47 protein-coding genes, 1 tRNA gene, 2 rRNA genes, 1 other RNA gene and 1 riboswitch (2 of these 52 running past the window's edge) are annotated in these 52,255 nt (G+C 64.6%); of the genes, 28 read left to right on the top strand and 23 right to left on the bottom strand.

Going from position 1 to position 52,255, the window contains the following annotated elements; translation table 11 throughout:
- The 3 genes from QMG84_RS13670 to QMG84_RS13660 all read left to right on the top strand — a co-directional run.
- Positions 1-1,375 (top strand): 23S ribosomal RNA (locus QMG84_RS13670); it begins 1,565 nt to the left of the window's first position.
- Positions 1,376-1,500: 125 nt separating this feature from the next.
- Positions 1,501-1,616 (top strand): 5S ribosomal RNA (gene rrf, locus QMG84_RS13665).
- A gap of 81 nt (positions 1,617-1,697) precedes the next feature.
- Positions 1,698-1,774: transfer RNA gene (locus QMG84_RS13660), tRNA-Met, on the top strand.
- Between the two features lie 243 nt (positions 1,775-2,017).
- On the opposite strand, the gene QMG84_RS13655 is transcribed toward QMG84_RS13660, so the two are convergent.
- From QMG84_RS13655 to QMG84_RS13600, 12 genes are read right to left on the bottom strand one after another with little or no spacing between them, the layout of a single operon-like run.
- On the bottom strand, positions 2,018-3,319 hold the full coding sequence (locus tag QMG84_RS13655) for a cobyrinic acid a,c-diamide synthase CobB (protein WP_281928557.1): 1,302 nt from the start codon (positions 3,317-3,319) through the stop codon (positions 2,018-2,020).
- Positions 3,316-4,080, bottom strand: a complete 765-nt coding sequence (cobM, locus tag QMG84_RS13650; RefSeq protein ID WP_281928555.1) for a precorrin-4 C(11)-methyltransferase — start codon at positions 4,078-4,080, stop codon at positions 3,316-3,318. Before cobM ends, QMG84_RS13655 begins: the two co-directional genes overlap by 4 nt.
- Positions 4,077-4,466 carry a cobalamin biosynthesis protein gene (locus QMG84_RS13645; protein ID WP_281928553.1) on the bottom strand — a complete coding sequence of 130 codons (390 nt, stop codon included), beginning with the start codon at positions 4,464-4,466 and terminating at the stop codon, positions 4,077-4,079. The genes cobM and QMG84_RS13645 overlap by 4 nt, the downstream gene beginning before the upstream one ends.
- Complete coding sequence (gene cbiE, locus QMG84_RS13640; RefSeq protein WP_281928552.1) at positions 4,463-5,665, bottom strand: precorrin-6y C5,15-methyltransferase (decarboxylating) subunit CbiE; 1,203 nt, start codon at positions 5,663-5,665, stop codon at positions 4,463-4,465. The genes QMG84_RS13645 and cbiE overlap by 4 nt, the downstream gene beginning before the upstream one ends.
- A complete protein-coding gene (gene cobJ, locus QMG84_RS13635) occupies positions 5,666-6,418 on the bottom strand; it encodes a precorrin-3B C(17)-methyltransferase (RefSeq protein ID WP_281928551.1) in 753 nt (250 codons plus the stop codon). It abuts the gene before it with no gap.
- Positions 6,415-7,179 carry a precorrin-2 C(20)-methyltransferase gene (locus QMG84_RS13630; protein ID WP_281928550.1) on the bottom strand — a complete coding sequence of 255 codons (765 nt, stop codon included), beginning with the start codon at positions 7,177-7,179 and terminating at the stop codon, positions 6,415-6,417. The genes cobJ and QMG84_RS13630 overlap by 4 nt, the downstream gene beginning before the upstream one ends.
- The gene (locus QMG84_RS13625; RefSeq protein ID WP_281928548.1) at positions 7,176-7,808 is read right to left on the bottom strand and encodes a precorrin-8X methylmutase; all 633 of its coding nucleotides are present in this window, start codon (positions 7,806-7,808) and stop codon (positions 7,176-7,178) included. The genes QMG84_RS13630 and QMG84_RS13625 overlap by 4 nt, the downstream gene beginning before the upstream one ends.
- The gene (gene cobG / locus QMG84_RS13620; protein ID WP_281928546.1) at positions 7,793-9,052 is read right to left on the bottom strand and encodes a precorrin-3B synthase; all 1,260 of its coding nucleotides are present in this window, start codon (positions 9,050-9,052) and stop codon (positions 7,793-7,795) included. Before cobG ends, QMG84_RS13625 begins: the two co-directional genes overlap by 16 nt.
- Positions 9,036-12,488: a cobaltochelatase subunit CobN gene (gene cobN, locus QMG84_RS13615; RefSeq protein WP_281928544.1), complete on the bottom strand. Its 3,453-nt coding sequence runs from the start codon at positions 12,486-12,488 to the stop codon at positions 9,036-9,038. Before cobN ends, cobG begins: the two co-directional genes overlap by 17 nt.
- Positions 12,489-12,494: 6 nt before the next feature.
- Positions 12,495-13,529 (bottom strand): cobalamin biosynthesis protein CobW, encoded by a 1,035-nt coding sequence (gene cobW / locus QMG84_RS13610; protein WP_281928542.1) that lies wholly within the window; start codon positions 13,527-13,529, stop codon positions 12,495-12,497.
- Positions 13,526-14,194: a CbtA family protein gene (locus QMG84_RS13605; protein WP_281928540.1), complete on the bottom strand. Its 669-nt coding sequence runs from the start codon at positions 14,192-14,194 to the stop codon at positions 13,526-13,528. The genes cobW and QMG84_RS13605 overlap by 4 nt, the downstream gene beginning before the upstream one ends.
- 18 nt (positions 14,195-14,212) lie before the next feature.
- Positions 14,213-14,395, bottom strand: a complete 183-nt coding sequence (locus QMG84_RS13600) for a CbtB domain-containing protein (RefSeq protein ID WP_281928538.1) — start codon at positions 14,393-14,395, stop codon at positions 14,213-14,215.
- A 34-nt stretch (positions 14,396-14,429) separates the two neighbouring features.
- A riboswitch (cobalamin riboswitch) is annotated at positions 14,430-14,620 on the bottom strand.
- Positions 14,621-14,706: 86 nt separating this feature from the next.
- On the opposite strand from QMG84_RS13600, the gene cobO reads away from it, so the two are divergent.
- Positions 14,707-15,276, top strand: coding sequence for a cob(I)yrinic acid a,c-diamide adenosyltransferase (gene cobO / locus QMG84_RS13595; RefSeq protein ID WP_281932009.1), 570 nt, complete (start codon positions 14,707-14,709; stop codon positions 15,274-15,276).
- Between the two features lie 173 nt (positions 15,277-15,449).
- On the opposite strand, the gene QMG84_RS13590 is transcribed toward cobO, so the two are convergent.
- The 3 genes from QMG84_RS13590 to QMG84_RS13580 form a co-directional block, all read right to left on the bottom strand.
- Complete coding sequence (locus tag QMG84_RS13590) at positions 15,450-16,490, bottom strand: sterol desaturase family protein (RefSeq protein ID WP_281928536.1); 1,041 nt, start codon at positions 16,488-16,490, stop codon at positions 15,450-15,452.
- 5 nt (positions 16,491-16,495) lie between these two features.
- Positions 16,496-17,479, bottom strand: a complete 984-nt coding sequence (locus tag QMG84_RS13585) for a DMT family transporter (protein ID WP_281928535.1) — start codon at positions 17,477-17,479, stop codon at positions 16,496-16,498.
- A 241-nt stretch (positions 17,480-17,720) separates the two neighbouring features.
- Positions 17,721-17,915, bottom strand: a complete 195-nt coding sequence (locus QMG84_RS13580; RefSeq protein WP_202073577.1) for a hypothetical protein — start codon at positions 17,913-17,915, stop codon at positions 17,721-17,723.
- Between the two features lie 461 nt (positions 17,916-18,376).
- Between QMG84_RS13580 and QMG84_RS13575 the strand changes: the two genes are divergently transcribed.
- From QMG84_RS13575 to QMG84_RS13490, 18 genes are all read left to right on the top strand, one after another.
- Positions 18,377-19,393 (top strand): 30S ribosomal protein S2, encoded by a 1,017-nt coding sequence (locus tag QMG84_RS13575; RefSeq protein WP_281928532.1) that lies wholly within the window; start codon positions 18,377-18,379, stop codon positions 19,391-19,393.
- 135 nt (positions 19,394-19,528) lie between these two features.
- Positions 19,529-20,455 (top strand): translation elongation factor Ts, encoded by a 927-nt coding sequence (gene tsf / locus QMG84_RS13570; RefSeq protein WP_281928531.1) that lies wholly within the window; start codon positions 19,529-19,531, stop codon positions 20,453-20,455.
- A gap of 284 nt (positions 20,456-20,739) precedes the next feature.
- On the top strand, positions 20,740-22,140 hold the full coding sequence (locus QMG84_RS13565; protein ID WP_281928529.1) for a selenium-binding protein SBP56-related protein: 1,401 nt from the start codon (positions 20,740-20,742) through the stop codon (positions 22,138-22,140).
- 2 nt (positions 22,141-22,142) lie between these two features.
- On the top strand, positions 22,143-22,805 hold the full coding sequence (locus QMG84_RS13560) for a hypothetical protein (RefSeq protein WP_281928527.1): 663 nt from the start codon (positions 22,143-22,145) through the stop codon (positions 22,803-22,805).
- Between the two features lie 56 nt (positions 22,806-22,861).
- Positions 22,862-23,845 carry an SDR family oxidoreductase gene (locus QMG84_RS13555; RefSeq protein ID WP_434085957.1) on the top strand — a complete coding sequence of 328 codons (984 nt, stop codon included), beginning with the start codon at positions 22,862-22,864 and terminating at the stop codon, positions 23,843-23,845.
- Between the two features lie 96 nt (positions 23,846-23,941).
- Positions 23,942-24,667 carry a UMP kinase gene (pyrH, locus tag QMG84_RS13550; protein ID WP_202073583.1) on the top strand — a complete coding sequence of 242 codons (726 nt, stop codon included), beginning with the start codon at positions 23,942-23,944 and terminating at the stop codon, positions 24,665-24,667.
- A gap of 151 nt (positions 24,668-24,818) precedes the next feature.
- Positions 24,819-25,379, top strand: a complete 561-nt coding sequence (frr, locus tag QMG84_RS13545; RefSeq protein ID WP_281928525.1) for a ribosome recycling factor — start codon at positions 24,819-24,821, stop codon at positions 25,377-25,379.
- Between the two features lie 78 nt (positions 25,380-25,457).
- The gene (locus QMG84_RS13540; RefSeq protein WP_246744924.1) at positions 25,458-26,234 is read left to right on the top strand and encodes an isoprenyl transferase; all 777 of its coding nucleotides are present in this window, start codon (positions 25,458-25,460) and stop codon (positions 26,232-26,234) included.
- On the top strand, positions 26,231-27,079 hold the full coding sequence (locus QMG84_RS13535) for a phosphatidate cytidylyltransferase (protein ID WP_281928524.1): 849 nt from the start codon (positions 26,231-26,233) through the stop codon (positions 27,077-27,079). The genes QMG84_RS13540 and QMG84_RS13535 overlap by 4 nt, the downstream gene beginning before the upstream one ends.
- Positions 27,080-27,086: 7 nt before the next feature.
- Positions 27,087-28,319, top strand: coding sequence for a 1-deoxy-D-xylulose-5-phosphate reductoisomerase (gene dxr, locus QMG84_RS13530; protein ID WP_281928523.1), 1,233 nt, complete (start codon positions 27,087-27,089; stop codon positions 28,317-28,319).
- 65 nt (positions 28,320-28,384) lie between these two features.
- The gene (gene rseP, locus QMG84_RS13525; protein ID WP_202073587.1) at positions 28,385-29,536 is read left to right on the top strand and encodes an RIP metalloprotease RseP; all 1,152 of its coding nucleotides are present in this window, start codon (positions 28,385-28,387) and stop codon (positions 29,534-29,536) included.
- Between the two features lie 292 nt (positions 29,537-29,828).
- Entirely contained in the window at positions 29,829-32,324 is a 2,496-nt protein-coding gene (bamA, locus tag QMG84_RS13520; RefSeq protein WP_281928520.1) for an outer membrane protein assembly factor BamA, read from the top strand.
- 82 nt (positions 32,325-32,406) lie between these two features.
- Positions 32,407-33,468: a UDP-3-O-(3-hydroxymyristoyl)glucosamine N-acyltransferase gene (lpxD, locus tag QMG84_RS13515; RefSeq protein WP_281928518.1), complete on the top strand. Its 1,062-nt coding sequence runs from the start codon at positions 32,407-32,409 to the stop codon at positions 33,466-33,468.
- Positions 33,469-33,517: 49 nt separating this feature from the next.
- A complete protein-coding gene (fabZ, locus tag QMG84_RS13510; RefSeq protein WP_281928516.1) occupies positions 33,518-33,982 on the top strand; it encodes a 3-hydroxyacyl-ACP dehydratase FabZ in 465 nt (154 codons plus the stop codon).
- A gap of 22 nt (positions 33,983-34,004) precedes the next feature.
- Positions 34,005-34,811, top strand: a complete 807-nt coding sequence (lpxA, locus tag QMG84_RS13505) for an acyl-ACP--UDP-N-acetylglucosamine O-acyltransferase (RefSeq protein WP_281928514.1) — start codon at positions 34,005-34,007, stop codon at positions 34,809-34,811.
- Positions 34,808-35,953, top strand: a complete 1,146-nt coding sequence (lpxB, locus tag QMG84_RS13500; RefSeq protein ID WP_281928512.1) for a lipid-A-disaccharide synthase — start codon at positions 34,808-34,810, stop codon at positions 35,951-35,953. Before lpxA ends, lpxB begins: the two co-directional genes overlap by 4 nt.
- A 128-nt stretch (positions 35,954-36,081) precedes the next feature.
- On the top strand, positions 36,082-37,527 hold the full coding sequence (locus QMG84_RS13495) for an amino acid permease (RefSeq protein WP_281928510.1): 1,446 nt from the start codon (positions 36,082-36,084) through the stop codon (positions 37,525-37,527).
- A 10-nt stretch (positions 37,528-37,537) separates the two neighbouring features.
- A complete protein-coding gene (locus QMG84_RS13490; protein WP_281928508.1) occupies positions 37,538-38,971 on the top strand; it encodes a cryptochrome/photolyase family protein in 1,434 nt (477 codons plus the stop codon).
- Positions 38,972-38,987: 16 nt separating this feature from the next.
- Here QMG84_RS13490 and QMG84_RS13485 read toward each other — a convergent pair whose 3' ends face one another.
- Positions 38,988-40,349: an AmpG family muropeptide MFS transporter gene (locus QMG84_RS13485; RefSeq protein WP_281928507.1), complete on the bottom strand. Its 1,362-nt coding sequence runs from the start codon at positions 40,347-40,349 to the stop codon at positions 38,988-38,990.
- A gap of 201 nt (positions 40,350-40,550) precedes the next feature.
- Here QMG84_RS13485 and cobT point away from each other — a divergent pair, with 201 nt between their 5' ends.
- The 3 genes from cobT (at position 40,551) to QMG84_RS13470 (ending at position 43,461) form a co-directional block, all read left to right on the top strand.
- Positions 40,551-41,573, top strand: a complete 1,023-nt coding sequence (cobT, locus tag QMG84_RS13480; protein WP_281928505.1) for a nicotinate-nucleotide--dimethylbenzimidazole phosphoribosyltransferase — start codon at positions 40,551-40,553, stop codon at positions 41,571-41,573.
- A gap of 66 nt (positions 41,574-41,639) precedes the next feature.
- Positions 41,640-42,569 carry a LysM peptidoglycan-binding domain-containing protein gene (locus QMG84_RS13475; protein ID WP_281928503.1) on the top strand — a complete coding sequence of 310 codons (930 nt, stop codon included), beginning with the start codon at positions 41,640-41,642 and terminating at the stop codon, positions 42,567-42,569.
- A gap of 211 nt (positions 42,570-42,780) precedes the next feature.
- The gene (locus QMG84_RS13470) at positions 42,781-43,461 is read left to right on the top strand and encodes a hypothetical protein (protein ID WP_281928501.1); all 681 of its coding nucleotides are present in this window, start codon (positions 42,781-42,783) and stop codon (positions 43,459-43,461) included.
- A 113-nt stretch (positions 43,462-43,574) separates the two neighbouring features.
- On the opposite strand, the gene QMG84_RS13465 is transcribed toward QMG84_RS13470, so the two are convergent.
- The 4 genes from QMG84_RS13465 to mnmA form a co-directional block, all read right to left on the bottom strand.
- Positions 43,575-44,162 carry a 5-formyltetrahydrofolate cyclo-ligase gene (locus QMG84_RS13465; protein WP_281928500.1) on the bottom strand — a complete coding sequence of 196 codons (588 nt, stop codon included), beginning with the start codon at positions 44,160-44,162 and terminating at the stop codon, positions 43,575-43,577.
- Between the two features lie 31 nt (positions 44,163-44,193).
- Positions 44,194-44,348, bottom strand: a non-coding RNA gene (ssrS, locus tag QMG84_RS13460) — 6S RNA.
- A gap of 39 nt (positions 44,349-44,387) precedes the next feature.
- Positions 44,388-45,110 (bottom strand): class I SAM-dependent methyltransferase, encoded by a 723-nt coding sequence (locus tag QMG84_RS13455; RefSeq protein WP_202073598.1) that lies wholly within the window; start codon positions 45,108-45,110, stop codon positions 44,388-44,390.
- Complete coding sequence (mnmA, locus tag QMG84_RS13450; protein WP_202073599.1) at positions 45,107-46,354, bottom strand: tRNA 2-thiouridine(34) synthase MnmA; 1,248 nt, start codon at positions 46,352-46,354, stop codon at positions 45,107-45,109. Before mnmA ends, QMG84_RS13455 begins: the two co-directional genes overlap by 4 nt.
- Positions 46,355-46,558: 204 nt before the next feature.
- Here mnmA and QMG84_RS13445 point away from each other — a divergent pair, with 204 nt between their 5' ends.
- Entirely contained in the window at positions 46,559-47,500 is a 942-nt protein-coding gene (locus QMG84_RS13445; protein WP_202073600.1) for a ribose-phosphate pyrophosphokinase, read from the top strand.
- A 153-nt stretch (positions 47,501-47,653) separates the two neighbouring features.
- On the opposite strand, the gene QMG84_RS13440 is transcribed toward QMG84_RS13445, so the two are convergent.
- Both QMG84_RS13440 and QMG84_RS13435 read right to left on the bottom strand, forming a co-directional pair.
- Positions 47,654-48,430, bottom strand: coding sequence for a hypothetical protein (locus tag QMG84_RS13440; RefSeq protein WP_281928497.1), 777 nt, complete (start codon positions 48,428-48,430; stop codon positions 47,654-47,656).
- A 105-nt stretch (positions 48,431-48,535) separates the two neighbouring features.
- A complete protein-coding gene (locus tag QMG84_RS13435; RefSeq protein WP_350356493.1) occupies positions 48,536-49,573 on the bottom strand; it encodes an acyltransferase family protein in 1,038 nt (345 codons plus the stop codon).
- Positions 49,574-49,755: 182 nt separating this feature from the next.
- Here QMG84_RS13435 and QMG84_RS13430 point away from each other — a divergent pair, with 182 nt between their 5' ends.
- The gene (locus QMG84_RS13430; protein WP_281928494.1) at positions 49,756-51,282 is read left to right on the top strand and encodes an acetate--CoA ligase; all 1,527 of its coding nucleotides are present in this window, start codon (positions 49,756-49,758) and stop codon (positions 51,280-51,282) included.
- Between the two features lie 106 nt (positions 51,283-51,388).
- Here QMG84_RS13430 and QMG84_RS13425 read toward each other — a convergent pair whose 3' ends face one another.
- On the bottom strand, positions 51,389-51,856 hold the full coding sequence (locus tag QMG84_RS13425; RefSeq protein ID WP_281928493.1) for an integration host factor subunit alpha: 468 nt from the start codon (positions 51,854-51,856) through the stop codon (positions 51,389-51,391).
- A 235-nt stretch (positions 51,857-52,091) separates the two neighbouring features.
- On the opposite strand from QMG84_RS13425, the gene QMG84_RS13420 reads away from it, so the two are divergent.
- Positions 52,092-52,255 carry the 5' portion of a hypothetical protein gene (locus QMG84_RS13420; RefSeq protein WP_202073605.1) on the top strand. The gene runs 163 nt beyond the window's last position, so only the first 164 of its 327 coding nucleotides appear in the window; the start codon lies at positions 52,092-52,094; its stop codon lies beyond the right edge, outside the window.

Raw genomic sequence — 52,255 nt, 5'->3', positions numbered from 1 at the left:
AACCACGTTAATATTCGTGGGCCAGCAGGTGGTGACGCGTGGGGTAAATTGTTCGGACTTACTGGATTGTCCGGGCAGTGAACTCGCGCCAGGAAATAGCCCCTGCATCAGACCGTACCCGAAACCGACACAGGTGGACTGGTAGAGTATACCAAGGCGCTTGAGAGAATGACGTTGAAGGAACTCGGCAATTTACCTCCGTAACTTCGGGATAAGGAGGCCTTCGGTTTGGGCAACCAGATCGGAGGGGCACAGACCAGGGGGTGGCAACTGTTTAACAAAAACACAGGGCTCTGCGAAATCGCAAGATGACGTATAGGGTCTGACGCCTGCCCGGTGCCGGAAGGTTAAGAGGAGAGGTTCACGCCTTGAATTGAAGCCCCGGTAAACGGCGGCCGTAAATATAACGGTCCTAAGGTAGCGAAATTCCTTGTCGGGTAAGTTCCGACCTGCACGAATGGCGTAATGACTTCCCCGCTGTCTCCAACGTCAGCTCAGTGAAATTGAATTCCCCGTGAAGATGCGGGGTTCCTGCGGTCAGACGGAAAGACCCCGTGCACCTTTACTGTAACTTTGCATTGGCATTCGTGTCGGCATGTGTAGGATAGGTGGTAGGCTATGAAGCATGGGCGCCAGCTCGTGTGGAGCCACCCTTGAAATACCACCCTTATCGTCATGGATGTCTAACCGCGATCCGTCATCCGGGTCCGGGACAATGCATGGTAGGCAGTTTGACTGGGGCGGTCGCCTCCCAAAGAGTAACGGAGGCGCGCGATGGTGGGCTCAGACCGGTCGGAAATCGGTCGTCGAGTGCAATGGCATAAGCCTGCCTGACTGCGAGACAGACAAGTCGAGCAGAGACGAAAGTCGGTCATAGTGATCCGGTGGTCCCGAGTGGGTGGGCCATCGCTCAACGGATAAAAGGTACGCCGGGGATAACAGGCTGATAACCCCCAAGAGTCCATATCGACGGGGTTGTTTGGCACCTCGATGTCGGCTCATCACATCCTGGGGCTGGAGAAGGTCCCAAGGGTTCGGCTGTTCGCCGATTAAAGTGGTACGTGAGCTGGGTTCAGAACGTCGTGAGACAGTTCGGTCCCTATCTGCCGTGGGTGTAGGAGTATTGAGAGGATTTGTCCCTAGTACGAGAGGACCGGGATGAACATACCTCTGGTGGACCTGTTGTGGCGCCAGCCGCAGTGCAGGGTAGCTATGTATGGACGGGATAACCGCTGAAGGCATCTAAGCGGGAAACCCACCTCAAAACCAGTGCTCCCTCGAGGGCCGTGGAAGACGACCACGTTGATAGGCCGGGTGTGGAAGCAGGGCGACCTGCGTAGCTTACCGGTACTAATCGCTCGATTGGCTTGATCGCTCTCATTTATCAACGCCCATCACAAACTCACATGTCCCCGAAAAGTGCGTAGCGGTTTTCGGATCAGGACATGTGCAAAAAACGTGATGACGATAGAGACCCTTTGCTTCGATGTGTTTCGCCGGCCTGGTGGCCTTCGGCGAAGCGATCAGACCCGATCCCATCCCGAACTCGGCCGTCAAACGCTTCCGCGCCAATGGTACTATGTCTCAAGACCTGGGAGAGTAGGTCGTCGCCAGGCCTGCCAAACACATCAAATCAACTCCTCTTCCGATCCCAAACACAAAAGCGCCGCTCCAAAAAAGCGGCGCTTCTCGCTTGTCGCGGGGTGGAGCAGCCCGGTAGCTCGTCAGGCTCATAACCTGAAGGTCGCAGGTTCAAATCCTGCCCCCGCATCCAAGCTGACGTTTCCCCAGCAGAGCCCTGTGTTAAAAAGCTTTTTCGCCGCGCCGCGACAAAATGCGCAGGCTCTTGGGAGCGCTGCAGCAAAAATCGGCTTGACACTTGTGCAATGCAGCAATACAACGGTGAGACGACAGCGAGATGGTTCTCGCTCTCGTAGCCCTCCTTGGGCGTTTCCTCCCTTGACTTGGGCCGCTGGCTTTCCGGCGGCCCCTTTTTTTGTCTTCGGGGGGCGTAAACTCAGCCGATGACGTGAAAAAAGGTCCCGGAGACCAAGCCCGCGCGTCGGCCGGAAGGCGATTGCGTGGGGGAATAGGCGTCCCGCACCAGCGCGAAAGCCTCGCCTTCTTCGCGCGTGACCGTAGCGTAGTGGAATTCATGCCCCCGTAAAATGCGTCCTTTCGGACCGAGGCAGTGATCCGCCGAAAGAGCCGCGATTCTGTAGCCAAGATGAAGCTTACGACTGGCGAAGCTCGTCTCCAGCTCGAGCAATCCCGCCATCCGATGCGCGCGCCCGTCGGCGTCGGTGAGAAGCTGTCCCAGAACCATATAGCCGCCGCACTCGCCATGGACGGGCTTGGTTTGAGCGAAACGGCGCAGGCCAGAGAGAAAATTTTCCGCCTGCGCGAGCGCGCCGGCGTGGAGCTCCGGATACCCGCCGGGAAGCCAACAGAGGTCGGCGTCTTGTGGCGGCGGCTCGTCTGCGAGGGGGGAGAAAAAGACAAGCTCTGCGCCCTGGGCGCGCCAGCTCTGCGCGTGATGGGGATAGAAAAAGGAAAAGGCCGCATCGCGCGCGACGGCGATGCGCCGCGCCGGCGGCTTGGGCGTAGCGGATGCGTCGAGGGCCCTCGGCGCGCTTGCCGCGGCGTTGACGATCGCAGCCACATCGACATGGGCTTCGACGAAATCCGCCAGGGCGTTTAGCCGCGCGTCCAGCCCTTCCGTTTCTCCGGCTTGCACAAGGCCTAGGTGCCGCTCCGGCAGCTTGACGGCGTCGTTGCGAAGCAGGGCGCCAAAAAGCGGAAGCCCAAGCGCCGCCACGCTCTCCGCCACCAGACGGCGATGCCTGTCGCTGCCGAGGCGATTAGCCACGACGCCGGCGATTTTCACACGCGGATCATGGGAGGCGAGACCTCGGATGACGGCGCCCGCGGTCTGCGCCTGGCCGGAAGCGTCATGCGCCAGCAGCACCGGCCAGCCGAGCAGCGCGGCAATATCCGCGCTGGCGCCTGTGCCGCCAGCCCCCTCGGGCGCGCCGTCGAAAAGCCCCATGGCGCCTTCGGCGATGATGATGTCGGCTTCCGCGCCCGCCCTTGCGGCAAGGGCCGCGATCAAGCCGGGCTCCATGGCCCATGAATCGAGATTGATCCCCTCGCACCCCGTTGCGGCGGCGTGAAAGGCCGGGTCGATATAGTCCGGTCCGCACTTCACCGCGGTGACGCGCATGCCGCGCCGCGTGAGCGCCCGCATCAGGCCGAGCGCGAGTGTTGTCTTGCCCGAGCCCGATCGCGCCGCCGCGATCAATATGCCCGGAGCGCTCATACGCCGCCTCGCGGCCGGAAGCGACGATCATAGCCGGCGTCGTAAAGCGCGCTTTCTCGGAAGTCCTCGGCGGCGAGGGCGGGCCCCACGAGGATCAGCGCGGTGCGCTCCATCGGCGCCTCGGCGGCGCGGGCTTCTATGTCCGCGAGCGCGCCTCGGATGATCGTCTCTTCCGGCCAGGAGGCGCGATAGACCAGCGCGACGGGGCAGTCGGCGCCGTAAAACGGCGTGAGCTCTTCGACGACGCGGCCGAGAACGTGAATGGAAAGATGGATTGCGAGCGTCGCGCCCGATTGTGCGAAGGTTGCGAGCTTCTCGCGCTCCGGCATGGCCGAGGCGCGCCCCGAAGTGCGGGTGAGCACGACGGACTGTGTCATTTCCGGGAGCGTCAGCTCGCGCCCGAGCGCGCTTGCCGCGGCCGCGAAGGCGGGCACGCCTGGCGTCATCGTATAGGGAATGCCGAGCGCGCGCAGACGGCGCGTCTGTTCGCCGACGGCGCTCCAGATGGAGAGATCGCCGGAGTGCAGCCGCGCCACGTCATGCCCGGCGTCATGCGCGGCCTTCATTTCCGCAATGATGTCGTCGAGCGAGAGGGGCGCGGTGTCGACGATGCGCGCGCCTTCCGGACAATGGGCGAGCACGCCCGCCGGCACGAGCGAGCCGGCATAAAGGCAGACAGGACAGCGCGCGATGAGATCGCGGCCGCGCAGCGTGAGGAGATCGGCGGCGCCGGGTCCGGCGCCAATGAAATGGACGGTCATTCTTTTTCCTCGGCGCTGATGGCGAGCGCGCAGGCGACGTAAGGCGTGGCGACGCGCGGCCCCAACAGGCGGCTTCCGGGGCCTGCTCCGACGAGCGCGGCGGCTTCGGCGACGCTGCCCACGCCGAACATCGCTTGCACGCGCGGCGAATGGGTGGGCGCGGCGCCCTTGCGCGCTTTCAAAGCATCGAGCGGTAGAAAGACGAGCGGGGCGCCGAGCGCGTTCGCCGCCTCATGCAGGCCTGGCTCATCCGCTTTGCTTTCCAGCGTGCAGAGCGTGATGTCGGACAGCGACGCGCCATGTTGCGCGGCGACCGCGCGCACGAGATCGATGATGGCTTCGGCGGCGACGCCGCGTCGTGCGCCAATGCCGGCGGCGTATCTCATGGTTTCACCGCGCGCCATTGCAGCACCGCCATTGCGGGATCGAGCGCATGAAAGCGGCCGACCGGACGGGCGCGAGAAATCTGCAGGTGTATAAGGTCGCCGCCTTTGGCTTTGAACGCTTGCGTGAGCAGCGCCTGCGTTTCGAGCGTCACGCCGTTGACGACGATCCTGCCTTGCGAAGGAAGCGCGCGCCATGCGGCCTCCAGAGTCGCCTCATTGGCGCCGCCGCCGATGAAAATGGCGTCGGGCGTGCGAAGGTCTTCCAGCGCCTGCGGGGCGGCGCCTTTCACGATCGCCAGATCGGGAACGCCCAAGGCGATTGCGTTGCGCGCGATGCGCGCCGCGCGCGTTTCGTCGCGCTCCAGCGCAACGGCGCGGTTCGATGGATCGCTCAGCATCCACTCAATTGAAATCGAGCCCGAGCCGGCGCCGATATCCCACAGCGTCTCGCCCTTGCGTGGCGCCAGCGCAGAGAGCGTCACAGCTCGGATCTCACGTTTTGTAAGTTGGCCGTCGTTTTCGAACCAATCGTCGGGGAGGCCCGGCGTGCGCGGAATGGTGCGCGCGGCGGGCGCGGCGACGACATCGATTGCGACAGTGTTGAGCGCCGCGATGGCTTGCAGATTGAAACTATCTGCGCGCCCCTCACGAATGCGTTCCTTCGAGCCGCCCAGACGTTCGAGCACGAAGAGTCGCGAAGCGCCCATGCCGAGCTTTGTTAGATGATCGGCGAGACGCGTCGGCGTCGTTTCATCCCATGACAGCGCGATGATGCGCGCGCGTGGCTGAAGAAAAGGCGTGATGCGCTCGAAGGCGCGGCCATGCAGCGAGACGAGCGCGCAGTCCTGCTGGCTCCAATTGAGCCGCGCGGCGGCGAGAGAAAAGGCGGAAGGCGAGGGGATGCAGAAGATTTCGTCGCGCGCGACGTGGCGCGAAATGAGATCGCCGACGCCGTAGAAGAAAGGATCGCCAGAGGCGACCACGACGACCGGTGCGCCGCGCCGCGCCAATATAAGCGGAATTGCGTCCGTGAGCGGCGAGGGCCATTGCAGGCGCTCGGCCTTGCTTTCGCTGACGAGTGAGAGGTGGCGTGCGCCGCCGACAATGAGCGTCGCTTGGTTGATCAGCGTGCGTGCGGCCGGCGCCAGCGCGTCGACGCCATCTTCACCAATGCCGACGATGGAGAGCCATTTCTCCATTCACTCGGCCTTTCGCGACGTATAGACCCAGTCGCGCGCGCCTTCACGCGCGATGCGCTTTGTGCCGCTCGCCCCGATGACGACAAGGGTCGACATGTCGATCAGCGACGTATCCGCTTCATCGAGGCGCGTGAGAATAATCTCTTCCTTTTCGCGGCCGACCGCCTTCGCGAAGCTGACCAATGTTTCGCCGGGAAGCAAGCGGCGCAGTAGCGCAAAGGCGTCGGCGATGCGCGTGGGCCGCGCGCGCGAGGCGGGGTTGTAAAGCGCGATGACGAAATCGCCGCGCGCCGCATGTTCCAGCCGCTTCTCGATCACGCTCCATGGTTTGAGATTGTCCGAAAGCGAGATGGCGCAGAAATCATGGCCGAGCGGCGCGCCGAGACGCGCGGCGGCCGCCTGCATCGCCGAGACGCCCGGCAGCACGCGAATGTCGAGAGCGCGCCATTCCTTCGGGCCATGATCGACAGCCTCGAACACCGCCGCCGCCATGGCGAAAACGCCCGGATCGCCACCCGAGACGACCGCGACGACGCGTCCTTGCGCGGTTCGCGCGAGCGCCTCGCGGGCGCGGTCGATCTCGACGCGGTTGTCGCTGGCCAATCGCGTCTGTCCGGGCCGCATCGGCACGCGGGCGACATAGGGGTCATAGCCGATAATGTCCTGCGCCTGGGCGAGCGCCTCTTGCGCCTCCAGCGTCAGCCATTTCTCATCGGCCGGCCCGAGGCCGACGATATAGAGACATCCGCTCATGGGCGTCGGCCCTGGCCCGGCACCAGCGCCATGGCGAAATAAGGCGCATCGTCGTCGCGCTTTTCAGCAAAGGGCATGATCTTCTCGCCCGCCATGGTTCCGCGCTCGACGTAAATGGCGCGCGAGATGACGCCTGCGCGAGTCATGGCGCGGCGCAATTTCGGGAAGTTGCCGCCGAGCTTCATGACGACGGCGGCGTCCGCCGCAGCAAGACGCTCGGCAAGCGCGTCTTCATCGAGTGTCGCGGGCATGACGGTGAGGATGTCGTCGCCCCATGTCATGGGTTGGCGGGCTGCGGCGAAACAGCCGGACATGCCGGAAACGCCTGCGCAGACCTCGACGCGAAAACGCTGCTGAAGCCGCGTGAACATATGCATGAAGGAGCCGTAAAGCAGCGGATCGCCTTCGCAGAGCAGGGCGACGTCGCGGCCCTGTTCGAGCACAGCGGCGAGACGCTCCGCGCTTTCTTCGTAGAAACCCGCAAGCGAAGAAACATATTCGGGCGCGTCGAAGGCAATCTCCGTCGTCACCGGATAGAGGAGCGGCAGCTCCTCGCAGCCTTCCGAGACATAGCGCTCCGCAATCGTGCGCGCGTGACTTACGCGGCCGCGCTTGGCGAAATAGGCGATCGTTTTCGCTTCACCGATGAGGCGCGCGGCTTTCACTGTGACAAGCTCGGGATCGCCGGGGCCAAGCCCAATGCCGATCAGCGCGCCGAGTTTCGCGGCGCCTTGTTGCGAGGTTATGGGAAGCACGCTCATTCGGCGTCGCTCGCCAGCGCATTGATCGCGGCGGCGGCCATGGCGCTGCCGCCCTTGCGGCCTTTCACGATGGCGAAAGGAATGCGCCCATCGGCGGCGAGCGCCTCTTTCGATTCCGCCGCGCCGACGAAACCAACTGGCATGCCGATGATCGCCGCGGGGCGCGCAACGCCTTCGCCCAGCATTTCGAGCAGACGGAAGAGCGACGTCGGCGCATTGCCGATCGCGATGACGGCGCCGTCGAGCCTATCGCGCCAAAGCTCCATCGCGGCGGCGCTGCGGGTTGTGCCGAGTTCCGCGGCAAGCGCCGCCACATTGGGGTCCGCGAGCGTGCACACCACGGGATTATTCGCCGGCAGGCGCGCGCGCGTGACGCCATGCGCGACCATATTGGCGTCGCAGAGAATGGGCGCGCCCTTGCGCAGCGCGGCTTTGGCGTCCGACACAAAGCTTGGCGAGAAGTCGATGTCGTCGGCGAGCTCCACCATGCCGCAGGCGTGAATCATGCGCACGGCGATCTTTTCCTGCTCCGGCGTGAAGCGCGCGAGATTCGCCTCCGCGCGAATGATCGCAAAGGAGCGCTTGTAGATCGCCGCGCCGTCGCGGATGTAACTCAATGCGTCTGACATAGATGTTCCCTTGCGCGCGCGGTAAGCGTGCTTTCGACGGCGTCGATGTCGAGCCCCTTCGACTGTGGCGCGTCGCTCGCGCCGCCCGCGTCGACGAGGTTGAAGCGGCCGTCATCGGCGATAAGCGTCACCGGCGCGCTGCCCGGCCGCGCGCAGCCTTTGGCGCAGCCGGAGATGTGAAGGCCGACGCCATCCTTGCCTGCAAGCTTTTGCGCCAGCGGCGCGAGCCGCGCAAGAGCGCCGCGCGTGTCGCCGCGCGCCTGCGGGCATTCCGGCGCGCCAGGACACGCCACGACGGCAAGGCGCGGGTCTTCGTGGGAGACGATGAGGTCAAGCGCGCGGGCGCCGGCGATGATGCTTTGCGCGCTGTCGGCCGACGGCGCGGGGATGAGAATGGCGCGCCAGGGCGTGAGGCGTAATTCCCCGCCCGCTTGCGACGCGGCGAGCGCCGCAAGTTCTTTAAGCTCGCTTGCGCGCCAACGGCCCGATGGCGCGGCGACGCCGGCGAAATAGAGGCCGCCCGCTTCTCGTGCGCCTAGGAAGGGGCGCGGCGCAGAATCAGGACGCCGCGAATGCGCTGCGACGAGCCCGGCTTCGCTAAACAGGCGGGCGGCCCCAAGCGCTTTGACGAGCCGCCCCACACGGCGAAGCTCAAAGGCGCCGTTGCGAAGCGTCACAAAGGCGCGTGCGAGCTTGAGCGCAGTGGCGACGGCTTCGGTTCGATCTACGATAGTCGCGAGATCGTCGGCTCCCGCTACGCTTATCGCAACGTTGTTCGGTTGCGCCGCGGAGAGCCGAATATCCGCTTCGACGTTCGACAGCGGCAGCGTTCCGCCGTCAATCGCGAAAAGAAATTTGGCGGGCAAGGCGCGCAGAGCCTGATCTGCCTGAATGGCGTCGGCGAGTTCGCGCGCCATCGCATTGGCGTCGTCAGAGAGCGGCGCGGTGATGACGTTGGTGACGCGCTCTGCCGCGGCGTCACGCGGGAGTAGATGCGCGGCGTCGAGTCTTCGCAAGGCGTCGGGCAAGGTCGCCGCGCTGACGCCTCTGATTTGCAACTGCGCGCGCTGCGAGAGATCCACAAGGCCATTGCCGCAATCGGTGGAAATCGCGGCGACCGCTGCAAGCTGCGCAGCGGTTAATCGAGAGCCGACGATCTTCGCGCGGATGAGCAGACCATCATTGCTCGCCATGGGGGCATAGGCCCCTGGGCACCAGCCCTTGATCTCAGGCGTCGGCTGCATGGGTCCCTCCGACACTTATCAAGATGCTGCGCACGCTGTTCCGACCCGTGCGCCAGAGTTCGCGCGTCAGCGCCTCGTTAAAGACGTGTGCGATCGCCTCCAGGGCGCGCGGATTCTCGCGCGCGAGAAAGTCGCGCACCTTGTCGTCGCCGAGCGTCGCTGAAAAGGCGAGGTCGAATTGCGCGTCGCTGACGAGGCCACTCGTCGCCGCGAAGGCGTAAAGATTGTCGATGCCTTCCGCGATCTCGGCGCCGCCGCGATGGCCGTGGCGCATCTGGCCTTCGAGCCAGCGCGGATTGGCGAGGCGCATGCGCAGCACGCGAGCGATCTCGTCCTGCAACGACCGCGCGGTCAGGCGCTCCGGCCGCGTGGCGTCGAGATGCACGAGAGCGGCGTCGCCTCCGAGCATTTTATTTGCGGCGGCAAAGCCGCCTTCGAAATCGGCGAAGGCGGGGCCGGTCAGCACGTCAACTTCCGCCATGTCCTGCACATGAACATGGGCGTCGGCGCCGGCGACCTGCGCGCTGAACGCGTCATAAGCGGGCGCACTTTCGCCGGCGCGGTCGAGCGCATGGCTGCCGGCTTGAAGATAAGCGCGGGCAAGATCGTCCGGCGACGACCACTCTCCGCGCAAGATCGTCTCGCTGACGCCGAGCCCGTAGTTTCCATGCGCCGCGCCGAAGATGCGCGTGAGGTCTTGCGCTTCCTTGAGTGGATTGAAATCCGCGTCTTCATCGAGCGCCGCCACCGCGCGCACGGCGTCATTGAAGAGCGCGATGAGGCCGGGAAACATATCGCGAAACAGGCCCGAGACATGCAGCGTGACGTCGACGCGCGGAAAATCGAGCTTTGCCTGCGGCAAGATCTCGAAGCCGATGACGCGTGCGCTTTGGTGATCCCATGTCGGCCGGACGCCGAGAAGCGCGAGCGCCTGCGCGAAATCCTCGCCGCCGGTGCGGATCGTCGCGCTGCCCCAGAGATCGAGCATGATGCGGCGGGGAAATTCGCCATGCGTTTGCGCATGGCGCGTCATCACTTCATGCGCGGCGCGGCGGCCGATGTCGTAAGCCGTTTGCGTCGGCGCATGGCGCGGATCGATGCAGAAAAGATTGCGGCCGGTGGGGATGACGTCGGCGCGGCCGCGTGACGGCGCGCCGGCCGGGCCGGGCTCGACGAAGCGGCCCGAAAGCGCGGCGAGGAGCGCCTTGCGTTCGCTTAGCCCGCAAGCGTTGCGCGTTGTGTCTTCGTCGGCGCGGCCGAAGACGTGAAGCCCGTCGCCGATGCGCATTTCCTTGAGGTCGCACATCCAGGCGTCGAGTCGCGTCAGCGTTTCGGCGATGTCGGTCTCGCGCGTCACGCCGCATTCCTGCGCGAGCCCGCTGCGTTCGGTATCATCGAGAATGGCGCCGGCGATGAGGCGCGCGCGGCGTGGATCGAGCGACGCCGCGGCCGCATATTCGTCGAGCAGCGTCTCGATCGTCGCCGCGGCGTCGAAGAGTTCGGCCTCGACGAGCGGTGGCGTCAGATGCCCGATCGTCACGGCGCTCGTGCGGCGCTTGGCTTGCGCGGCTTCGCCGGGATCATTGACGATGAAAGGATAGATGAGCGGGGTAGGGCCCAGCACGGCTTCGGGCGCGCAATCCTGCGAAAGCATCACGGACTTGCCCGGCAGCCATTCGAGCGTGCCATGGGCGCCGAGATGTATGAGCGCGTCGATTTTGCGGATGTGACGCAGCCAGAGATAGAAGGCGACATAGGCGTGGCGCGGCGGCCGTTGCATGTCGTGGTAAGTCTCGTAGCGCTCGGCGCGCGCGCCGCGATCTGGCTGCAGGGCGATGACGAGATTGCCGTTGATGAGGCAGGAGAAGCGGAAGGCGTCGCCGACGATCGCGGGGTCGTCCTGCGGGGCGCCCCATGCGTCGTTGAGGCTTGCGACGAAATTTGCAGGAAGCGATTCGAGTAGGCGCGTGTAGTCGGTGAGCTTGACGGCGACCGTCTGCGCACATTCTTCGAGTGCGCGAATGATTGATCGTGATCCCTCCTTCTCCCGCTCGCGGGAGAAGGTGTCGCCGCGAAGCGGTGACGGATGAGGGCCCTCACCCGACCCCTGCTTACGCAGGGGCCACCCTCTCCCGCAGGCGGGAGAGGGGATTTCCGCGGCGTTCGTGGCGTTGCTCTGGATTGCTTCGCCTTCGGCTCGCAATGACGGAGGATCGTTTATCGCGTAGCCGGCGTGGCCCAGCGCTGCGGTGATCTCCACGACGCTCGCTTCGGCGTCCAGGCCGATCGCATATCCGCTGCGTCCGCGACGCGCGGGGTAATCGGAGAGAATCAGCGCAAGGCTTTTCTCGGCGTTCGATTTGCGGCGCAGGCGCGCCCAATTCGCGGCTAGCTCCGCAACGAAAGCGATGCGCGACTGCTCCGGCGCATGGCGGGGCTCGTCCAATTCGGCGGCGCCGCGCGGCGCGGTTTCCTTGAAGGAGATGGCGCGGGTGAAGATGCGGCCGTCAACTTCCGGCAGCACGACATTCATCGCGAGGTCGGCGGCGTTGGCGCCGCGTGCGGAGGCTTCCCATGCGTCGCGCGTGCAGGTGGCGAGCGCGACTTGCAAGACGGGCGCGTCGGCGCGGTCGAGCACGCCGCCCGAGTCGCGGCGTGCGGAGAAGGCGGTGGCGTTGAGAATGACGTCGGGCGCGAATGCGTCGAGCGCCTGCGTTATAAAAGCTTCGCTCTCGGGCTCCTTGAGGCTTGCGACGTAGAGGGCGTCAACCCTGAAACCACGGTCATTGAGCGCATCCGCGAGCGCGATGATCGGCGCAACATCGTCGGCAAGATAAAGCGAGCGATAGAAGACAATCGTCGCGCGCGGCGCCTCGCCCTCGGCTGCGCGACAGGCCTGCGTGAAACGGCCGGCATTGGCGACCGGAACGCTCTCGCGCCAATCGGTGGGGCGCCCGGCGAGCGTCGATGCGTAGGCCAGAAATGAGCGAAAATTATCGGGGCCGCCATCCTGGAAAAAACGCCAGATGCGATTGAGGGCTTGGGCATCTAGGATCGACGCCTGAGCGAGACGGATGTCCTCGACCGTGTCGCCCGGCACGATGGCGAGTGCAATATTGTGCGTGCGGGCCAGCGCTTCGAGTTGCTCGACGCCATAAGCCCAATAATCCTTGCCGCCCAGAAGCCGCACGACGATGAGCTTGGCGTGACGCGCGACTGTGTCGAGATAGAGATCGACGGAGTAGGGGTGTTTCAGTTGCGCGAGCGGTGCGCAGCGCAGGCTTGCAAGCCGCTCGTCGCGCACATGCAATCGCGCCAGCAGGCGCAGCTCGGAGTCGGAAAAAGACAGGAAGACAATGTCGGCCGGAGTCTGGCCGAGATCCGTCGCCGCGCCGGCGTCGTCGAGACTATGGAGATCGCGCGGCAGGAGGTGCATGGCGCCTCACGGCTGCGCGAGCATCGCGGCGATCGACTCGCGATCGAGTCCCTTTTCGCCGATCACGACGAGACGGCTCGCGCGTTCTTCGCCAGACTTCCAAGGGCGGTCGAAATGATGCTGAACGCGCGCGCCGACGCCCTGCACGAGAAGACGCATCGGCTTGCCGGCTACCTCGACGAAGCCTTTTACGCGCAGCACGTCGTGGGCGCGTGCGGCTTCAACGAGTTTCGTAACGAGCGCGGCGGGATCGGAGATTGCCGGAATGCTGACGACGAAACTGTCGAAGTCGTCGTGATCGTGCTCGGTCTCCGCGTCGTGATGCGAGGGGCGGTTCGCGAGATCGTCCTCAGCCGCCGCGGCGAGGCCGAGCAGCACGAGCGGATCGACGTGGCCATCGCGCACGCGCACGACTTTCACGCTCGCGCGCGCGCCTCGCGAAAGCTGCGCGGCGACCGCCGCTTCTTCCGCCTCGTCGAGTAGGTCGGTCTTGTTCAGAATGACGAGATCGGCGCAGGCGAGCTGATCCTCGAAGACTTCTTCGAGCGGATTGTCGTGATCGATCGTCTCGGTTTCGGCGCGCTCCTGCGCGATGGCGTCGAGGTCATCGGCAAAACGGCCTTCTGCGACCGCCTTGCCGTCGATGACGGCGATCACGCCGTCGACGGTGAGCTTCGAGCGGATGGCGGGCCAGTCGAAGGCCTTTACCAAAGGCTTCGGCAGCGCGAGGCCGGAGGTTTCGATGATGATATGCTCGGGCCGCTTCTCATGCGCGAGCAGCGCTTCGATCGCCGGCACGAAGTCGTCGGCGACGGTGCAGCACAGGCACCCATTCGCGAGCTCGACGATATTCTCCTCGGGGCAATTCTCGACACCGCAAGCGCGCAAGATATCGCCGTCAACACCGACGTCGCCGAATTCGTTGATGACAAGCGCTAGCCGGCGGTCGTGGGCGTTCTCCAGCACATGGCGGATGAGCGTCGTTTTGCCGGCGCCGAGAAAGCCGGTGATGATGGTCGCGGGGATTTTGGCGGCGCTCATGCGGCCTCCGTTTCGTCACGCGAGATGAGACGCCAGGACAGCCCCGCGAGCGCGCCGGCGAGGACCCAGCTCGCCGCCTGCACGGTCAGCGACGCGGCCGCGAAGCGCGCCGCAAGCTCCGCGGGGACGGTGCTTTCAGGCGTGGCGGCCGTCGGCCAGAAGAAATGCGGCGCGACAATCAGCGCGGCGCCGAAGATCTTGGCGGCGGGCGCGTCGAGGCGCAGCAAAGCGAAAAGCCCGGCGCCGGTCGAGGCGGCCGTCGCGAGCCACCAGATTTGGCGGCCCGCAAGATCGGTCTCCGCCGCGCCGGGGAGTTGCGGCGCGAGGCCGAGGCTCGTCGCGAGTCCGGTGGCGGCGAAGGCGCAGGCGCCCCAAAGCGCGGCGCGGCGCGGGCCGATCGACTCTCCCGAAAAAAGCATGCCGGCGAGCAGGATCAGCGCATAGCCGGCGGAGACGGCGACGGTTGCGAGGCTTGTCGCGACCGTGCGGCGCAGGCCCTCGAAGGCCGGGGCCGTGGCTTCGGCCGCGTCATGGGCGTGCTGCGCCGCCTCATAAACCTCGGCGGCGAGGATGAGTGGCGTAGTCGTCACGTGCTGCAGACCCGCGACCGCAAGGCCCGCAACAATGCCGGCGATGAGGCCGGCCGCCAACAGGCGCGCGATCACGGGTCGCGTGAAGGGCGGTCAGTGGCAGGGGAAGGAGAGCGCGTGGCGCGAATCATGCGCCGCGTCGTGCACGGTCTCGGAGTTTGCGAAGCCCGCGCCATAGACGAGGCCGAGGCCAACGATGAAAGCGACGAAAGCGGCCTTCAGCGTCTCCGCGCGAGAGCCGGAAATCGAACGAATAGCGGCAGTCTTGGTCGTCATATGAACGTCTCCCTGCCGCCCCACCGGCGGCGCATAATTCCGACAAGCGACGGCAGGTCTCCTGGCTTCCGGGTTACATCCGCGCCGCCTTCCCAAGCTTTTGGCTCAGTGGCCGATGGCGCAGCCTTCCCGGTTACAGTTGCGGGGGCAGCCGCGGTTTTGGGGACTCCCGCACCGCGTTCCCTTTTCGCCTCCTTGCGAAGGACCGTCACGCTCAGTCATATGCGCGCGTCACCTTTACGTCAAACGCCAAGGAGCGCGTCTTGGAAGAAGAGCAGGAAAAGGACGCGGCGCGCCGCCATCGCGAGAAGATGGAAAAGCGCAAGGCCGTGCAGGACGCGGAGGTCGCCGGCAAGACCATCGCACAAAAGGGCCTGCTGATGGTTCACACCGGCTCCGGCAAGGGCAAGTCCACCGCGGCCTTCGGATTGGCGCTGCGGGCGCTCGGCCATGGCTGGAAGGTCGGCGTCGTGCAATTCGGCAAGGGCGGGTGGCGGTCGGGCGAGCGCGAGATGCTGGAGAAGCTCGGGGAGGTCTCCTGGCATACGTTGGGGGAGGGCTTCACCTGGGAGACGCAGGACCGCGCGCGTGACGAGGCCGCGGCGCGGCGCGCCTGGGAGACGGCCTGCGCGCTGATGGATGATCCCGAGATTCGCCTGCTGGTGCTCGACGAGCTGAATATTTCGCTGCGCTACGATCACCTGCCGCTGGGCGAGGTTGTGGAAAGACTGGCCGCTCGTCGAGAAGGTCTCCATATCGTCGTGACCGGACGCAACGCCAAGCCGGAAATGATCGCGGCCGCCGACCTCGTGACGGAGATGACCTTGGTGAAGCACCATTTCGCAGCGGGCGTGAAGGCGCAGGAAGGCATCGAATTCTAATATGAGTTCCGCTTTGATTGGTCGGCGCCATTCCCGATCGCTCGCGCAGCGAGCGATCGGGAATCCAGAGCAAAACCAGCGTTTTTGCGGCTCTGGATCCCGATCGGGCCTTCGGCCCGTCGGGAATGACAAGCGCCAACGCAAGCTACTCAAACGGAAATAGTATAAAAAGCTCAGCCTTGGCGTCGTAGCAGGCGCTCCGCCGCGGCGCCGCGGGCATTGAAGAAGAACTGCGGCGCCGAGACGAGCGCACGCCAAAGCGCGGACGCTGATTTCACGACGGGCGTCAGCAGCATGCCGGCAACCGAATGCGGGTCGACGCCTTTTTCGTCGACGCCATAGGTCAGGCGCGGGTTTTTCTCCGTGGGGATCTCGAGCGTTCCGAACATCCAATCCCACACCGCGAGGACACTGCCGAGGTTGCGATTGAAATGCCTCGGGTCATTCGAATGATGGATTTGATGGTGGGCGGGGCTCAAAATCAAGCGGCCCCAGGCGCCGGAGAAGGGTATCCAGAACTGCGAATGCTGGAGATGCCCGATCGTCCAGAGAAAGCAGAGAAAGAGGATGTTCTTGCCGTCGACGGCAAACATATCCGTCGGCCGGTTGAAGAGCCAATGCAATGTGCCGGACGCGGCGCCGATGAAGGTCGCGAGCATATAGCCGAAGATGACATTGTCGATCGGGTGGTTTCTGAAATTGGTCAGCGGCGTCAGGACATCGGCCGTGTGATGGAGCTTGTGAAGCTCCCACAAGAAAGCAACCCGGTGCTTGAGATAATGGTCGAGAAAATAGCCGATCTCATAGGCCAGGAACAAAACTACGGTCGAGATCGCCTTGATCTGCAAATCGCTGAAGCTTGTGTTCCCCATGTGCCCGAATGCTTTGCCGAGGACCGAACTGACGCCCATCGCAATGACGTTCGACGAAATGACGAGGCCGCCGATCACCGCCGGCATGAAGATGACGCTGAGAACGAAGAGCTTCAGGTCTGCGTGAACAGACTCGCGCATCGCGAAATTCTTGGAGAAAATCGCGCGCGCCACCAGCGGCAGATTGGCGCGCCCCCGGCGCCGCAAGCGTCGATAAGCCAATGCGGCGAACCCCAAAGCGAAGGACGACGCCAGCGAATAGATCGAAAAGATCGAACCTGCCGAAAACAGCTCCGACGAAACTTGCCTTGCGGAAAAGCGGATCGCGCTGTTCAGGTCCATGGGAGCTATCTGGGCGGCTCGAAGTCGGCTCGCGGCGAAGCGTATTCGTAAGGCGCGATGGCGCCAAGGCGCTTTCCGAGGACGGACTTCCGCAAGTAGCTGCGCAGCTTGATATTTTTCGCGGCAGGACCGACCTCGACCATAAGGACGCCGAGCAGGATGAGAAGGCAGCCCAGGATGGCGGGGCCCGTCAGGCGTTCGGAGAGCAGCGCGGCGCCCGACAGGGCCGCGAAGACGCACTCGAGCGACATGATCAGAGCGGCTTCGGCCGGGGGCGTATATTTTTGCGCGACGATCTGCAGCGTGAAGGCGATTCCACCAGAGCAGAGGCCGGCATAGAGGATTGCCGGAAGCGCCACGGCCAATCCCTCCTGGGAGACAGGCTCGAAGCTGAGCCCGACAATGAGGCCGAGAAGAGTGGCGACGCCATATTGCGCGAAAGCCAGGAAGAATGGCCGGTCGGCGCGCGCCAGAAAGACCGGAACCAGGCTGATCCCGGCAGCCCAGGCGATGTCCGCGATCAGAACCAAAGCGTCGCCGCCGTTGAGCCCTTGAAAATGTCCGTGTTCCGTCAGGAGCCAGGCCCCTGCGACGGACACGGCGATCGCGGCCAGCACCACGGGTCTCGGCTTGGCTCCGGAGACCATCCAGACGATGAAGGGGACGAAGATCACATAGAGAGCGGTCAAAAACCCGCCGTTCGTCGCCGTGGTCGTGACAAGGCCGGTTTGTTGTAAGGTAGAGCCGACAAACAGGCAGAAGCCGATCAGGCCCGCAAGCGCCACATCCTGTTTTCTCAACCGCGGTTGAGCCTTTTTACGGTGCTCGTAGAAGGCCAGCGGCGCCAGCGCCATCCAGGAAACCAAAAAACGCGCGCCGACGAAACTGATCGGCCCCATGGTCCCATTGGCGTGTTTTTGCGCGATAAAAGCCGTTCCCCAAATGATCGAAACCGCCATAAGCAACAGATCGGCGCGCATTCGGGACATCAGCTTCCTTTGCCGTTTGAGCGCCGCGGCGGTCGTTCCATCTCGAGGAGACAGCGCCGGCCCGGCTGCTTGGTCGCGGCCAGCCCGCAAAAATGCGATCGGCGGCCAAAAATGCTGAAGCCGACGCCCGAACAAGTCGAGAGCGTCGGCTCCAAATCGATCTGCGCCGTTGCCGGGCCGATCGTGCTCCCAGACGACAAGACCGGGAGATCACCCCCCGGCAAGTCGTTCAGCAGGGGTATTACTGAATCATGCGCGCGGTAGAGCCGGTGCCGGCGGTGCCGAGAGCCTCGCGGTTGTTGCCCGTGCCGTTGGTGCCCTCGGGAGAGATCCAGTCCGGAACCCAGGTAAGAGCGACGACGACGAAGCCGACGAAGGCGGCGACCCAGATGAGCATCTTGCCGATGTCGCCGGAGCTGTGAACGTTGACAGCCATGCGTTTTCCCCCTGTTTGTTTTTTCTACCAGAATGCTTGCCGCATCGAGGTAACCCTAGCCCGATTCAAACCGCTTGGCAATCTGCGGGGAGAGCCTAATTTTGACGGCCAAAAATGCGATATTAAAGCGTATAATCAATCACTTAATGTGCGACAACTGGTCGCGGACAAAAAATTTTTTTAGGCCGTGGAACCCTAAGATTCGAGGCCTTTGAGAGGCCTCTCCGAAGCCCCGCCGCAGGTTGTTTCCACCCCGGGCAGGCGGCCTCGGGGCGGCCTTCTTGCAAATCCTCTTGCAAACCTTGCGGCGATCCCTATTGCTCCCTGCGGGCGCTTCGCATATAAGCGCGCGCATCCCACAGGCGAAGGTTATGCGGCGTCTGATCCAAGACGTCGTTTCCGGTGGCCGGTTTCCGGCCTCTTCACCTTGCTTTCGCCGAGGCTCAACCGGAGAAAAGTAAATGGCGCTTCCTGACTTCACCATGCGCGGCCTTCTCGAGGCGGGCGCTCACTTCGGCCACCAGTCGCATCGCTGGAACCCGAAGATGGCCCCCTTCATTTTCGGCGTGCGCAACAATATCCACATCATCGACCTCGCCCAGACCGTTCCGCTGCTGCATCAGGCGCTGAAGACGGTCTCCGACACGGTGGCCAAGGGCGGCCGCGTGCTGTTCGTCGGCACCAAGCGTCAGGCGCAAGATCAGATCGCCGACTCGGCCCGCCGCAGCGCGCAATATTACATCAACTCCCGCTGGCTCGGCGGCACGCTGACCAACTGGAAGACCATTTCGGGCTCGATCAATCGCCTGCGCAAGCTCGACGAGATGCTCTCGGCCGGCGCCCAGGGCGTGACGAAGAAGGAGCGCCTGCTCCTCACCCGCGAGCGCGACAAGCTGGAAAAGGCGCTCGGCGGCATCAAGGACATGGGCGGCACGCCCGACCTGATCTTTGTCATCGACACCAATAAGGAGCAGCTCGCGATCAAGGAGGCCAACCGCCTCAAGATCCCGGTGGTGGCGATCCTCGACACCAACTGCGATCCGGATGGCGTGACCTATCCCATCCCGGGCAATGACGACGCCGGCCGCGCCATCCAGCTCTACTGCGACCTGATCGCCCGCGCCGCGATCGACGGCATCTCCCGCAGCCAGGGCGCGCTGGGCGTCGATCTCGGCGAAGCCGAGGCTCCGGCCGTCGAGCCGGCCGTGGCCGGCGCCGAAAGCGGCGAGGCTTACGAGTCGGCCGAGGTCTTCGAGCTGCTCGCCGCCCCGCGCGGCGCCCCCGACGATCTCGCCAAGCTGAACGGCGTCGGCCCGCAGGTCGTCAAGAAGCTCAATGACGCCGGCGTGTTCCATTACTGGCAGATCGCCGCGATGACGCCGGGCGACGTCGAGAAGGTCGACGCCGATCTCAAGCTCAGCGGCCGCATCGCCCGCGATGGCTGGGTGGATCAGGCGCGCGCGCTTCTGTCCGCCTAAAGACTGACTGTCATCTTTCGCCATTACCTCGGGCGCCGGCTCATCCAGAGCCGGCGCCCGTCGCCATAAAGCCCCCGAGAGCCGGGAAGCCGTCGCCGCGGGCTTCCAGCCGGCCCCAACAGAAGGATTTCGACCATGGCCACGATTACCGCCGCCCTCGTCAAGGAACTGCGTGAGAGCACCGGCGCCGGCATGATGGACTGCAAGGCCGCGCTCACCGCGACCGAGGGCGAGTTCGAGGCCGCTGTCGACTGGCTGCGCAAGAAGGGCCTCTCCAAAGCCGCCAAGAAGGCCGACCGCGTGGCCGCCGAGGGCCTTGTCGCCGCGCTCACCGGCGACAAGAAGGGCGTCGTCGTCGAGGTGAACTCCGAGACCGACTTCGTTTCCCGTAACGCCGACTTCCAGACGCTCGTCAAGAACATCGCCGAAGTGGCGCTGGCGACCGGCAAGACCGACGCCGCTGAGCTCGGCGGAGAGGCTTATCCGGGCGGCGGCACGGTCGCCGAGAACATCACGACGTCTATCGCCACGATCGGCGAGAACCTCACGCTGCGCCGCGCGGCCGCGCTGACGGTGTCGGACGGCGTGGTCGGCCGCTATGTGCACGGCCAGGTCGTCGACGGCCAGGGCAAGATCGCGGTGATCGTCGCGCTGGAATCGACCGGCGACAAGGAAGTGCTGGCCAAGCTCGCGCGCGAGATCGCCATGCATGTCGCCTCGGCCAATCCGCAGGCGATGGACGCCTCTGGCCTCGACCCGGCGATTGTCGAGCGCGAGGCCAATCTGCTGCGCGAGAAGAACGCCGGCAAGCCCGAGAATGTGCTGGCGAAGATCGTCGAGTCCGGTGTCAAGACTTTCGCCAAGGAAGTCTGCCTGCTCGACCAGCCCTCGAACCACCCCGAGCATAATGGCAAGACCGTCGCCCAGGCGGTGAAGGAGCTCGAAGGCAAGGCCGGCGCGCCGATCGCCATCAAGGGCTTCGTCCGCTATGCGCTCGGCGAGGGCATCGAGAAGCAGACCAGCGATTTCGCGGCGGAAGTCGCGGCGGCCGCGAAGGGCTGAGCCAGAACGGGCTCCCACGCCATTTCCTCCCTTAAAGGGGAGGGCGCTTCGCAAGGCGTAATGAACAGAAACTAAAAGGCCGAGGCTCCAACCTCGGCCTTTTTTGTTGGTCTAACGCGCTTGGTTGCTTTTCCGCCCAAGCAGACATGCTCGCTGTGGCGCATAGGTCGGCGCCGCGCTGATGAGCCATTGCTGGCTCCTGAACGGGCGTTATCTCCGAACTGTTTAATCCGGCGACGACGCTCCCGCCTCGGCTGGGAGGCCCGGATCACGGAGGGAGAAAAATGACGATCCGTCCGGACCCCACCTTCCACGCCACCCCCAAGCTGGCGATGGAAGCGCCCCCTGAGCGATATGCCTACGTCCTGATGCTCAGTCCCAATTTTTCGCGTCCGGACTGCCTGGGCGTGGTCGACGTCGATTCGAGTTCCTCATCCTATGGAAAAATCGTCCACACGGTGGTGATGCCGAATAAGGGTGACGAATTTCATCATTTCGGCTGGAACGCCTGCTCATCCGCCTTGTCGCCCATGTCGGGCCACGCCTTTCTGGAACGCCGCTACCTCATCATCCCAGGTCTGCGGTCGTCGCGGATCTATGTGATCGACACTAAGCCGGACCCCACGCAGGCAAAGATCCACAAGATCATCGAGCCGGAGGAAGTCTTCCACAAGACCGGCTATTCGCGGCCGCACACGGTCCATTGCGGGCCGGAGGGCATTTATGTCTCCACCCTCGGCGGCGGCGGACCGGATGGGACCGATAGCCCGCCGGGTATCTTCATCATGGATTGCGAAACATTCGACGTGCTGGGCCGCTGGGAAATCGACCGAGGGCCGCAGGACAAGCATTACGATTTCTGGTGGAACCTCCCGCGGGATTACATGGTGACGAGCGAATGGGGGTTGCCGCCGCAGTTCGAGAACGGCCTGGTTCCAGACGATCTGCTCGGCAACAGATATGGACATCGGCTGCATTTCTGGGATTTGCGTGCGCGTCGCAACGTCCAGACGATCGACCTGGGCGCCAACCATCAGATGGCCCTCGAAGTCCGGCCAGCGCACGACCCCATAAAGGAATACGGCTTTGTTGGCGTCGTGGTGGACACGACCAACCTCGAGGGCTCGATCTGGACGTGGTGGCGCGAGGGCGGCACGTTCCGTTGCGAGAAGACAGCCGTCATTGCGCCGGAGCCGGCAGATAAAGATCAGCTTCCCCCATTGCTTCAGCCCTTCGCCGCCGTTCCGCCATTGGTCACCGACATCGACCTCTCGCTCGATGACCGATTCCTCTATGTGTCCTGCTGGGGCACGGGCGAGATGCGCCAATACGACGTCAGCGACCCGAGGGCGCCCAAGCTGGCTGGCTCGACGCATATCGGCGGCATTGTCCGACGGACGCCCCATCCGAATGGCAATACATTTGCCGGCGGCCCCCAGATGATCGAGATCAGCCGCGACGGGAAGCGGGTCTACTGGACGAACTCGCTCTATTCGACCTGGGACGACCAGTTCTTTCCTGAGGGAGTGCCAGGCGCGATGGTCAAAGCCGACGTCGGGACTGATGGCGGCGTCACGTTGGACAAGAAATTCTGGGTCGAATTTCCGGATGGATACAGGTCACATCAAATCCGCCTCGAAGGCGGCGACTGCTCAACCGACTCCTTTTGCTATCCGTCCGTCTGAAGGTGGGCCACGTTCAATGGAGCACGGCGGACCTTTGGCTGGCCGTGGTCGCCAGCGGCCTCTACCACGGCGTTAATCCGGGCATGGGATGGCCTCTGGCCGTTTCAGCCGGCCTGATGGGCAGGGGGCGCTGGGACCTCGCCTTGGCGCTTGCGTCGCTTGCGGCCGGGCACTTAGCCGCCATGCTGGTCATTCTGCTGCCCTTCGCGCTGATGACCGCGCTGGTGGAATGGGGACGCGTCATCAGGATCGGCGTCGGCGTCGGCGTGATGGCCTATGGCGCCTACCGCCTCGTCAACCGGCGACATCCGCGCGCGCTCGCCCGAATCAGGCCCACGCAGCTTGCGCTGTGGTCCTTCGCTATCGCGATCGCGCATGGGGCCGGTTTGATGCTGCTGCCCATCTATCTTGGCCTTTGCTCGGCGGGAGAGGTCGACGCGGCTCATCAGGGACTGGCGAGCCTGATGGGGCGAAACTTTGCAACCGCGGTCCAGGTTTCGCTCCTCCATGTGGTCTCGATGGTGACCGCTGGCGGCTTGATTGCGTTCCTTGTGCACGGCTGGCTCGGCCCGAGCTTCATCTCCAGAAGCTGGTTCAACCTCGACCTGGTTTGGGCGCTGAGCTTGATGCTCGTCGGCGCCGCCGGGCTCGTGACGGCCTTATGAAACATTCCCTTCATCCCCCGCGTTTCGCCCTGCTGGCGGGGCGCCGGGAGGGTTCAATGCCTGCGCAGGGACAATCGATCACGGAAGCGATCCGGGAGAATATCTCGGTAACCGGCATAGAGAGCGCCGCCCCCCTGCCGGATATGCAGACGCAGGGCGACGGGCTCAAAAATCCGCGCGAGCTTTATCCCAAGCCGCCTTTTGAGAAGCAGCCGCAGCCCTGGCCGGGCCTTGCCTGCAAGATGACTCCGCTGCCCGATCACGGCGAGAAGAGCTATCGCGGCTCGGGGCGGCTCAAGGGCCGCAAGGCGCTGCTCACCGGCGGCGATTCCGGCATCGGCCGCGCGGCGGCGATCGCCTTCGCGCGCGAGGGCGCCGATGTCGCGATCAATTATCTTCCGCAAGAGGAGGAGGACGCCCGGGAGGTTGTGGCGTTGATCGAAGACGCGGGCGGCAAGGCCGCGCCCATTCCTGGCGACATTCGTGACGAAATGTTCTGCAAGCGTCTGGTCGACGACGCCGTCAATGAGCTTGGCGGGCTCGACATTCTGGTCAACAACGCCGCCCGCCAGCATGTGCGCGAATCGATCACGGAGATTACCACGGAAGACCTGGATTGGACCTTCCGCACCAATCTCTATGCGCTGTTCTGGATCACCAAGGCGGCCGTCCCCCATATGCGGCCCGGTTCGACCATCATCAACACGACCTCCATCAACGCCTATGAGCCATCGCAGCATCTGCTCGATTACGCGGTGACCAAGGCCGGCATTCTGAATTTCACCTGGGGGCTGGCCAAGCAGCTCGCCAAGCAGGGCATCCGCGTCAACGCCGTCGCGCCGGGCCCGTTCTGGACGCCGCTGCAACCCTCGGGCGGGCAGACGCAGGAGCATCTCACCCAGTTCGGCGGCGACACGCCGCTCGGACGCCCCGGCCAGCCGGCGGAGATTGCGCCGCTTTACGTCCTGTTGGCCTCGGCGGAATCGAGCTATGCGACGGGGCAGGTGTTCGGCGCGACGGGCGGAGAGGTCGGACCGTAACCTTTCGCTTTGGAGATTCGAAAGGGTCACTTGCGGCGGGGGCGCGCCATTCGTATTTAAGTCGCGCCCCCGCCCAAGCCATCAGAGAGACCCGTCATGTCCGACCACGCCTCGAAGCGATATAAACGCGTGGTCGTGAAGCTTTCCGGCGAGGCGCTGCAAGGATCGCTGCCTTATGGCCTCGATGCGACGACGCTGGAGCGCATCGCCAAGGACCTGGCCACGGCCTCCGAGAACGGCCACGAGGTCGCGGTGGTCGTCGGCGGCGGCAATTTCTTCCGCGGCATCAAGGGCGCCGATACGGGCATCGAGCGGGCGCGCGCCGATTCGATCGGCATGCTCGCGACCGTCATGAACGGGCTGGCGCTCGAGCAGGCGATCGAAATGCAGGGGCGCCCGGCCCGCTGCCTCTCCTCCGTGCCGATGCCCTCGCTGTGCGAATCCTTCTCGCGCCGCGCGGCGCTGCATCATCTCGCCAAGGGAAGGGTGATGATCGCGGCCGGCGGCACCGGCAATCCCTTCTTCACGACCGACACGGGCGCCGTGCTGCGCGCGGCCGAGCTTTCGGCCGACGCAGTGCTGAAGGCGACCCAGGTCGACGGCGTCTACACCGCCGACCCCAAGCGCGATCCCGCCGCCAAGCGTTACGAGCGCTTGACCCATGACGAGGCCATCGCCCAAAATCTCGCCGTCATGGACACGGCCGCCTTCGCGCTGGCGCGGGAAAATCGAATTCCGATCATCGTCTTTTCGATCGGCGAACCCGGCGCGATCGCCTCGGTGCTGGCCGGGGGCGGGCGTTCGACTCTCGTCGCGCCATAAGCCCGCGCGTCTTTAACTTGCGCACGACGCCTAAAAACATGCCATAAGGGGCTTTGATCGCGGACCTGCGCGTCCGCGGGCCAGTTGAGAAACCACGCCGGCCGGGCGCGCGCCCTCGCGCTGTTGGCGACGAAAGCAGGTTGTAGAGGTCATGACGGATAAATTCGATCTGGCGGATTTGAAGCGCCGCATGCAGGGCGCGATCGCAACTCTGAAACATGAGTTCGGCGGCCTGCGGACCGGCCGCGCCGCCGCGAGCCTGCTCGACCCCGTGCATGTCGACGCCTATGGGCAGATTTCGCCGCTCAATCAGGTGGCGACCGTCAGCGTGCCGGAGCCGCGCATGCTCGCCGTCCAGGTGTGGGACAAGGCGCTGGTCATCGCCGTCGACAAGGCGATTCGCGAAGCCAATCTCGGTCTGCAGCCGACCGTCGAGGGGCAGATTCTGCGCATCCGCATGCCGGAGCTCAACGAACAGCGCCGTAAGGAGCTGGTGAAGGTCGCCCATAAATATGCGGAAGAGGCCCGCGTCGCGGTGCGCCATGTCCGGCGCGACGGCATCGACATGCTGAAGCGGTTGTTGAAGGATCACGCCATTCCCGAGGATGACGGCAAGCGGCACGAAACCGAGGTGCAGAAGGCGACCGACGAGGCGGTGAAGGAAATCGACGCGGCCCTGGCCGCCAAGGAAAAGGAAATTATGCAGGTCTAAGGGCCGTGCTGGAGACGCGAGCGCGGCGGCGACCGTCTGCCTCCATTGCTGAGATCGGCCGGCGATTCGGAACGACATATGGCGGAAGGCGATTTTTTGGAGATGGCGACGACCACGCTCGGCATAACGATTGTCCCGCGCCACGTCGCGCTCATTATGGACGGTAATGGCCGCTGGGCGGCGGCCCGTGGCCTGCCGCGCTTCGAGGGCCATCGTCGCGGCGTCGAGGCGCTTCGTCGTGCCGTTAGGGCTGCGATCGAGCTCCGTATCTCCTATCTCACGGTCTATTCCTTTTCGGCGGAGAACTGGTCGCGCCCGCGTGAAGAGGTGCAGAGCCTGCTCGGATTGCTGCATCGGTTCATTCGCAACGACCTGTCTGAGCTGCACGACAACAACGTGCGGGTGCGCGTCATCGGCGCGCGCGAGGATCTCGCGCCGGAGATTCTGGCCCTGCTCAAGGAGGCGGAGCAGGTGACGGCGGCCAACACCGGGCTGACGCTCGTCGTGGCCTTCAATTACGGCGCACGGCAGGAGATCGCGGCGGCGGCGCGCGCGCTGGCCGAGATGGTGGCGGAGGGGCGGCTTGCGCCGCATGAAATCGACGCCGACGCCATCTCCGCGCGCCTCGACACCGCCGACATACCGGACCCGGATCTGATCATCCGCACCTCCGGCGAACAGCGGCTCTCGAATTTCCTTTTGTGGCAGGCGGCCTACGCCGAATTCGTATTCCTGCCGATCCTGTGGCCCGATTTCGATCAGGCCGCTTTGGTCTCCGCTTTGGAGGAATACGCTCATCGGGAGCGCCGGTTTGGCCGGGTCGAGTCGCCGCGTAGCGCCAAGACGGCGTCATGACCGGCCCGCTGTCCAAGGAAAAAAGCGGCGGCTTCGCCGACCTCGGGCCACGCGTCGCTTCTGCGGTTGTGCTCGTCGCGGCGGCGGTGGCGACGCTCTATTTCGGGGGCGCTATTTTCGCCGCTTTCTGGCTCGTGGCGGCATTTGCCGTGAACTGGGAGTGGCAGGGGCTGATCGGCGGCGAGCGTCGCGTCGCAAGGGTCGCCGCCGGCGGCGTGGCGACGGCGGCGGCGGCTGCTTTCGGGCGGAACGGGCTCGCTGGCTATGCGGCTCTGGATATCCTCTTTTTTGCAGCGACCGCCGCCGTTTTGGCCGGCCCGGCGCGGCGGGCCTGGGCGGCCGGGGGCGTCGTCTATGCCGGGGCGCTGGCCTTTTCGGTCTGCTGGGTGCGGGAATCATTCGACTTGGGAATTCTAGCGATCGCCTTCCTCTTCGCAATCGTGTGGGGAACCGACATTTTCGCTTATTTCGGCGGGCGGCTGATCGGCGGTCCCAAGCTTTGGCCTCGCGTGTCCGCCGGGAAAACCTGGTCGGGCACGATCACCGGCGTCGTCAGCGGCGCCTTGCTCGGCCTTGCGACCGCCTATCTCGGCGGCGGCCCGGCGCTTGCTAGCGTTCAGGTGTTTCTGGTCGGACTGGCGGCGGCCGGCATCTCACAAATGGGAGATCTGTTCGAATCCTCCGTGAAGCGCCGCTTCGGCGTCAAGGATTCGAGCCAGCTCATTCCCGGTCATGGCGGCGTGATGGACCGTCTGGATGGTTTCATTTTCGCCTGCGTTTTCGCGGCGGCGATCGGCTTGGTCCGGGGCGATCCCTCGGCGGCGGCCAACCTCTTTTTCTGGTGAAACGCTCATGGGTTTGAAGAACGGACATGCAAACGGGGGCGCCCGGGCGCCGCGCCGTATCGTCCTGCTCGGCGCAACGGGCTCGGTCGGCCGCTCGACGGTCGATCTCCTGGAACGCGATCCGGATGGGTTTTCGGTCACCGCCGTCGCCGGCGGGCGCGACGCCAAGGCGCTTGCCGACGTCGCCCGCCGCACCAAGGCGGAATTTGCGGCGATTCGCGATGAAAACGCCTATGCGGAGCTGAAGGACGCGCTCGCGGGCACGAATACGCAGGTGGCGGCCGGCCGCGACGCCGTGATCGAGGCCGCGGTGCGCGAGGCCGATCTCGTCGTATCGGCCATCGTCGGCGCCGCGGGGGTCGAGCCGACGCACGCCGCGCTGTCTCTTGGCCGCGACGTCGCGCTCGCCAACAAGGAATGCCTCGTCTGCGCCGGCGCGCCTTTCATGCGCACCGCCAAAAAGATGGAGGCGATGCTCCTTCCGGTCGACAGCGAGCACAACGCCATCTTCCAGGCGCTGGGCGGCGAGGACCCGTCGCGAATCGAACGCATGATCGTCACCGCCTCGGGCGGCCCGTTCCGCACCTGGAGCAAGGAGCGCATCGCCAGCGCGACGGTCGAGGAGGCCCTCAACCATCCGAACTGGGCGATGGGCCCCAAGATCACGGTCGACTCGGCAGGAATGATGAACAAGGGCCTCGAGCTGATCGAGGCGCACCATCTTTTCGGCGTGCCGGCGGAAAAGCTCGAGGTTGTCGTACACCCTCAGTCGATCGTGCACGGGCTCGTGGCGTTCTCGGACGGCTCCGTCACCGCCGGCATGGCGCCGCCGGATATGCGCGTGCCGATCGCCCATTGTCTGGCCTATCCCGAGCGCCTCACCACGCCGGCGCATCGGCTCGACTTCGCGAAAATCGCGACCCTCACATTCGAAGCGCCCGATTTCGAGCGGTTCCCCGCGCTCAGGCTGGCGCTCGACGCTCTGGCGCATGGCGGCGGCTTGACCAATGTGCTCAACGCGGCGAATGAGATCGCGGTCGAGGCTTTCCTCGGCGGCCGCATTTCTTTTGTGGGAATCGTCCGCCACGTGGCGGAGGCCTGCGAGACGGCGCTGCGCGAAGGCTATGCTCGCGCTCCTGAAAATGTGGAGGAAGCGCTGGGCGTTGACCATATTGTCAGAGAAAGGTCGCGGGCGGTCTTGGCCGTCGATGCGCCTTCGGGCATTTTAACGCTTCAGTAACCAAACGCCCCGCGCCCCAGGTTGCGCGGGGAGCTTGGCCCGCGTGACGCGTTGGAGACGAGACCGTGCTGGACCTGTTGACGACTTTTGCGACCTACGTCATCCCCTTCGTGTTCATCTTGACCATCGTGGTCTTTGTCCACGAATTCGGCCACTTCATCGTCGGCCGCTGGTGCGGGGTCCAGGTAGACGCCTTTTCGATTGGCTTTGGTCCCGAGCTTTGGGCCAGGACGGACCGCTATGGCACGCGGTGGCGCATCGCCGCCATTCCGCTAGGCGGCTATGTGAAATTCCATGGCGACGCCAATGGCGCGAGCCTGCCGGACCCCGACGCCGTCGAGGCGATGCCGGCGGCCGAGCGCGACGTCACTTTCGCGGCGCAGACGGTCTGGAAACGGGCCGCCATCGTCTTTGCCGGGCCGTTCGCCAATTTTGTCCTCGCCATCGCGATTTTTGCAGGCATCTTCAACTTTTACGGCCGCACGATCCTGGCGCCGCGCGTCGGCTCGGTCGTCGAGGGCGGGGCGGGGGCGGCCGCCGGCTTTCTGCCGGGGGATCTCGTCCTGTCGATCGACGGCGCGCCGATCGACGCATTCTCGAAAATGCAGGAAATGGTTTCGGTTTCCGCCGACTCCAAGCTTGTCTTCGTGGTGCGCCGCGCCGGGCAGGACGTGACGATCCTGGCGACGCCCGCCTGGCGCGAGGTCGAGAGCCCCGCTGGAAAGATGCGAATCGGCATGCTCGGGCTCAAGGCGTCGACCCAGGCCAGCGACGTGCGGGAGGAGCGCTATGGGCCGCTCGAGTCGGTCAGGCTGGCGTTCAGCGAGACCTGGCAGGTGGTGTATCGCACCGGCTCCTATCTCGGCGGCCTCGTCAGCGGCCGCGAAAGCGCCGATCAGCTCTCGGGTCCCATCGGAATTGCGCAGATTTCGGGCAAGATGGCGCAGGCGGCGACCAAGGTCGGCCTCGCGCCCTTCCTCAATCTGATCGCCATCCTGTCCGTATCGATCGGTCTTCTGAATCTGATGCCGGTTCCGATGCTCGACGGCGGCCATCTGCTGTTCTTCTCCATCGAGGCCATCCGTGGCCAGGCGTTGAACGAGCGGGCGCAAGAGTTCGCTTTCCGGGTCGGGCTCGCCATGGTCGGGGTGTTGATGATCTTCTCGACCTACAACGACATCGCGCGGCTCATCCACCGCTTCGCTGGCGCGTCCTGACGCAAGCGGCGCAGTTACGAAGTTTATGGCGGAACCGCGACGCGCGTCGCGGTTTCTTCATTTTTATTCACCGCATTCGCGGTCCGTTAACCGTCTGCTAGCCATGAATAGTGGCTTTGACGCCACGCCTTCGACAAATTGCCCGAACAGAATTCATTCTGGATTTGCAGGGGTGGTTAAACCCTGTAGAAGATTTGGCGGGACCCCGGAAAGGCGTGTTTCGCCTTGCACAAATAGGTTGTCATTCGCCGCGCTCCGGGCGGCGGAAGTTGCGGACGAGGACCAGCATTACATGCAATCCACTGGCGGCATTTGGAAATCTTCGTCACTTCTTATGGCCGCGCTTGCGGCGCTTCTCCTCTTTTCCGCGCCGGCGTCGGCGGACATTGTGGTGCAGGGCAACGCCCGCACCGACGCCGAGACGATTCGCTCTTATTTCACGGGCTCGAGCCCCGAAGAGGTCGAAAAAGGGCTCGAGGCGCTTCGCCAGAGCGGGCGCTTCGCGACTGTTTCCGCAAGCCGCAAGGGCGGCACTGTCATCATCCGCGTGACCGAAGGCAATCAGGTCAACCGCGTGGTCATCGAGGGCAACAGCAAGGTCAAGACCGAGAACCTGCAGCCCGAACTGCGCACCAAGGCGCGCGGCGCCTTCAGCCCGCAGGTCGCGGAGGCCGACGTCGCCCGCCTGACCGAGATCTATCGCCGCGCCGGCCGCGCCGCCGCCAAGGTTTCCTATCGCACGGTCGAGCTGCCGAATGGCCGCATCGACGTCGTGTTCACGGTCGTCGAGGGCGACAAGACCGGCGTCAAGGAGATCCGTTTCGTCGGCAATAACGTCTATTCGACGCGCCGCCTCGTCGGGATGATGGAAACGACGGAGATGAATTTCCTCTCCTTCCTGAAGACCAGCGACGTCTACGATCCCGACCGCATCGCTTCCGACCTCGAGCTCGTTCGCCGTTTCTACCTCAAGAACGGCTACGCCGATTTCCGCGTCATCAGCTCTGATGCCCAATACGACCCCGCGCTGCAGGGCTACGTCATCAACATCGTCGTCGAAGAAGGTCCGCAGTATCGGGTCTCTTCCGTCGGCGTCGAATCGCATCTTCCCGATATCGACGGCGAGGCGCTGAACGGCGTGCTGCGGCTCTCGCCCGGCGACGTCTACAATGGCGACGCCGTCGAGAAGACAGTCGAGGCGCTGACCCGCGAAGTCGCCAAGAAGGGCTACGCCTTCACGCAGGCCCGTCCGCGCGGCGAACGCAATCCCGCCGCGCAGACCGTCGCGATTCGCTTCGTTCTCGATGAAGGCCCGCGCGTCTACATCGAGCGCATCAATATTCACGGCAACACCCGCACCCGCGACTATGTCATCCGCCGCGAGTTCGATATCGGCGAGGGCGACGCCTATAACCGCGTCCTGATCGATCGCGCCGAGCGCCGCCTGAACGGCCTCGGCTACTTCAAGAAGGTCAAGATCACCAATGAGCCGGGCTCGTCGCCTGACCGCGTGGTGTTGAACGTCGACGTCGAGGATCAACCGACGGGCAATTTCGGCGTCTCCGGCGGCTATTCGACGAACCAGGGCTTCCTGGCCGAGGTTTCGGTTTCCGAGAGCAACTTCATGGGCCGTGGTCAGGCCGTTCGTCTGTCGGTGCAGGCGGGCCAGATCGCGCGCGGCGTGAACTTCAGCTTCACGGAGCCCTATTTCCTCGATCAGCGCATCTCGGCGGGCTTCGACGTCTTCGCTCGCCGGCAGGACGCCTATAACTACTCGATCTACGCCTCGACCTCGATCGGCGGCACGCTGCGCCTCGGCGTGCCGATCACGGACGAGCTCAGCTTCTCGCCGCGTTACTCGATCTATCAGACGACGATCTCGATCCCGAATACGATCGCTCGGCCTTACAACGACTGTTCGGTGCCGACCGCGATCACGCCTGGCTATTCGGTCTTCTTCCCGAGCTGGCAGGGCTATCCGAATCTCTTCTACAACTGCCAATCGAATGGCGAGGCGTCGCTGGCGATCAAGGAATCGCAGGGCACGATCGTGACGTCGTCGATCGGCTATTCGCTGAACTACAATACGATCGACGACTTCCGGAACCCGCATAACGGCTGGATGGCGACTTTCAGCCAGGACGCGGCGGGACTGGGCGGCTATTCTCGCTACCTCCGCACGACCGGCGACGTCCGCTACTTCCACGAGATTCCCTATCTCGACGACGTGGTCGGCATCGCGCGTCTGCAAGGCGGCAATCTGTTGCCCTTCGGCGGCTATACGCCCCGCATTCAGGATAACTTCAACCTTGGTCCGAGCCTCGTTCGCGGCTTTGCGCCCGGCGGCATCGGCCCGCGCGACTCGAATATCTTCACCACCTACAATGCGCGTTACGGCAACTCGCTCGGCGGCTCCGACTATGTCGGCGGCTCGCTCGAAGTGCAGTTCCCGCTTTGGGGTCTGCCGAAGGATCTGGGCCTCAGAGGCGCGCTCTTCGCCGACGCGGGCAGCCTTTGGAACTTCGAGGGCCGCACCAACTACAGCAATAATCTCCCGACGATTCCGGGCGTGACCTGTCTGGCGGCCTATACGGCGGCGGCCGGGTTCGGCCAGGGAACCTGCGTGGTGCCGAATTCGAACGCCTTCCGCCTTCGCTCTTCGGTCGGCGCCTCTGTGCTGTGGAACTCGCCGATGGGTCCGATCCGCTTCGATTACGCGGTCATCACCTCGAAGGCGAACGCCGACATCACGCAGAACTTCCGCTTCTCGGGCGGCACCAACTTCTAATCATCGCTTAGAGCGCGCCGGACGGATCCGTCCGGCGCGCTTTTTTGTATCTCGAGCGCCGAAAGTCTGGCAGGCTACGCATATGAGCGTTGCGGCCTTTTTCCATCTCTCACGCCCTTACACGGTCGCTGAAATTGCCGAGCTGACTGGGGCCCGCATCGCCGAGGGCCGCGGTTTCGAGACCCCGCCCGCGCTCATCACCGGGGTTGCGCCGCTTGCGGCGGGCCATGTCGGCGATCTGTGTTTCTTTGCCTCTGCGCGCTACGTCGACGCGCTCGAAACCTGCCGCGCGACGGCATGTTTCATTCGACCGCGGGACGCGCATCTTCTGCCCGCGCGCATAAGCGGGCTGATTGTCCAAGACCCTCAGCGCGCCATGACGCTCGCCGCGTCGAAGCTCTTCCCCCACGCCTTGCGGCCCGAGTCGCTGTTTCGCGCGAGCGGCGTTTCCCCGAGCTCGATCATCCATCCGCAGGCGCGGCTGGAGCCCGGCGTGACGGTCGATCCCGGCGCCATCGTCGGGCCGGGCGCCGAGATCGGCGCAGGCTCCATCATCGGCCCGCAGGCCGTTATCGGCCCGGACGTGCGCATCGGCCGCGATTGCGCCATCGGCGCGCATGTCAGCATCATCTGCTCGCTGATCGGCGATCGGGTCATCATTCACCAGGGCGCGCGTCTCGGCCAGGACGGCTTCGGCTTCGCGCGGGGCGAGAAGGGCTGGCTCAAGACCCCGCAACTCGGCCGCGTCATCATTCAGGACGACGTCGAGATCGGCGCCAATACGACGATCGATCGCGGCGCCACGCGCGATACGATTGTCGGCGAGGGCGCCAAGATCGATAATCTCGTGCAGATCGCGCACAATGTCGTGATCGGCCGATTCTGCGCCATTGCCGCGCAGACGGGCATCGCCGGCTCCTGCGAGATCGGCGATTACGTCATGCTTGGCGGTCAGTCGGCGCTCGCCGGCCACATTACGATCGGGGAGGGCGCCGCCATCGCGGCAAAGTCCGGCGTAGCGCGCGACGTGCCGCCGGGCGCGCGCTTCGGCGGCGCCCCCGCGCGGCCCCTGCGGCGTTTTCTCCGAGCCGAAGCGCTGCTCGATAAGACGGCCCGACGCGACAAGCCCGACAAGGCGATATAAAAGACCCCGAGGAGCGCGTTAGACGCTCAGCTATCAGGGGACGGAAACTATGTCAGGGACGGAAGCCGGCGCGACGCTCGAGAGCGCAGATATTCTCGACATCATGCGCAGCCTGCCCCATCGCTATCCATTTTTGCTCGTCGACCGCATCGTCGATATTCGCGGCGACGAGTCCTGCGTCGGCATCAAGAATGTCACGGTCAACGAGCCGCAATTCACGGGGCACTTCCCCGAACGGCCGGTCATGCCTGGCGTTCTGCTCATCGAGGCCATGGCGCAAACGGCTGGCGTCATCGTCATGCGCGCAAATGCGCAGAGCGAGCGGCCCAAGCTCGTCTATTTCATGACGATCGACGCAGCCAAATTCCGCAAGCCGGTGACACCCGGCGACCGCGTGGAATTCCACATGACCAAGACCGCGCAGAAGCGCAATATCTGGTGGTATCGGGGCAGGGCGCTGGTCGATGGCGCGCTTGTCTGCGAGGCGCAGATCAGCGCCATGATGGGCGTCTGACACAAAGGCTCGCAAGCCCGCCATGACGGCGATCATTCATCCGACGGCGATCGTCGAGCAGGGCGCGTATCTGCACGACTGCGCCGTCGTCGGGCCTTTTTGCCACATTGGCGCGGGCGTCGAGATCGGCGCCGGCGCTGTGCTGCAATCCCACGTCGTCGTCGCCGGCCGCACGACGATCGGCGCCCGCGCGCGGATTTTTCCCTTCGTCTCGCTCGGCGCGCCGTCTCAGGATCTCAAAGCGGCGCTCGCGGAAGGCGCGCTCTCGATCGGAGACGACTGCATCATTCGCGAGGGCGTCACCATCAACTCCGGCGTCGGCGAGGGCACGTGGGTCGGCGCGGGCTGCGCATTTCTCGCCTATTCGCATGTCGCGCATGACTGCCGCCTCGGCGAGGGCGTCATTCTCGCCAACCAAGTTTTGCTTGGCGGTCATGTCGCCATCGGCGATCACGCCTCCGTCGGCGGCGGAACGGCGGTGCACCAAAATGTGCGCATCGGCGCGCATGCATTTGTGGGCGGACTCGCGGGCGTCGAGGGTGACGTCATCCCCTTTGGTCTCGCAAGCGGCAATCGCGCGCATCTCTTCGGCGTAAATATCGTCGGATTGCGCCGGCGCGGCTATTCGACCGAACGAGTGGCTCGGTTACGGGAAGCCTATCGGCGGCTTTTCACTGGCGACGACACTCTGGAAACTTTGAGCGACCGGGTCGAAAAAGTCGCGACGACCTATGTCGGCGTTTCCGAGGTCGAAGAAATTGTCGCCTTCCTGCGCGCGCCGTCTCAACGCCCGCTCTGCGCGCCGCGTCAGCGCGGCGAACGGGCGTGACTGGCCCGCGCATTTTCGTCATTGCCGGCGAAGCCTCCGGCGATGCGCTGGGCGCGGCCCTGATGCGCGGCTTGCGCGAAAGATCGCCCGACGTCGACTTCATCGGCGTCGGCGGCAAGGCGATGACGGGCGAAGGGCTCGCTTCGCTTTTCCCCATCACCGATATTGCCGTCATGGGGCTTCTGTCCCCCTTGGCGCGCCTGCCGAAAATACTCGCGCACATCGACGAGACGGCGCGCGCCGTCCTTGCCGCCGAGCCTGATTGTCTGGTGATCGTCGACGCGCCAGACTTCACCCACCGCGTCGCGCGCCGGGTGCGACGGGCGCGACCCGATATTCCCATCGTCGATTATGTGAGCCCGACGGTCTGGGCCTGGCGTCCCGGCCGCGCGCGGAAGATGCGCGACTATGTCGATTGCGTGCTGGCGCTGCTGCCCTTCGAGCCGCAGGCGCATGAGAAGCTCGGCGGGCCGCGCTGCGTCTATGTCGGCCATCCGCTTGTCGAAGCGCTCGACGAGCTTGCGCCTCATGGCGAAAGCGGGCCGTCTCGCGCGCCGCTTCTCCTCGTTCTTCCAGGCTCGCGCCTCGCTGAAATTGCGCGTATGACGCCGCTCTATGGGCGGACGCTGGAACGGCTCATGCGCGACTACCCCCATCTCGATGTCGCGATCCCCGTCGCGCCGCATATGGAGGCGCCGTTGCGGGAGGCGCTGCGCGGCTGGCCGATCGTCCCGCGCCTCATCTCGCAGGCTGAGAAATTCGCCGCGTTCCGAACGGCCCGAGCGGCGCTCGTCACCTCCGGCGTCGCCACGCTGGAGCTTGCGCTGGCGCAAACGCCCATGGTTGTCGCCTACCGCGTGTCGCAGCTCGAATCCTATCTGCGCTTCCTGGTGAAGGCGCATTCCATCGTGCTGCCCAATCTTGTGATCGGGGAGAACGCGGTTCCCGAGTTTCTCCAGGAGGCCGCGACGCCGCGCGCCCTGGCGGCGGCGCTCACGCCGCTCCTTGCCGAAACGCCGCCTCGCGCATCGCAATTGGCCGCTTTCGAGCGCGTGCGCGCGCGTCTTTTGGAGGCGGGCGCGCGCCCGAGCGCGCGGGCGGCTGAGATTGTCCTCGAATATGCCGCTTCCCGGAGCCCTTGAGCGCCGTGCGGGGTCGCATAGGCGGGACGGGGCATTTCCACTTGTATCTTACGGCGCCGCAACCATAATCGGCGCAAACTCCCGAGCGGCCAAAGAGATGCGCCGCGCATTCGCGAAAGGGCGGCGCATTGTCCGAGGTCGAGCGGAAGATTTACCTCACGCGCAAATCCGTGGTCGCCATCCTCGCGGCGCATGACGCCGAGAAAGAAGGCGACGGGCTGAAGCGGGCGCTGGGCTGGGCGTCGCTGATGGCGCTCGGCATCGGCGGCATCATCGGCGCGGGCATTTTCGTGCTGACCGGCACGGCGGCGGCGAATTACGCCGGGCCGGGCGTCATGGTCTCCTTCGCGCTCTCAGGGATTGCCTGCGCCTTCGTCGCCTTCTGCTACGCCGAGCTTGCCGCGCTTCTGCCCGTCTGCGGCAGCGCCTACACCTATACTTATGTCACGCTCGGCGAGATTTTCGCCTGGATCATCGGCTGGAATCTCGTGCTGGAATATGCCGCCGGCGCCGCGACCGTCGCTGTCGGCTGGGCGGGCTATTTCAACCGCGTGCTGCATGGGTTGGGGATCAGCGTTCCGTCGCAATACACGACCGCCTATTTTGCCGCCCCGGGCGATCCCGCCGTGCATGGGTTCTTCAATTTTCCCGCGGCGGGCATTGTCCTTTTGTTGACGATGCTGCTGGTGCGCGGCACGCATGAGTCGTCGCGGTTCAACAATGTGATCGTCGCTCTCAAGGTTGTTGTCGTGCTGATGGTGATCGCGGTTGGCGCGGCGCATGTCGACGTCGCCAATTGGTCGCCGCTCATTCCCGAGAACAGCGGCGAGTTCGGCGTCTATGGATGGAGCGGCGTGGCGCGCGGAGCTTCGGTCGTCTTCTTCGCCTATGTCGGCTTCGACTCCGTCTCGACGGCGGCGCAGGAGGCGCACACGCCGCAGCGCGACATTCCGATCGGCATTATCGGTTCTCTTGTCATCTGCTCCCTGCTTTATGTGGCGGTTGCGGCGGTGGCGACGGGCGTCGTTAATTACAAGGATCTCGGCGTGCCCGATCCGATGGCGCTGGTGATGGATCACACGGGCGTCGCCTGGCTCGCATGGGTCGTGAAATTCGGCGCGCTCGCCGGGCTGACCACCGCCATTCTTGCGCTGCTCTATGGCCAGACGCGCGTTTTCTTCACCATGGCGCACGACGGCCTGCTGCCGGCCTTTTTCGCCAAGCTACATCGCCGCTATCGCACGCCGGCGGCGAGCCAGATCCTCGTCGGCGGCACTGTGGCTCTCGCGGCCGGCCTGTTTCCGATCGATATATTGGGAGAGATGGTGAGCATCGGCACGCTGGCCGCATTCGCGCTGGTTTGTTTCGCGGTCCTCCAACTGAGACGAACCCATCCGGAATTGCGCCGGCCCTTCCGGGCACCCGGCATTCCGGTGATGCCGATACTGGGCATTTTGTCCTGCATCGCGCTCATGGTCGCTCTGCCGCTCGATACCTGGCTGCGGCTCCTGGTCTGGACCGGCGTCGGCCTCGCCATCTACGCCTTCTACGGGATCAGGCACGCGAGGCGATAAAGGAGGCGCCATGGCGCCGGCGATCGTCTGGTTTCGCAACGATCTTCGCCTCGACGACAATCCTGCCTTGATGGCGGCGCGCTCTGGCGCGCCGCTCGTTGCGCTTTATGTGCTCGACGACGACAGCGCTGGCGCGTGGCGCATGGGCGGCGCGAGCCGCTGGTGGCTTCACCATTCGCTCTCTTCGCTCGCTGCCGATCTCGCGCGGCTCGGCGTTCCGTTGATCCTGCGGCGCGGCCGCGCGGAACTTGCGATCGAAGCTGTGGTCGCCGAGACGGGCGCGGGCGCCGTCTATTGGAACAGGGTTTATGACCCCCGGGCCATGCGTCGCGACAGCGAGATTAAGGCGAATCTTCGTGGGTGCGGCCTTACGGTCGAGAGCTTCAATGGCTCGTTGCTCTTCGAGCCCGCTCATATGCGCAACAGGCAGGGCGAGACCTTCAAGGTCTTCTCGCCCTTCTGGCGCGCATGTCTTGCTGCGGGAGGACCGCCAGCGCCCTTGCCGGCGCCGACTAAGCTCAACGCGGCTCCGGCGCCGGCGAGCGACAGATTGGACGACTGGGGCCTTTTGCCCAAAGAGCCTGACTGGGCGCGGGGCCTGCGCGATGCTTGGAAGCCGGGTGAAGCGAGCGCTCGCGCACGTCTCTCCGACTTCGCGAAGATTCGCGTTCTGGATTACAAGAACGCGCGCGATTGCATTGCGGGGCAGGGCGCGTCGCGCCTCTCGCCGCATCTGCATTTTGTCGAAATCTCGCCGCGGCGTGTCTGGGCCGAGATCATTCAGTCAGCCGGCGAGGCCGGCCTGCCTTATCTACGCGAGCTCGGTTGGCGGGAGTTCTTTCACCATCTGCTCGTGACCAACCCGGAGATGCCGGAGCGCGCGCTCGACCGGCGTTTCGATGGTTTTCCCTGGCGCGACGATCCCTCCGCGCTCGAGGCCTGGCGCAGGGGGCGCACAGGCTACCCGCTCGTCGACGCCGCCATGCGCGAGTTGTGGCTCACCGGCTTTATGCACAATCGCGCGCGCATGGTCGCCGCGAGCTTTCTGGTGAAGCATCTTCTCCTTCCCTGGCAGGAAGGCGCGCGCTGGTTTTGGGACACGCTTGTCGACGCGGACCTCGCCAATAATAGCGGAAACTGGCAATGGGTCGCTGGATGCGGCGCCGACGCCGCGCCTTATTTCCGCGTGTTCAATCCTGTTCTGCAGGGCGAAAAATTCGATCCCGACGGCGCTTATGTGCGCCGCTTTGTTCCTGAATTGGCAGGGCTCGAGTCGCGGTGGATTCACCGGCCCTGGGAGGCGCCGGCGCATGTGCTCGCGGCGGCGGGCGTGACGTTGGGAGAGACCTATCCGTTTCCCATCGTGGATCACGCCGCCGCGCGCGCGCGTGCGCTCGCCGCCTTCGAGGAGATGCGGGCGAGCGGCGCCGATTTTAAAGCCTAAGGGCAGGCCGCTTCTATCAGTCCGTCTCGGCGGTTCTTTCCGCCGATGTCTCCGCCAGAGCGCCTTCTCCGATGTGCTCCTGCTTGCGCCACACCCACCAGGCGAGGATGGCGACTGGAAGCCCCATCAACGACGTTCCGACGAAGAACGTCTCGAAGCCGGTGTGCTTGATGATGAAGCCGGACGTTCCCGCCAGCAGGCTGCCGGGCAGGGCGCAAAGCGAGGTGAGCAGCGCAAATTGGCTCGTGGCGAATTCCGTCGAGACGAGCGACGACATGTAGATGATGAGCACCACCTGCGCGAAGGCGTAGGCGAAGCCCTCGACTTCGACGGCGAGCGCAAAGTCTGTGAAGTCGTGGCCATGCGCCGCGAGCCACGCCAGGGACAGATGTGAGGCCGAGCCGGCGATCGTGCCGATCAAGAGACTCTTCAACATGCCGAACTTGCGCACGACAAGGCCGGCGAGAATGGTGCCGCCGAGCGCGATCCAGAAGCCGAAAACCTTGGTGACCGTGGCGATGTCAGCTTCCGAGAAATGCAGGCTCTTGAACAGCGGCATGGCCATGGCGGTGGAGACATAGCCCGGCATGCGAAAGCCCGCGACAAGCAGCAGGATCGCCAGCGCCATCGGCCCGAGCCGGCGCCAGAGTTCCTTGATCGGCTCGGTCACGGTGAAAGCGAAACTCGGCCGCGCGCGATGCGGCTCGAAATCAGAGGGCGGCTCGGGTGCGAGGAAGGTCGCGACGAGGCCCAGCGTCATCACGCCAGCCATGCCGAGATAGGCCGCCCGCCAGCCGTAGAAATTGGCGAGATAAAGCGCGCCGGCGCCGGCGACCAGCGTGCCGACGCGATAGCCCATCTCTGCGACCGAGGTCATGAAGGCCAGCTTTTCCTTCGGCGCGACGGTGATGCGCCAGCCATCGACGGTGATGTCCTGCGTCGCGCCGGCGACGCCCAGCGCAAAGGAAAAGAAAATTGTCCACGCCAGCCAGCTTCCCGGATCGCCATAGGCGACGCCGATCAGCGCGACGATGACGGCGATTTGCGAGACGAGGACCCAGCCGCGCCGGCGTCCGAGCAGCCTGGAAAAGATCGGCGCGTCATACTCATCGAGGAAAGGCGCCCAGAGCCATTTGAATTTATAGGCGAGCGTCATTTCGCTTAAGAGCCCGATGGTCTCGATCGGCACATTGGCCTCGTAGAGCCAGGCAGATTGCGTGCTGTAGACCAGAAGAAAGGGCAGGCCGGTCGAGAAGCCGAGCAGGATCGCCGCGCCGATGCGGCGGGGATCATTGTTGAAATGCGTGAGGAAGGACGTCTTGTCGCGGGGCGCTGCGATGTCGTGCACGGCGTAGCCTCTGGAAGGGTTGCGCGTCATTAGAGCGCATTCCGCAAAAGTTGATAGACTTTTGCGATAAGAATGCGCTCCAGCTTTTTGACTCTGCGCGCTTTCTCATCGCTCGCATGATTCCATGCGAGCGGAAAGCGCGCTAGGGACTGCGACGCTGCGGCGTCAACGCATCTGAAGAACGCTCTTTCTCAACTCGCCATTTCCCTCTCCAGGCGCTACACCCCGCGCATGGCTCACGACATCCGTCCCTTTGAAGAAATCCGCATGCTCTTCGCCAATCTTCCGGCGCCGAGCGAAGAGGCCGTCGCCGCCGTGCGGGCGCGCGACGCGCAGCTCACCAAGCCGCCGGGCGCGCTTGGCCGATTAGAGGAGATCGTCGAATGGCTCGCGGCCTGGCAGGGCGTAGCGGAGCCCGCGATCGCGCGGCCGCTCGTCGCCGTCTATGCGGGCAATCATGGCGTCGTGGCGCAGGGCGTCTCCGCCTTTCCGGCGAGCGTCACCGTGCAGATGGTGCAAAACTTCATGAGCGGCGGCGCCGCGATCAATCAAATCTGCAAGGCGCATGACATCGGCCTGAAGGTCTATGAGCTGGCGTTGGAGCGGCCGACCCAGGATTTCACGCTGGCGCCCGCCATGGACGAACGCGAGGCGGCGGCGACTTTCGCCTATGGTTTCGAAGCCATAGAGGGCGGGGTCGATTTGCTCGCGCCCGGCGAGATGGGCATCGGCAATACGACGAGCGCCGCCGCCATTTATGCGGCGCTCTATGGCGGGCCGGCCTCGCGCTGGACCGGGCGCGGCACGGGCGTGGATGAAGAGGGGCTCGCCCGCAAGAATGCGGCGATCGACGCGGCGCTCGCGCTGCACGGGCCGCATCTCTCCGACCCGCTGGAAATCCTGCGCCGCCTCGGCGGACGCGAGATCGCGGCGATGATGGGCGCGATCACGGCGGCGCGGCTCAATAATGTGCCTGTGGTGCTTGATGGTTATGTTGTTTGCGCCGCCGCCGCCTTGCTTCACGCCATGACGCCGGACGCTGTCGCCCATTGCGTCGCGGGCCATGTTTCGCCAGAGGGCGGGCATCGCGAGGTTTTGGCGCGGATGGGCAAAAAACCATTGCTCGATCTGGGGATGCGGCTTGGTGAGGGGTCGGGGGCCGGCTTGGCGATCGCTATCGTCAAGACGGCGCTCGCCTGCCACCGCGACATGGCTACTTTCGAGAGCGCCGGGGTAAGCGGCAAGGACGCTTAGGCCGGCTTACAAACTGTTGTCACATCGGCGTGCACAGCTTGGCAGTGAAACAGGAGCCTGTCGCCAATGAACCCGGACCTTTTGTCCGCAAACCTCTCCCTTGCTTTTATGGCAATTATCGCGGCTGCGCTTCTTGCGCATCTGACCCAGCTCGCGACCAGGCGCCGCCTGTTGCATGGCGTTTATGCCGCGACGGCAGCGGGTCTGCTTTATCTTTTCGGGGAGAAAGCTCTCGGCTGGAGCTTCGTCCCGCGCGACGTCCTACTGGCGGTCTATGCGGCGCTGTTCGTCGCCGTCGCCGGCGCGGCGCTCCTGCGCCGCGGCAAGGGCGAAGACATCCCTTGGATCGGTCTGCTGATCGAGCAGGGCGCGATGGCCTATATTTTCGCGCCCGGGGCCTATTGGAAGCCGCCGCTCGCGGCGCTGTTGCTGCTCTACTTCCTGCTCGAGCTTTTCAGTTGGCTCAAGGGCCGCGAGGAGACGCGCGCGACGGCGGGCGCGTCCACGGACAACCGTCCGCCGCTTTATCCGCCGAAGCGGGTGCGTGGCGCTAGGGAAATGGCTCTCGCGGGCGCGGCGGCGGCTCTTGCCTATGTCTTTGCCATGGGCACGGGTAAAGTTCCGGCACCCCCGGCTCCCGAAGAGCAGGCGAATGTCGAGCAACAGACCGCAGAGTCGCCCGCCAGCGACCAAACTGCGCCCGCCGAGAACCAGACCGCAGAGGCGCCGGCGCCTTCGGAGGAGTCGAAGCCTGCCGAGACCGCCCAGGCCCCCGAGGCGGCGACCCCGCCCGACGCTGCGCCAGCGGAAAAGCCAGCCGCGCCTGAGGATACTTATACCGCGAAGGCGGGCGAGACGCTGAAGACGATCGCCAGGAAGCTCTATGGAAAGGCGGACAAGCTGCGCGCGCTTACCGCCGCCAACCCGGGGATCAAACCGGGCGCGAAGCTCAAGGCGGGGCAGGTGATCAAGCTGCCCGAGCCGCCTGCGAAGTAGTGCAGATGGTTGGTTTGCGCCGGCGATCTTGGGCCACTGGATTGCCGGCGCGCCTCTCGAGGCAGCCGTCAATTGCCACCCTCGCCGCCTTCCACCAGCTTGGACGGGCGCAGCATGTCGACTTCTCAGGGTAGTTTCGAATCTGTGAACAGGGCCTGATAGAGCGTCGAATCCTTACGATCCTCGTTCAACTTAATTCTTACCCTACGCATTGCTGTTTTACGATCGAACAGACGCAAACCAAACCGATTCAACGGCTCCGCAACCGGGCGGAAATATGCGCGCTATAAAAGATTTGCCACCCGCCTTCGATCGCTTCTGGGAAATCGGCGGCGTCCTTGGCTTCGCGACATTCGAGGACTCCGACGGAAGTGAACAGGAGTTTCTCGCGTCGATCTCAGCGATCGTGCCCGACATCGACGGAGCTGCTCTTAGCGCCCTCGGTTTTCGGCGCATCGACGATCGTACGTTTCTGGGAGATTGGTACGATCCTGAAAACAACGCTCTCGTTCGGCGCGGCGTATTCAGAAGCAATGATGGGCTGGAGCTGGTCGACCCGAAGCTTCGGGATCTTTGCGAGACGGAAATCGTCTCGGGCGGCTGGTACATTCCCGACACGGGCGAAGGTGGCCAGTTCGCCTACGCTTTTTCATCGCCTCCTTACCCTCTTTCGGCTCGGCCGAGTGAAATCGAGCAACTCTTTCTTGCCGTCAAAAATTTTATCCTGCCTCCAAACTGCACCCATGAAATCTACGATTGGAGTTCTCCCCGGCTGCCTGAAACGTCGACCTATTTTGACGCCGGCGTCGAATGGTGGGGCGTGTTTCTGTTCACGATATACATCCCCGGGCTCCGACGGCTCACCGCTATAGCGGGCTCGGCGTCCGACTAAGTCGATAACCGTCATTGCGAGGAGCGAAGCGAAGCAATCCAGAGCCGTGTTGCGGCCCTGGATTGCTTCGCTTCGCTCGCAATGACGGGCGACGCTCGCAATGATGGGCGGCTTTAGGCCGGAATAATTAGTTCCCGCTCGGTCATCAGATAATCCAGGCGCTCGTCGTGCGGTTCGGTCGGCACATGGTCGGCCTCCTGGCAGGAATAGGCGAGGCCAACGACCGTTACCGGCTTCCTCGGGCGTAGCTGCGCGAGCGTCGCGTCGTAAATACCGCCGCCATAGCCGAGGCGGAAGCCCTTGCGGTCGAAGGCCGCCAGCGGCGAGAAGATGACGTCGGGGTCGCGCGCCGGCTTGTCTTCGGCCGGCTCGGAAAGGCCGAAGGGCCCTTTCACGAGATCGTCGCCGGGCGCGAAATCCCGGAAGACCAGAGGATGCCGGACCTTGTGCATCACAGGCAGCACGACCCGATAGCCCTTTCGCGCGAGAGCCTCGATCAGCGGGCGGGTGTTGAGCTCGCTGCGAATCGGCCAGTAGACGGAAACTATGGGCGTTTCGAGCCCTGTTGTCGCTGACAGCTCTTCGACGAGCGCGAGGCCGCGGCGGGCGACCGACAAAGCGGCGTCATGAGCTTCCTCATGAGTCACGAGGTCGCGGCGCGCCAGCGCGCGCCGGCGCAATTCTGTCTTCACATCGGTCATTGAGAAGGGGCCGGGAAAGCGAGAGTGAAAGCGCGGGCCACGTGAGCCGTGGGACATCGATCCCGGGAACCTACAACGTAGGTGGGCGCCGTGTGGCCAAGCCCACGGGCAAGGCCAGGGACAGCTCCCATAAGGATCGATAAGGCCCCGGGGAATAATAGTCCTGCACGCACCCCGCAGCGCCGCTCATACAACTTAGCGCGCCCCGCGTCTCGGCGCCAGTGCTCAGGCGTATTCGAGTTCGGCTTGCGTCTCGGGCGTTTCTGCGATCTGGCTGACCGGCAGGCGTTTGATGCGCACGAAGGTGAAGAGGCCGAAGGGCGCCAGTCGCCGGCGCTCCACCAGCCGCATCTCGGGGCGCCTGTCGATCCAGTCGCCGATGATCGCCCAGGGAAATTGCGGGCGCCAGCCGAGCTTGGGCGCGACATGGCGGTCGAGCCAATGCTCGAATATCGCGAAAGGGTCATCCTTGCGGCTGACATGGTTGACGAGGATGATCTCGCCGCCCGGCCGCACCACGCGTCCCAATTCGTCGAGCATGGCCTCCGGCTCCGGCGCCACTGTCAGCACGAAAGGCGCGCAGACGCAGGCGAAGGTCGAATCGGCGAAGCCCATGCGCGTCGCATCCATCTTGCAGAGGGCCACCACATGGCTCAGCCCCTGTCGGCGCACGCGTTCGCTGGCGCGGCGCAGCATCGGCTCGCAGAGATCAACGCCATAGACCTGGTTATGCGGCTCGAACATGGGAAGCTCGAGCCCTGTGCCGACGCCGACGTCGAGAATCGGGCCGTCCGCCTTGGAGGCCGCAGTTGTCAGGGCGCGGCGGCCGGGACGGAACACGGCGGTGAAAGCGAGGTCATAGATCGGCGCCCAGCGCGCGTAAGCGGCCTCGACGTCGCCAGTGTCCAGCGATTCGATCTCGCGGCTCGAATCTGTCGCTTCGGTCATCTCGGCGCCCTTTGCGCGGTTGCGGCGCGCGGCGGCGACGCCATGACGGGAACGCTCTGTCTCGCCGGCTCGACCGCGGCGATGAAGCCGCCGCCCAGCACGCGCGCGCCATCGCCATCGTCGATAGGGTCGTAGAAGACGCAGGCCTGTCCCGGCGACACGCCGAATTCGCCCGTCGCGAAGACGACTGTCGCCTCCTGGCCTTCACGCGCGATGAGCCGCGCAGGGACGGGCGGGCGAGTGGAGCGGACGCGGGCCATAATGTCGATCCCTTGCGGCGGCAATTGAGACAACGCGCCAGGGCCGATCCAGTTCACACCCCGCAAGGCGACGGCGCGCGTTTCCAACGCCTCGCGCGGGCCGACGATGACTTGGGCTTTCGCCGCGTCGATGCGCACCACATATAGCGGCTGCGCGTCACGGCCCGCGACTGCCGCGCCGAGTCCGAGGCCCCGCCTCTGACCTATCGTATAATGCACGACGCCCGCATGACGGCCGAGCACCCGCCCGTCGATATGGACGATCTCGCCCGGCACCACGGCCTGAGGCGCGAGCCGCTGCACGACGTCGGTGTAACGTCCGCTCGGAACGAAGCAAATGTCCTGGCTGTCGGGCTTGTCCGCCACTTCGAGAGAGAAGCGGCGGGCCATGTCGCGCACCTCCGCCTTGGTGTAGTCGCCGAGCGGAAAGCGCAGCATCGCGAGCTGCTCCCGCGTCGTGGCGAAGAGGAAGTAGCTCTGGTCGCGCGAGGCGTCCTTGGCGCGGTAGAGCGCCCGCCCGCCGGCGCCGTCGTCGCGCGAGGAGATATAATGGCCGGTCGCCAGAATATCGGCGCCGAGGTCCTTGGCGGTTTCGAAAAGATCGGCGAATTTGATGAATTGGTTGCAGGCGATGCAGGGGACCGGCGTCTCGCCGCTGGCGTAGGAGGCGGCGAATTCCCCGATCACCCGCTCCTGGAAGCGCCGCTCGTAATCGAGCACGAAATGCGGAATGCCGAGGCGCGCCGCGACCGCGCGGGCGTCCTGAATGTCCTGGCCGGCGCAGCAGGCGCCCTTGCGGTGGGTGGCCTCGCCATGGTCGTAAAGCTGAAGCGTCACGCCGACGACGTCGTAGCCCTGCTCCTTGAGAAGGGCCGCGACAACGCTCGAATCCACGCCTCCCGACATGGCGACGACGGCGCGCGTTGCGCCCGGCGACGCCGGTAGGGTCGAAACGTCATCCGCAGCGCTGGTGCAAATCGTCATAGTCTGGAGGTTACGCCTTGGAGTGATGGGGAGCCGGCGCCTATGCCGCGTCGCGGCAAAAACCCCGGCAAGCTGCCATTTAGAGCATTACCGGGCCGTGAGGCAATCGTATCGGGGAAAGGCGCGCCCATATCAGCGTCATATTGTTCCTGGGCCGCATGGCTGCTAAGACGCCGCAAACTGTAGCGGTGTAAGGATAGGTCCATGGCGGCGATGAAACTTCTGGCGGGCAATTCGAACCGGGCGCTCGCCGAGGCCATAGCGGCGCATCTCTCGATTCCGCTCTGCCGCGCGCATGTGCGGCGTTTCGCTGATCAGGAGATCTGGGTCGAGGTTCTGGAGAATGTCCGTGGCCAGGACACTTTCGTGATCCAGTCCACGTCCTTCCCGGCGAACGACCATCTGATGGAGCTCTTGATCATGATCGACGCGCTCCGCCGCGCGTCGGCCCGCCGCATCACCGCGGTGATCCCTTATTTTGGCTACGCGCGCCAGGATCGCAAACAGGGGGGGCGCACGCCGATCTCGGCCAAGCTTGTCAGCAATCTCATCACCCGCGCCGGCGCCGACCGCGTGCTGACGGTCGATCTCCACGCCGGGCAGGTGCAGGGCTTCTTCGATATTCCGACCGACAATCTTTTCGCCGCGCCGGTGATGGTCGCCGACATCAAAGCGCATCGGCAGTTGAAGAACGTGATGGTCGTCTCGCCCGACGTCGGCGGCGTGGTGCGCGCCCGCGCTCTGGCCAAGCGCATCGATGCGCCGCTGGCGATCGTCGATAAGCGTCGCGAGCGGGCCGGCGAGTCGGAAGTGATGAACATCATCGGCGACGTCGCGGGCCATAACTGCATTCTCGTCGACGACATCGTCGACTCTGGCGGCACGCTCTGCAACGCCGCCGACGCGCTGCTCGCGGCGGGCGCGGAGTCGGTCCACGCCTATATCACCCATGGCGTGCTGTCGGGCGCGGCGGTCGAGCGCATCACCGCCTCGAAGCTCAAGGAGCTCGTCATCACCGACACGATCCGCGAGACCGACGCCGTGAAGGCGGCGCATAATATCCGCGTGATCCCGATCGGCCCGCTGATCGGCGAAGCGATCGCCCGCACGGCGCGCGAGGAGAGCGTGTCGAGCCTGTTCGATTGAGCGGCGGCGCCTTCGGTGGGCGCATGTCATTCCCGGCGGGAGGAATAACAAACCCTACGCAGCCGCGTCATGCCCGCGCTTGTCGCGGGCATCCACGCCAGGACAGGATTCCCGATCGGGAATGACACCGACGTCGTATCACGCTTCTTCGGCCTAGCCCCGTGCGTCGAATGTCCGCACGCTGCCGTCGGCGAAGAAGACCTTCTTCACCAGAAAGACCGCCTTCAGATTTTCCCTGTCCTCGCTCACGAGGCGCCGGCCCTTGTCGTCGAGCTTGCCCGCGTCGATTTGCTCGTCCCAGCGGATCGCGCCGCCTCCGGAGATCAGCGCGCTCACGGCGATTTTCGTGCTGTAGACGGCTCTGTCCTGCTGGTCGGTGAGCTTCATGACGCCCTCGAAGGCGCGGATCGCTTTGCCGGCGAGATTCTCGAAATTGAGGGAAAGCGTCACCCGCGCGCCGGCGTCGCCGCTTTGCGAGATTTCCTTATTCAGAAAGGTAAAAGCGATCGGCGCCGGCGGGTGAGGGAAGTCCGGCTGCGTGGGATTGGGCCTGGGGGAGGCCGGCTCGGCGTCCTCAAGCTTTAGCGGCTCCCCTCTGGCGGCGAGGTCGGGCTTCGCCGGCGGCGTGGGGACATTTTCGACGGCGCCTTTGGGTTCGGCTGGCTTCGCTGTCGCGCCCTTCAGCAGGCGCGACAGCTCCGACTTCTCGGCCGGTTTGATCGCGCCGGGCGCCTCCGCACGTTTTTGCTCGGGAGCCGTTTTGGCCGCCGGCGCAGCGGGTTTCTCGGCGCTCACCAAAGCCGAAAGGCCGTGTTCGACCGACGCGCTGTTTTTCCCGAGGAAATAGCCCGCGGCGCCGCAGGCGAGCCCGACCGCCACGACCAATCCGGCGGAGGGTGTTTTCGAGGCTTGCGGTTTCTTCTTCGCCACGCGGCGGCTCCTGCATGAATCGCTTTTGACGAAAACTCGCGCCAAATGTCAGGCCGCGAAAGGTCCGCCTCTCGCCATGCTTGCCGTTGGGTTAACGAAGCCCAATCATTCGGCTGGCTGCAGGACGGCGCCCACTCGCGCCTCTGTCGCGCCCTCACGGATTTTCGATCGGAGAGGTTCGACGACGAGACCTTGCAGCCAGGACAGCGCGCCGGAGATCAGAAGAATCGGTGCGACCGAGGCGAAGAACAGCTCCCAGCCGCGCATCGCCGGGCTGGCGAAGAGCATGTAGCCGGCGAAGCCGCCCAGCCATTGCACGAGATAGATCGGGTAGCTCAAATCGCCGAGCAGGCGGTCGACACGGGCGAGGGCCGGCCCGGTTTTCAGTTCCGAGAGCGCCACGACGACCGGGACGGTGAGGAAGATATTAAAATAGAAACCCGCTCTGGCCGGGTAGTTCGCCGCCGCCAGGGCGGCTTCCGCGAAGAAATTGATCATCCATAGGCCGAGCACAAGGACGGCGGCGAGGGGCGGGATGCGCAGCGCGCTTTGGCGGCGCCAGAAATAGGCGAGGGCGCCGATCGAAAAACTCATGATCGGGCCGTTAACTGAAAAATAAATTCGGTCGAACGGCAGGTCGTTTAGCGTCGCGGCGAGATGCAAATAAAAGCCGAGCGCAAAGCCGTAGAACGCAAAAGCGGGGCCTCGCGCGAGGAGGAGAAACAGAGCCCCATACATCATGATCTCGATCGAGAGCGACCAGGCTGGTTCGATGAAGATGAACTGATTGGCCCTGAAAAAGATGATCGGGACCACGAGAAGGTTTTGCACGATGTCGGCGAAGGTCGCCGGAAACCCCCACCGCGGCATGAAGCTTGCCGATTGGAGGGGAAAAATCTCGACGGCGAGGAAGGTCAAGAGGCAGGCCGACAGATATGTCGGCCCCAGCCTCAATAACCGGCTGAGCCAGAAGCTCTTGGCGTCGAAGCGATAGCGCTCGTGAAGCGCCGCCGTCATGGCGTAGCTCGACAATATAAAGAAACTTCCAACGGAGTAATATCCGATATGTTTACAATAACTGGCGCCCGAAAGGTGGGAAAAGACGACGCTGAGAGCGAGGAAAAACCTCAAAGACCCGGTCATGGTTAAGAGATGTCCTTAAAGAAGGCATGAAGGCGGGTGAAAGGCTGCCGTTGATCCAGTTTGAGTTGGGGGTCGCTAAAAAAGAATTATTGAACCAGGCAGCAATGGCGCGCCCGCCCGAGATCTCAGCCGCAACGCGCTTTGGCTTGCGAAGGCGGCTCGGCTGGTGCGAAAAGGCGCCGATGACGCAGACCTTCGTTCGAGAACCCGTTCCCGCCCGTTTCAATCTCGCCCGCTACTGCCTGGCGGAAAACGCCCGCCTTCGGCCGGACGCCACCGCCATCACCGTCGTCGGCGACGCAGGCGCGTTGCGCTGGACCCATGCGGAGCTCGATCTTAAAGTGCGCCGGCTTGCGGCGGGCTTCCGCGCGCTGGGGCTCGCGCCCGGCGCCCGCGTCATGATCCGCATGGGCAATGAAGCCAACGCCGCGCTCGCTTATTTCGCGGCGATCGCCGCAGGCTATGTGCCGTTGCTCGCGTCCTCGCAGCTCACCTTCGAGGAAGCGGATTTCCTGCTGAAGGATTGCGGCGCCGCCGTACTGGCGCTCGGCGCGGCTTTCGAAGGGGAGGCGCATGAGGGGAACGCCATCGTGCTGCGCGGCGCCGATCTCGCGCAGCTCGCCGAAAGCGCGCCGTTAGAGGATTACGCCGACACGGGCGCGGACGATCCGGCCTATCTCGTCTACACCTCCGGCACCACGAGCCGGCCGAAAGGCGTGCTCCACGCCCATCGCGCCGCCTGGGGCCGTCGCCCGATGCGGGCGCATTGGACGGGGCTCGGCCCCGGCGACGTCATGCTGCACGCCGGCGCGATCAACTGGACCTATACGCTCGGCGTCGGGATCGTCGATCCCTTATCGGCGGGGGGCTCCGCCGTCCTCTACAACGGCCATCCCGACCCCGCCGTTTGGCCGCGTCTCATCGCCGAGCACCACGCCACGGTCTTCGCCGCCGTGCCCGGCGTCTATCGGCAGATGCTGAAATACGCCGCGCCGGAGATCGCCGATCTTGCCAGCCTGCGCCATTGTCTCTCGGCCGGCGCCGCGCTGCCGCCGAGCCTGTTGGCGGAATGGCGGGCGCGCACCGGCAAGGAGATCTACGAAGCTTTCGGCATGAGCGAATGCTCGACCTTCATTTCCAGCGGACCGACGACCCCGGTGCATCCGGGCTCGCCCGGCCGTCCGCAGCCGGGCCGGGTGGTGGCGGCGCTGCCCCACGAGGGCGGCGAAACGCCGCTGCCGGCGGGCGAGACCGGCGTGCTCGCCGTGCGCCGCGACGAACCGGGCCTGATGCTCGGTTATTGGAACCGCCCGGAAGAAGAGCGCGAGGCGTTTCGCGGCGACTGGTTCGTCTCCGGCGACCTCGTCGAATTCGACGCTGAGGGCTACATGCACCATCACGGCCGCGCCGATGAGGTCATGAACGCCGGCGGCTATCGCGTTTCCCCGGCGGAAGTGGAGAAATGCCTTCTCGCCTTTCCGCATGTCGCGGAAGCCGCCGCGGCGGAGCGCCCCGGCCGCGACGCCGATACGTCGATCATCAAGGCCTATGTGGTGATGCGCGACAATGCGCCCTGCGACGAAGCGGCGATCCTGGCGCATTGCCACGAACATCTTGCTGCTTACAAGCGGCCGCGCGCCGTCGTCTTTCTGGAGGCCTTGCCGCGTAACGCCAACGGCAAGTTGAATCGGAAAGCCTTGCCCGTTTGAGGCGTTGGCCTGAATAGCCTCAGCAAAGAAAAATGGCCCGACCGCGCCGGGGGCAAGTCGGCGTGGTCGGGCGCTCATCCGTCGCGGGGCAATGCGATCGGATGGATCACTCTTTTTCCAGTGTCGGCGCGCAGGACGGCATGTCGCCGGCGCTATGCGCCAGCGGCTGCCGTCGCGACGGCTTCGCGCCTTGGCGCGGCGTCGAACCGCTGATCGCGGCTTTGATCGTCGGCGAGGCTTTGAAGATGACGACCCGGCGCGCTTCGATCGGCACAGGCGCGCCCGTGCGCGGATTGCGGCCCGAGCGCTTATGCTTCTCGCGCACGACGAAGGAGCCAAAGTCGTGCAGCTTGAGGGTTTCGCCCGAAACCAGCGTCGAGACCATCTCGTCGATGACGCAATCCGTGAGGCGCTTTGCCTCGCGCCGCGAGATCCCCTTCACGCGCTCGAAGATCGCCAGGGCGATGTCTTGTCGCGTGAGCGCGCCGCGCTGGCTTTCTTCCCGCTCTTCGGAGGAGCTTGCCGCGGCTTTCAGCCGCGTTTTGATGGGTTCGTCTGCTGTCGACATCAGCATGGCGCCTTCTCCAGCGTCTTGCGCCACAGGTCCATAAACAAGCAGCGACATTGACTTGGAGCGCATTAGAGCGCTTTCGGCGCCTCCCAACAGTGCTGTTGGTCACCATGACTCCATGACTTTCGTCACGGTATGTCGCATTTTACAAGTTGCGTGATACAAACATGGCTGTAGAGGGCTCTCATCCGGAGTCTCGAATTATTTGCGTTGCGTGCAGGGAGTCTCAAGAAATACAATGGATAACGGCATTAACGACGACAAACCGCAGCAGCTTCCCGATAATCTCCCCATCGGATTGATGTTCGATCCGATGGAGCAGATGCGCGAGCTGCTCTTCGGCGCCACGAAGCGAGAGACCGAGCGCCAATTCAACATTCTGGAAGCCAAGTTGGAAGAAAC

Source organism: Methylocystis iwaonis (assembly GCF_027925385.1).
GTDB classification, from domain to species: Bacteria; Pseudomonadota; Alphaproteobacteria; order Rhizobiales; family Beijerinckiaceae; genus Methylocystis; species Methylocystis iwaonis.
This window is presented reverse-complemented; position numbering and strand designations above follow the sequence as displayed.

Bases quoted from the DNA above. Each gene is read 5' to 3' on its own strand.
- QMG84_RS13655 (WP_281928557.1), bottom strand. From the start codon at position 3,319: ATGAGCGCTCCGGGCATATTGATCGCGGCGGCGCGATCGGGCTCGGGC.
- cobM (WP_281928555.1), bottom strand. From the start codon at position 4,080: ATGACCGTCCATTTCATTGGCGCCGGACCCGGCGCCGCCGATCTCCTC.
- mnmA (WP_202073599.1), bottom strand. From the start codon at position 46,354: ATGACGATTTGCACCAGCGCTGCGGATGACGTTTCGACCCTACCGGCG.
- QMG84_RS13445 (WP_202073600.1), top strand. From the start codon at position 46,559: ATGGCGGCGATGAAACTTCTGGCGGGCAATTCGAACCGGGCGCTCGCC.
- QMG84_RS13585 (WP_281928535.1), bottom strand. From the start codon at position 17,479: ATGTCCCGAATGCGCGCCGATCTGTTGCTTATGGCGGTTTCGATCATT.
- QMG84_RS13600 (WP_281928538.1), bottom strand. From the start codon at position 14,395: ATGACGACCAAGACTGCCGCTATTCGTTCGATTTCCGGCTCTCGCGCG.
- QMG84_RS13575 (WP_281928532.1), top strand. From the start codon at position 18,377: ATGGCGCTTCCTGACTTCACCATGCGCGGCCTTCTCGAGGCGGGCGCT.
- dxr (WP_281928523.1), top strand. From the start codon at position 27,087: ATGGGTTTGAAGAACGGACATGCAAACGGGGGCGCCCGGGCGCCGCGC.
- QMG84_RS13535 (WP_281928524.1), top strand. From the start codon at position 26,231: ATGACCGGCCCGCTGTCCAAGGAAAAAAGCGGCGGCTTCGCCGACCTC.
- QMG84_RS13580 (WP_202073577.1), bottom strand. From the start codon at position 17,915: ATGGCTGTCAACGTTCACAGCTCCGGCGACATCGGCAAGATGCTCATC.
- QMG84_RS13645 (WP_281928553.1), bottom strand. From the start codon at position 4,466: ATGAGATACGCCGCCGGCATTGGCGCACGACGCGGCGTCGCCGCCGAA.
- bamA (WP_281928520.1), top strand. From the start codon at position 29,829: ATGCAATCCACTGGCGGCATTTGGAAATCTTCGTCACTTCTTATGGCC.
- QMG84_RS13430 (WP_281928494.1), top strand. From the start codon at position 49,756: ATGACGCAGACCTTCGTTCGAGAACCCGTTCCCGCCCGTTTCAATCTC.
- QMG84_RS13465 (WP_281928500.1), bottom strand. From the start codon at position 44,162: ATGACCGATGTGAAGACAGAATTGCGCCGGCGCGCGCTGGCGCGCCGC.
- QMG84_RS13540 (WP_246744924.1), top strand. From the start codon at position 25,458: ATGGCGGAAGGCGATTTTTTGGAGATGGCGACGACCACGCTCGGCATA.
- QMG84_RS13490 (WP_281928508.1), top strand. From the start codon at position 37,538: ATGGCGCCGGCGATCGTCTGGTTTCGCAACGATCTTCGCCTCGACGAC.
- pyrH (WP_202073583.1), top strand. From the start codon at position 23,942: ATGTCCGACCACGCCTCGAAGCGATATAAACGCGTGGTCGTGAAGCTT.
- cobO (WP_281932009.1), top strand. From the start codon at position 14,707: ATGGAAAAGCGCAAGGCCGTGCAGGACGCGGAGGTCGCCGGCAAGACC.
- QMG84_RS13485 (WP_281928507.1), bottom strand. From the start codon at position 40,349: ATGACGCGCAACCCTTCCAGAGGCTACGCCGTGCACGACATCGCAGCG.
- cobT (WP_281928505.1), top strand. From the start codon at position 40,551: ATGGCTCACGACATCCGTCCCTTTGAAGAAATCCGCATGCTCTTCGCC.
- lpxA (WP_281928514.1), top strand. From the start codon at position 34,005: ATGACGGCGATCATTCATCCGACGGCGATCGTCGAGCAGGGCGCGTAT.
- QMG84_RS13455 (WP_202073598.1), bottom strand. From the start codon at position 45,110: ATGACCGAAGCGACAGATTCGAGCCGCGAGATCGAATCGCTGGACACT.
- tsf (WP_281928531.1), top strand. From the start codon at position 19,529: ATGGCCACGATTACCGCCGCCCTCGTCAAGGAACTGCGTGAGAGCACC.
- cobJ (WP_281928551.1), bottom strand. From the start codon at position 6,418: ATGAGCGGATGTCTCTATATCGTCGGCCTCGGGCCGGCCGATGAGAAA.
- cobG (WP_281928546.1), bottom strand. From the start codon at position 9,052: ATGCAGCCGACGCCTGAGATCAAGGGCTGGTGCCCAGGGGCCTATGCC.
- lpxD (WP_281928518.1), top strand. From the start codon at position 32,407: ATGAGCGTTGCGGCCTTTTTCCATCTCTCACGCCCTTACACGGTCGCT.
- fabZ (WP_281928516.1), top strand. From the start codon at position 33,518: ATGTCAGGGACGGAAGCCGGCGCGACGCTCGAGAGCGCAGATATTCTC.
- QMG84_RS13425 (WP_281928493.1), bottom strand. From the start codon at position 51,856: ATGCTGATGTCGACAGCAGACGAACCCATCAAAACGCGGCTGAAAGCC.
- cbiE (WP_281928552.1), bottom strand. From the start codon at position 5,665: ATGGAGAAATGGCTCTCCATCGTCGGCATTGGTGAAGATGGCGTCGAC.
- QMG84_RS13630 (WP_281928550.1), bottom strand. From the start codon at position 7,179: ATGAGCGTGCTTCCCATAACCTCGCAACAAGGCGCCGCGAAACTCGGC.
- QMG84_RS13590 (WP_281928536.1), bottom strand. From the start codon at position 16,490: ATGGACCTGAACAGCGCGATCCGCTTTTCCGCAAGGCAAGTTTCGTCG.
- cobW (WP_281928542.1), bottom strand. From the start codon at position 13,529: ATGAGCGCCGCCAAAATCCCCGCGACCATCATCACCGGCTTTCTCGGC.
- QMG84_RS13625 (WP_281928548.1), bottom strand. From the start codon at position 7,808: ATGTCAGACGCATTGAGTTACATCCGCGACGGCGCGGCGATCTACAAG.
- QMG84_RS13475 (WP_281928503.1), top strand. From the start codon at position 41,640: ATGAACCCGGACCTTTTGTCCGCAAACCTCTCCCTTGCTTTTATGGCA.
- QMG84_RS13565 (WP_281928529.1), top strand. From the start codon at position 20,740: ATGACGATCCGTCCGGACCCCACCTTCCACGCCACCCCCAAGCTGGCG.
- frr (WP_281928525.1), top strand. From the start codon at position 24,819: ATGACGGATAAATTCGATCTGGCGGATTTGAAGCGCCGCATGCAGGGC.
- cobN (WP_281928544.1), bottom strand. From the start codon at position 12,488: ATGCACCTCCTGCCGCGCGATCTCCATAGTCTCGACGACGCCGGCGCG.
- QMG84_RS13555 (WP_434085957.1), top strand. From the start codon at position 22,862: ATGCCTGCGCAGGGACAATCGATCACGGAAGCGATCCGGGAGAATATC.
- QMG84_RS13435 (WP_350356493.1), bottom strand. From the start codon at position 49,573: ATGACCGGGTCTTTGAGGTTTTTCCTCGCTCTCAGCGTCGTCTTTTCC.